The sequence below is a fragment of the Salipiger sp. PrR003 genome (assembly GCF_010500785.1).
GTDB classification, from domain to species: Bacteria; Pseudomonadota; Alphaproteobacteria; order Rhodobacterales; family Rhodobacteraceae; genus Salipiger; species Salipiger pacificus_A.
In genome coordinates, this window is record NZ_JAAGOV010000087.1 from 53897 (window position 1) to 106890 (window position 52994).

The following is a 52994-nucleotide window of genomic DNA, read 5'->3' on the forward strand; positions in this document are numbered from 1 at the left end:
CAACCGGCGCCTGTCGGAACAGGGTATCACCCTGCACCTGACCGAGGTGAAGGGCCCGGTGATGGACCGGCTCAAGCGCTCTCACTTCCTGCACGAACTCTCCGGGCAGGTGTTCCTGTCGCAATACGAGGCCTGGTGTGCCCTAAAGCCGGAGGCGTCCTCCGGGGCCGAGCACAAAGGCCTCGCGGCCCAGTAGCAGACCCGGTCGGAGCGGGCGCCCGTAACCCGCTCCGCCATCCATGTTGAGACGGTTCGAATAGAGCTGCGGCGCATCGAGCGCCGTATGGCCATGCACCACCAGCCGCCCCCAATCGCCCTGCCAGTCGAGGAAGGGCGCGCGGATCCACACTAGATCATCCTCCTTCTGGTAGTTGAGCAGCACCCCCGGTCGCAGCCCAGCGTGGACGAAGATGTGATCTTCGGTCTCATGCAGACGCGGCAGGTTCGCGATCCAGTCGCGGTGGGCCTGTGGGACCGCCTCCAGCGCATCGGCATGGATGTCGTGAAGGTCGCGCCCCTCGCTCACGTCCACCCCGTAAGAGGCCAGCGTGCGCGCCCCGCCCAGCGGCGGATCGGTCCAGAGCAGCGGACGCGAAACGTTGGGGTCCATGTAGCGCGGATTGCCCAGGTAGCGGAGCAGGAAGCGGTCGTGGTTGCCCATCAGGCAGGTCCAGGGCCGACCCTCGGCCTGTCCCTGCATCAGCAACTCGATCACCGCGCGGGAGTCGGGTCCGCGGTCGACGTAATCGCCCAGGAAGACGATGGGCGCGCCGGCGTGGGCGTCGTTTGCGATGTACTCGAGCGCTTCATGTAGCCGGTCAATCTGGCCATGAATGTCACCGATGACGAATATGGGCATGATGAGAGGTCCTTTCCGTAGGGTCTACTTGGACCCCGGCGCCGGGGGAGGCAAGGGCGGGCGCACCGCTAAACCCGCGCAGCGGCGCGACCTCACGAAAAAGGGGCGCCCCGCGAGGCGCCCCTGTCTTCTCTGTCCCTGTCGTACCTTCGGCCTTTGGCCTTCTTATCAGGCGACGTCGAATTCCAGCGGTTTGACCTGCTGGAAGAGGCCAGTATCGCGCAGCGCGGACACCACGCCCTCGTCGATCGCCTCGTCGAGGTAGGCAATGGCGATCGCCTCGCCCCCCGCCGCGGCGCGGCCGAGAGTGAAGTTCGCGAGGTTGACCTTGTGGTCGCCCAGCATCGAGCCCAGCTTGCCGATGATGCCCGGCACGTCCTTGTTGGTGGTGTAGAGCATGTGCTCGCCCACCTCGGCCTCGATGTTGATGCCCTTGATCTGGATGAAGCGCGGCTTGCCATCCGAGAACACGGTGCCCGCGACCGAACGCTCGCGCTTTTCAGTGACCACGGTAACCTTGATGTAGCCGTCGAAGGCGCCCGACTGTTCCTGGTTGGTGGTCGAGATCTGGATGCCGCGCTCCTTCGCGATCACCGGGGCCGAGACCATGTTCACCTCGGGCGAGATGGTCTTCATGATGCCTGCGATCAGCGAGCAGTTCAGCGCCGGCAGGTTCATCTCGGCAACAGAGCCATCATAGAGGATGTTGATCGCGGTAATCGCCTCGTCGGTCATCTGGCCGATGAAATTGCCGAGGTGGCCAGCAAGCTTGATCCACGGCCCCATGACCTTGGCTTCCTCGGCGGTCACCGAGGGCATGTTCAGCGCGTTGGTCACGGCACCCGTCAGCAGGTAGTCGGCCATCTGTTCGGCCACCTGCAGCGCGACGTTCTCCTGCGCTTCGGTGGTCGAGGCGCCGAGGTGCGGTGTGCAGACCACATTGGGCAGATTGAACAGCGGGTTCTCGGTGGCGGGCTCCTGGGCGAAGACGTCGAAGGCGGCGCCGGCCACGTGGCCCGACTTCAGCAGCTCCGCCAGCGCCTCCTCGTCGACGAGACCGCCGCGGGCGCAGTTGATGATCCGCACGCCCTTCTTGGTCTTCGCGAGGTTCTCGCGCGCGAGGATGTTGCGGGTCTGGTCGGTCAGCGGCACGTGCAGCGTGATGAAGTCGGCACGGGCGAGCAGCTCGTCGAGCTCGACCTTCTCCACACCCATCTTGTCGGCCTTCTCGTGGCCCAGGAAGGGATCATAGGCCACGACCTTCATCTTCAGGCCGCGGGCGCGGTCGCAGACGATGCCGCCGATGTTGCCGGCGCCGATCACGCCGAGGGTCTTGCCGGTCAGCTCGACGCCCATGAACTTCGACTTTTCCCACTTGCCTGCGTGGGTCGAGGCGGAGGCCTCCGGCAGCTGCCGGGCGACGGCGAACATCATCGCGATGGCGTGCTCGGCAGTGGTGATCATGTTGCCGAAGGGGGTGTTCATCACGATGACACCCTTCTTCGACGCGGCTTCCTTGTCGATGTTGTCGGTGCCGATGCCCGCGCGGCCGACGACCTTCAGACGGGTGGCATTCTCGAGGATCGAGGGCGTCACCTTGGTGGCCGAGCGGATGGCGAGACCATCGTAGTCGCCGATCACGGCGGCGAGCGCCTCCTTGTCCTTGCCCAGCTCGGGGCGGAAATCGACCTCGATGCCGCGATCGCGGAAGATCTGGACGGCAGCGTCGGAAAGCTTGTCGGAGATGAGAACCTTGGGAGCCATGACAGCGGTCCTTTCGGGGGAAAATCTGGATGCGAGGAGAGACGGGACCGCCCGTGCGGTCCCGCGATTTCGTCAAATCTTGGGGATCAGGCCGTCTCGGCCTGTGCCTCGATCTCGGTCTCGAAGGCCCATTCGAGCCACAGCGTCAGCGCCTCGATGTCGGCGCTTTCCACGGTGGCACCGCACCAGATGCGCAGGCCCGCCGGGGCGTCGCGATAGGCACCGATGTCATAGGCGACATGGTAGGTCTCGAGCTTCTTGGCCACCGCCTTTGCAAAGGCCGCGCCATCCTTGATCCGGTCGTCGGTGAACTTCAGGCACACCGAGGTGTTGGACCGGGTGGCATCATCCTCGGCGAGGTTGGCGATCCAGTCGTGACGGTCGCAGAAGTCCCAGAGAACCTTTGCGTTGGTGTCCGCGCGCTCCTGCAGCCCCTTGAGGCCACCGACCTTGCGCGCCCACTCGAGCGCGACGAGGTAATCCTCGACCGCCAGCATCGACGGGGTGTTGATCGTCTCGCCGACGAAGATGCCCTCGATCAGCTTGCCGCCCTTGGTGAGGCGGAAGATCTTCGGCAGCGGCCAGGCGGGGGTGTAGTTTTCCAGCCGCTCGACGGCGCGGGGGCTCAGCACGAGGATACCGTGCGCCGCTTCACCGCCCATCACCTTCTGCCAGGAGAAGGTGGTGACGTCGAGCTTGTCCCAGGGCAGGTCCTGCGCGAAGGCGGCCGAGGTCGCGTCGCAGATGGTCAGCCCGTCGCGGTCGGCGGGGATCGCGTCGCCGTTGGGAACGCGCACGCCGGAGGTGGTGCCGTTCCAGGTGAAGACGACGTCATTGTCGAAGTTCACCGTGGCGAGGTCGACGATCTGGCCGTAGTCGGCGGTCTTCACTTCGGCGTCGATCTTGAGCTGTTTCACCACATCGGTGACCCAGCCCGCGCCGAAGGATTCCCAGGCCAGCATCTCGGCCTTGCGGGCGCCGAGCATCGACCACATCGCCATCTCGACCGCACCGGTATCCGAGGCGGGGACGATGCCGATCTTGTAGTCGGCGGGAATGTTCAGGATCTCGCGGGTGCCTTCGATGGCAGCCTTCAGCTTGTCCTTGCCGACCTTGGCGCGGTGCGAACGACCGAGCGGGGCATCGGACAGCATGTCCAGCGAGAAATGGGGGATCTTGGCACAGGGGCCGGAAGAAAAGCGCGGGTTTGCCGGCCGCGCGGACGGTTGGGGTCTAGCCATTTATCTCTAACCTTACAGATAGTCGCCCTTCGTTGGGGAAGGGTGTCCCGCTGCTGCGTCTATGGGAGCGCGCGGATTCGAGCAAGACGTGAAATGAACCCATTGCGTCGCTTTTTGGTGATTGCTTGCGCGGCGTGGAGCGGATCGGAAACTTTCGTGTCCGCGCAGCGATGAGTGCCCTCTGTTCTGGGGCTCGACTCCCACCAGCTGCGCAGCCTCCGCGCGCATATCTCTGACGAGAAGAACGCGCGTCTTTCCCCTCTGCGCCGGCTCGGCTAGGTGTGCAGCAGACCAAAGCGGGGAACGAGCGATGTTGTGGACCGAGCTTCTTTGCGCCGAACGGCTGCGCGATCCGAGCTATATCGAGGGGCGCAACCGGTCGATCTTCGTGCAGGACCATGACCGTATCGTCTTTTCGGCCCCCTTCCGGCGTCTGGCCAACAAGACCCAGGTTCACCCGCTCTACGAAAACGACCACATCCACCACCGGCTGATCCATTCGGTCGAGGTTGGCAGCGTCGGTCGATCGCTCGCGATGCACATCGGGCAGTGGCTGATCGAACAGGGCGAGATCGCCCCGCATGAGGATCACAGCCTTGCAAACGTGGTGCAGGCCGCCTGTGCGGCGCATGACATCGGGAATCCGCCCTTTGGCCATTCCGGCGAGGACTCGATCGGCACCTGGTTCGCCGAGCGCTTCGACGCGGGACGTGGGCTCTGCGGCGCGCTCGACCCCGCGCTCCGCCCGGAGTTCACCGCCTTCGAGGGCAACGCGCAGGGCTTCCGCATCGTCTCCCGGCTGGAGATGTACCGCAATGCCGGCGGCATGCGCCTGTCAAAGGCCGTGCTGGGCGCCTTCATGAAGTATCCGGCCACTGCCGCCACGCGCGCGGACCTGCCCGAGGCGGTGCGCAAGGGCTACGTGGGTCTGAAGAAATTCGGCGTCTTCGCTGGCGAGGAGCCGCTCTTTGCCGAGGTCGCGCAGAGCTGCGGCCTGCCAATGGAGCAAAGCGCCGCGGGCCGCTGGTGGCGGCGCCACCCGCTGGTCTTCGTCGTCGAGGCGGCGGATGACATCTGCTACAACATCGTCGATCTCGAAGACGCCTACACCTCGGGCGACCTGCCCTTCGACGTGGTACGCGACGCGCTCACCGAACTGGCCGGACGGCCCAATCGCGACACCACTGGCTACACCCGGGGCGAGGAGATCGCGCTGCTGCGCGCGCTGGCCATCGGCCGGGCTATCGAGGCCTGCGTCGCCGCTTTTCGCGCAAACTACGCGGCGATCATGGACGGCAGCTTTTCCGGCGCTCTGGTGGAGGTCTCGGAGTGTGGCACGAGCTTCGCGCAGATCGGCACGCTCGCGCAGGAAAGGATCTTCACCTCTGGGCGCAAGACCGAACTGGAAATCTCGGGCCGCCAGGTGATCCGCAATGTGCTGGACGGGGTGCTGCCTGTCTTCGAAGCGCTGGCTGCGGCGGGATGGGATGAGACCGCGCTCAAGGGCCACCCGGCGCAGATCGCCCGAGCGCTCTCTCTCGATCTGCGCGCCATCGAAGGACCCGAGGCTGCGTTGCACGGGCTGGCGGATTTCGTCTCCGGCATGACCGACCGCTACGCGCTGTCCATCTCGCGGATGCTCTCGGGAACGTGAAACGCGCCGCGACAGGCGGCGCGCTGACACAAGACAACTTGCACCGCGCGGAATAATCGGACCCAAAAGAAAGGCTTAAGCGCCCAAGCGACGCGCGGGGTCTTGATTTGTGACCACATCGGGCGCAGCTTTGAGAGATGAACAGCCTGACACCCTTTCCGGGACAGGGCAGCGATGTGGTTGCCTTTCACCGGACCGAGCTGAACGTGATCCTCTCGCTCTATGGCCGCATGGTAGCGGCCGGGGAATGGCGAGACTATGGCATCTCCTCGCTCAGGGACGTGGCGGTGTTTTCCGTCTTCCGGCGCACCGCCGAACATCCGCTCTACCGCATCGAGAAACGCCCCAAGCTGCGACAGCGGCAGGGCGAATACGCGGTGATCACCATGGAGGGGCAGGTCCTCAAGCGCGGGCACGATCTGAAAACCGTGCTGCGCGTGCTCGAGCGCAAGCTGATCCGCGCGGTGGAATGATCCGCGCGGTGTGACCGCGCGGACCGGATGCCTCAGCTGCCCTTGCCGACCATGGCGCAGAGCAGTTCGAACATGATCGTCACGCCAAGGAAAGCGGTGCCGCCCGAGGCGTCGAAGGGTGGCGAGACCTCGACGAGGTCCGCACCCACGATGTTCAAGCCCATCAGCTCGCGCACGACCTGCAGTGCCTGATAGGAGTTCGGCCCGCCGATCTCTGGCGTGCCGGTGCCGGGGGCGAAGGTCGGATCGACGAAATCGATGTCGTAGCTGACATAGGTGGGCAGGGTGCCGACGATCTCGCGCGCCTCGGCCATCACGTCGGGCACGCCGCGGGCGTGGAACTCCTCGATCGGGATGATGCGGATGCCCTCCGCCTTGGCGAAGTCGCGGTCCTCGTGGTCGTACATCGGGCCGCGGATGCCGATCTGCACGATGCGCTTGGGGTCGAGCAGCCCCTCTTCCACCGCGCGGCGGAACGGCGTGCCATGGGTGTACTTGAAGCCGCCGAAATAGCTGTCCCAGAGGTCGGTGTGGCTGTCGAAATGCACCATGCCGAGCGGCTTTGCCTTGCCGAGAGCGCGCAGGACAGGAAGCGAGCAGAGATGATCGCCGCCGCCGGTGAGCGGTCGGATGCCCCCGGCAACGATCTTATCGTAAAAGGCAGTGATGCGCGCCATGCTGTCCTGGACGTCGACAGGGTTCGGGCCGACGTCGCCGAGATCGGCGCAGGCCGCGGCCTCGAAGGGGCGGATGCCGAAATGCCCGTGCTCGGCGCGGATCATCGTCGAGGCGTCACGCAGCTGGCGCGGGCCGTGGCGCGGGCCGGGGCGGTTGGTGGTGCCGCTGTCCCAGGGCACGCCGACGAGGCCGATCTCGACCTCCTTGAAACGTGCGTGGTCCGGCTGCACCAGCGGCAGGCGCATGAAGGTGGGGATGCCCGCGTAGCGCGGCAGGTCCATGCCCGAGACGGGGTGGAAGAAGGGATCGCTGGTCATGTCAGGCTCCGGTCGGGGTCAGGCGGGCGTGGCGGGTGACTTCGCCGTCGCCCTGCGTCACGATGCGCGTCAGCGCGCTGGCGATGGGCTCATGGGCGACGGCCATGTGATAGGCGTTTGCGTGCAGCAGGGTCTGCGGATCGGCGACCCAGGCAACGTGCCCTTTCCAGAACAGCAGATCGCCGCGCTTCGGGGCGGTGCCGGGCGCGAGGGTCTCGCCAAGCGCCCGCTCCTGCAGGTCGCTGTCGCCGGGGCAGTCGATACCGCAGGCGTGCAGGCCGGCCTGCACCAGCCCCGAGCAATCGATGCCCATCGCCGAGTTGCCGCCCCAGAGGTACGGCGTGCCGAGCAGTCGTTCCGAGACGGCGACCGGGTCGGGCTCCGGGCGATCCAGCGGCAGCAGGTGACCGGCGGGGACGAACCCTGCGTCGGTCTCGAGGAAGCTGCCCGATTGGCCGGTGACGCAAAGCCGCGCGCCAAGGGTCAGGAAGGCACGGTCGGGCGTCTTGAGGTTGGCCTCGGCATAGGCGTGGGTGGCGCGGGTGGCGACGCGGTGCGTGGGCGCAGTGCGCGGGCCAAGCGCCTCCTCCGAGACGTAGCCCACGAAGCCATCGGCCTGCGCCTGCACGAAGGCCCAGCCCTCGTGGCGCTCGTAGACGGTGACGGCAGCCCCGTAGGTCAGCTGCCGGTCGCGCGCGCCGCCCGGGGACTTGAGCAGGTCGGCGACGGCGGCGCTGACCGACGCAGGCTCGCCTTCGCTGAAATACTGCGCCTCGACCTGCCCCTGCAGGCGTGCGGCGGCGACACGGCCGTTAGCGGGAGTCAGGCGGCGGTCCATCAGCATGCTGTCCTTCACAGGCCCAGCACCTGCGGCAGCGCACCGAGGATGGCGCGCGGCCCCTGCCCCAGCCCCCCCTTGGGCCGCGCCGGGGCGGGAGAGGGATTCCAGGCGTAGATGTCAAAATGCGCGTAAGGCGTGTCGGTCACGAAGCGGCGCAGGAAGAGCGCCGCGGTGATCGAGCCCGCCATGCCGCCCGCCGGGGCGTTGTCGAGATCGGCGATGCCGGGCTCGATCTTGTCCTCGTAGGGCTCCCAGAAGGGCAGGCGCCAGACCGGGTCAGCAGCCGGGCCGCTGGCCTTGGTGAGCGCGGCCGCAAAGCCTTCGTCATCGGTGTAGAAGGGCGCGAGATCGGGGCCGACCGCAACCCGGGCGGCGCCGGTGAGCGTCGCCATCGACAGGATGAAGTCGGGCTTTTCCTCGTCCGCCAGTGCCAGCGCGTCGGCCAGCACAAGCCGGCCCTCGGCATCGGTGTTGTTGATCTCGACCGTCAGCCCCTTGCGCGAGGTGAGGATGTCCTGCGGGCGGAAGGCATCCCCGCTGACCGAATTCTCCACCGCCGGGATCAGCACCCGCAGCTGCAACTGCAGCCCCAGAGCCATGATCATCCGGGCAAGACCCAGCACGTTGGCCGCGCCGCCCATGTCTTTCTTCATCAGCCCCATGGAGCTGCCGGGTTTGAGGTTAAGACCCCCGGTGTCGAAGCAGACGCCCTTGCCGACCAGCGTCAGCCTCGGGCCGGTCGTGCCCCAGCGCATGTCGATCAGCCGCGGTGCGCGCGGGCTGGCGCGGCCGACGGCGTGGATCATCGGGAAATTCTTCTCGAGCAGCGCCGCGCCGGTGGTCACCTCAATCTCGGCCTCGAACTCAGCGGCGAGGCTACGCGCCGCAGCCTCGAGCTGCTCCGGCCCCATGTCGGAGGCGGGGGTGTTCACCAGGTCGCGGGTCAGCGCCTCGGCGGCTGCGAGAACTTCGAGTTTTGCCGCATCGACCCGCTCGGGGGCGACGAGGCGCGGCATCTCGGGCGCCTCTCCGGCGTAGCGCGTGAAGCGATAGCCCGCGAGCAGCCAACCGAGCGCCTCTTCCTCGGCGGCAGCGGCCGGCAGGCCCGAGGCGATACGATAGGTCCCGCAGGCAAGCCGGGTGACGCCTGCGGCCAGCACAAAGCGGGTACGGCGGCGGCGCGCGGCGGTTCCGTAGCCGAGCAGCGCTGCCTCGGGAGCGCCGCTTTCGCCGGGAATCATCAGTGCATTGCCGATCTCGCCCGCGAAGCCACTGGCCTCCACCCAGGTGCGCACGCGTGCGGGCTGGTCTGCCAGCCAGCTCTCCAGCGCCTCGGCCTCGATCACATGCAACGGCAGGGCGCCGGCGTCGGCGGGTGCGAAAGTCAGGTTCATGAAGGTCCCCTTGGTCGGTTTGCGCCGAGCCTATCGGAGCCAGCGGCACCCGCAAGGGGGCGGGACGCCGGGACGTTCGGCGGTGACGCTTGCGTGAGGAGACAGCGGCCGATCTGGGGCTGGACAGCGCACGCCGGATGTCAGCCCCCCTGGTCCTCCATGTCCCAGATGGCGTAGAGCGAGCGCTCCCCCACCCGGCCGAGCCGCGCCACGGTGGCTGCAAGCGCCACGGCGTCGCCATCGCCAAGACAGGTCAGCACGTCCTCGGAAATCCGCGCGACCGACTGCATCCCGAGACATCTCGCGATGCCGCCAAGCTCGCGCGCATGGCGGGAGGCATCGCGCCAGCGGCCCTGCGCATGGACGCGATCAAGCTCACCAAGACGGTAGGCCAGCTCCTCCATCGCGCGGCAGAGCGCATTTTCCGCCTCGGAGGGGCCGAGCCGAGCGAAGATCTCCTCGAGCGGCTGCGGGTCGAGTCCGGCCTTCTCGAAGGGTGCGAGCACAGCGATCCGGGACACCGCCCTGGCGCCTGTCGGGCCGGACGTCAGCGATTTGGTCACCGCCCTCTCCTCATCTCTGCGCCCCCACGGCAGCGCTGTCATAGCGGACCCCGGTTCCCAAAAGGTTAGATGATGGCGTTTCTTCTCTCGAATTCCGCGACAATCCCGCGTATCCCGTCAAAGGCTTCAAGTTGCTTGGAGGATCGAGATGCACAACGCCAAACCGCTACCCGCCTACCTGGTGCAGAGGTTCCAGGGCTGGAAGGCAACCAGCTATGCAGAAAATTCCTCGTGGTACCGACGCCTCGCCTCCGAGGGCCAGCACCCGCGCGCCATGATCATCTCGTGCTGCGACAGCCGGGTGCATGTCACTTCGATTTTCGGGGCGGATACCGGCGAGTTCTTCATTCACCGCAACATCGCCAACCTCGTGCCGCCCTACAAGCCCGACGGGCAACAGCACGGCACCTCGGCGGCGGTCGAATACGCGGTCACCGCGCTCAAGGTCGCCCATGTCATCGTCATGGGCCACTCGAGCTGCGGCGGCGTGAAGGGCTGCCTCGACATGTGCTCGGGCAATGCGCCCCAGCTCGAGGAGAAGTCGAGCTTCGTGGGCCGCTGGATGGACATCCTGCGCCCCGGCTACGAGCGGGTGGTCGAGCGCAAGCCTGAGGACATGGCCCGCGCGCTCGAAAAGGAATCGGTGCTGGTCTCGCTCGAGAACCTGATGACCTTCCCCTTCGTGCGAGAGGCGGTCGAATCGCAGCACCTGACGATCCACGGCCTTTGGCACGACATCGGCAGCGGATCGCTGGAATGCTACGACCCGAAAGCCGGCGACTACGTCGTCGTCTGAGTGGCCCCGCGGCTCAGCCCTGAAGCCTTGCGCTCAGCCCGTCGCGGCTGAGCCGAAGCGCCGGGCGCCCGAGCCGCGCCGCCAGACCCCGCAGGGGCGCGCCGAGGCTGCGCCCCGTGCAAATCTCCGCCCCGCTGTCGAGCCGGTTGAGAATCATCCGCCCGGCGCGAAAGCCGAGACCGAATCCCTTCTCCCGCAACCGCATCACCAGATCGCCCCAACTGGAGGCGGCTTCGATCTGCGGCAGCACAACCATGCGAAGAAGCGCCGCGGTCTCGGAATCGAGATCGCCCGGCAATGTGTCGGGCGCGCGCGGTTTCTCAGGGTCGAAGGGGGGCAGGACTGGCGAAGAATCGCCGAAACGTGGCGCTGGCAAGGCGCCGGAACGATCAAAAATATCCATTGCTCAAATCTCGTCCATACTGAAAACACGTCGAGTGTACCACGGATCATCCCCCGACCGGATCACGATTGGCGACGGCATGTGACGAGGGGACTGTGACGGGCATCGTTCGGCGGATGGATCGGCGGCCGTCAGCCGAGCGTCAAAGAACCAGCGGGGCCCGCGACCACCCGACCACGCGCCCCGCCATTACTGGTACAACACACACTCCGAAACACTCGGAGACCCCCGCGTCCATGCCGGCACTCAAAACAACGCCGCCGGCGAAACTCAACGCGACACGAGGGTCGATGGGGGCTCGAAACTCCCCGCCCCCGGGGGATAACTCGCCTTGTTACGTGGCGACCTCAGGTCGCCGAGGCGGCACTCGTACAAATCCCTTGGTCCCTTCAGGCCGGCAGGCGGAAGCCGCGCAGCAGGCGCGCCATCAGGGTGGGAATAGGACGGCTCCGCCGGCTCAGCAGCGACATGTCGCGGGCAGCAACGGCAACGATGCGGCGGCCACGGGCGACGTCTGCGAGATCGATGGTCATGTCGGCACTCCTTTGACTGGCTGCGCCTTCTGGCGGGTGCGGCGGAAACCGTCGCTGTTGATGCACCTTTTCTACCAAGGGCTGCATTGCCCGCCCATCCTGACGGCGGAGTAGGTGCTGCTCCCAGTGGGCGAGGCCCACCTATCCCAATGGATGGGGTGTGATCCGAATTTCTGGGAAATGCTTATAAACATGACAAAAACCCGCCCCCTTTCGGGGACGGGCGTTAACGATTTGTTAGTGATTTGAGAGAGCCTCAGCCCTTCTTGAGCACTTTTTGCCCAAGCACCTCTGCAATCTGAACGGCATTGAGTGCCGCGCCCTTGCGCAGGTTGTCCGAAACGCACCAGAGGTTCAGGCCGTTCTCGATCGTGCTGTCCTGGCGGATCCGGCTGATGAAGGTGGCGAAATCTCCAACGCATTCCTTCGGCGTGATGTAGCCTCCGTCTTCGCGCTTATCGATCACCATGATGCCCGGCGCCTCGCGCAGGATGTCGCGCGCCTCGTCCTCGTCGAGGAAGTCCTCGAACTCGATGTTGATCGCTTCCGAGTGACCGACGAAGACCGGCACGCGCACGCAGGTCGCGGTCAGCTTGATGGACGGGTCGATGATCTTCTTGGTCTCGGCGACCATCTTCCACTCTTCCTTGGTCGAGCCGTCTTCCATGAAGACGTCGATGTGCGGAATGACGTTGAAGGCGATTTCCTTGGGGTATTTCTTCGGCGGCACCTCGGAGACCGGGTTGTAGACCGACTTGGTCTGCTCCCAAAGCTCGTCCATGCCTTCCTTGCCCGAGCCCGAGACCGACTGGTAGGTCGACACGACGACGCGCTTGATCTTGGCGCGGTCGTGCAGCGGCTTCAGCGCCACGACCATCTGCGCGGTCGAGCAGTTCGGGTTCGCGATGATGTTCTTTTTCGAATAGCCGTGCACCGCGTCGGCGTTCACTTCCGGCACGATCAGCGGAACGTCCGGGTCGTAGCGGTAAAGCGAGCTGTTGTCGATCACCACGCAGCCCGACGCCGCGGCCTTGGGGGCGAACTCCTTGGTCGGACCCGAGCCCACGGCAAAGAGTGCAATGTCCCAGCCGGTGAAGTCGAAGGTGGCAAGATCCTGGGTCTTGAGTGTCTTGTCGCCGAAGCTCACCTCGGTTCCCAGAGATTTTCGCGATGCAAGCACGGCGATCTCATCGACCGGGAACTCGCGCTCGGCGAGGATGTTCAGCATTTCACGGCCCACGTTCCCCGTGGCGCCGGCAACAACGACCTTGTAGCCCATGGTTCTGGCTCTCCTTCCTGGTTGCTGCGCGCGAGTGGATCCCGCGATGCAGGCTGGCGCGCGTCATATCGCATGCCACCTATATCGGGAAGGGCTGTTTTCCACTGCGCCGCGGCGACCGGCGGGCCCATGCTGCGAAATAACCACGCTTCCGGCAAACTTTGCCACAAAACCCCGGAATGCCGGGGGTTTTCCTTCTCCGCCGCCGATTTTCGTGGCATTGAAATCGCATTCTAGGGAAGAAATCCGCTCTTCCGCGCGCAAGCAGCATCTCCGCCCTTGTCCAATGTTTAGGCAGGTGCGTAGATCATGAACGTATTTGAAGACTATTTGGGCAGAAGCAACAATGCGGCGAACGACTAAGAGGCAGCAGAATTCCCAAAGCCCCTCCGGTGCCGCCAAGACGCGATCACGCCCCAGCAAGACAAGGCTGCGCTTTTACCGTTCTGCCATCTCGCTGTCTCGCCCCCAGAAACAAGTCATCTTCCTAAGCCTCGATATCTTCATGGTCGCCGCGGCGCTCGGTCTTGCGCTGATGCTGCACGCGATGGTGCGCGCCGGCCTGCCAAGCGCCGCGCAGCTGACCCCGCTGGTCATCCTGATCATGCTGGCGGGCGGCGCGATCTCCTGGCACCTGCAATTGCCGCGGATCAAGCTCAACGCCTTCGAGACCCGCGCGATCACCCGCACCGCGCTCTTCTCGGTGCTGACCGCGGTGGCGGCGCTGGTCATCGACGCGCTGCTCTCGCCGGGGCTCGCGATTCCGGTCTATTTCAACTTCGGCATCCTGCTCATGGTGCTCAGCGCCTTCTGGCGGATCGCGCTGCGCCACGTCACCATCGTCGCCTACCGCCGCACCAAGCCGCGGATGCGCGTGCTGATCTACGGCGCCGGCAAGACCGGCCAGCAGCTGGTCGCGGCGCTGCGCCAGGACGAAGCCATCGAGCCGGTTTGCTTCGTCGACGACAATCCGACGTTGCAATCGCTGGTGGTCTCGGGGCTGCGCGTGCATGCGCCCTCGACGGTCAAACACCTGATCGAGACCCGCAACATAGACCGCGTGGTGCTCGCCATGCCCTCGATCCGCCCGCCCGAGCTGGCGCGGATCGCCCACCGGCTTCGCGCCATCGGCTGCGAGGTCCACGCCCTGCCCTCCTTCGCCGAGTTGGTCGGCGAGGGCGAGTTGCGCAAACGCGTCTCGCCGGTGTCGCTCGATGACCTGCTTGGTCGCGGCCGGCTCGAGAGCGAGCTGCCGGGCGTCAGCCACGCCTACTCCGGGCGCCGCATTCTGATCACCGGTGCCGGCGGCTCCATCGGCTCCGAGCTCTGCCGTCAGCTGCTCGGTTGCAAGCCCGAGTGCATCGTCGCGCTCGATCACTCCGAACTGGCGCTCTACAACATCGACAAGGAGCTGCGCGACCTCTCTGGCCACGGGCTCAAGATCACCCCCGTGCTCGGCTCGGTGCTTGACGAGACGCTCGTCGCCCGCGTGCTCGAGCAATACCGCATCGACGTGGTGCTGCACGCCGCCGCCTACAAGCACCTGCCCCTGGTCGAGAACAACGTCATCGCCGGCATGCGCAACAACGTGCTGGGCACCAAGGTCATCGCCGAGGCCGCCCGCGAGGCCGGGGTCGAGCGCTTCATCCTCGTCTCCTCTGACAAGGCCGTGCGCCCGACCAACGTCATGGGCGCCTCGAAGCGCCTCGCCGAACTGCTGGTGCAGGATCTCGCCACCCGCAGCAGCGACACCCGCTTCTCGATGGTCCGCTTCGGCAACGTGCTGGGCTCTTCCGGTTCGGTGATCCCGCTCTTCGAGGAGCAGATCGCCCGTGGCGGCCCGGTCACCCTCACCGACACCCGGGTCACCCGCTACTTCATGACCATTTCGGAAGCGGCACGCTTGGTGTTGCTGGCCGGATCCTTTTCGCGCGGCGGCGACGTCTTCGTGCTCGACATGGGCGAGCCGGTGCCGATCCACAAGCTGGCCCGCCAGATGATCGAGGGCGCCGGCTACACGGTGCGCGACGACAAGACCCCCGACGGCGATATCGAGATCAAGGTAACCGGCCTGCGCCCGGGCGAGAAGCTGCATGAAGAGCTGCTGATCTCGACCGACATGCTGACCACGCCGCACCACAAGATCCTGCGCGCGCAGGAGAGCTACCTGTCGGAATTCGAGATCGCCACTGCCATGAAGGATCTCCGCCAGGCCATCGGCGAGCGCGACGAGGCATTCGCCCGTGAAATCATCGCGCGCTGGGTCGAGCGCAGCGAGGAGGTGCCGGCCAAGGCGGAAGAGAAACAATCTCTCTGACCGCAGCCCCGGCAGCGTTTGCGACGGGACGCACGAAACGGCAGACATCGAAAAGGGGCGCGGATCACGCGCCCCTTCTTCGTGTCTTCTGGAGGCTCGCGCCCTAACGGCCGGGGATGTCGCTGCGCGCCGGGGCCGGGTCCCATTCCTCGATGAGATGCGCCGCTTCTTCCGCGCTTTCGACGAAACGGAAGAGATCGAGATCCTCGGGGCTGATCGTTCCCGCCTCCTGCAGCGCCTCCCAGTTGATGATCGTCTCCCAGAACTCGCGGCCGAAGAGCAGGAAGGGCACCCGCTCCATGCGTCCGGTCTGGATCAGAGTCAGCGCTTCGAACATCTCGTCGAGCGTTCCGAAGCCGCCCGGGAAGACGCAGATGGCGCGCGCGCGCATCAGGAAGTGCATCTTGCGGATCGCGAAGTAGTGGAAGTTGAAACACAGGTTCGGCGTCACATATGCGTTTGGCGCCTGTTCGTGCGGCAGCACGATGTTGAGCCCGATGGAAACGCCCCCCACCTCTTCGGCGCCGCGGTTCCCCGCCTCCATCACGCCCGGCCCGCCGCCGGTGGTGATGACGAATTCCCGGTTGCCGGTGGCCAGCGACTTGCGAGTCATCACCTGCGCGAAGAGCCGCGCTTCCTCGTAGAAGCGCGACAGGTCCGCCAAGGTCTGCGTCCGCGCGCCGTCCTTGTGTTCCGGCGCGGGAATCCGCGCCCCGCCGAACAGCACGATGGTGCTTTCGATCTGCCGCTCGTCGAGCTCGAGCTGCGGCTTCAGCAACTCGAGCTGCAGCCGGACCGGGCGCAACTCCTCGCGGCACAGGAAGGCCTCGTCGGCAAAGGCGAGTCGGTAGGACGGGGCGCGCGTCTGCGGCGTGTCCGGGATCTGCTCGGCAGTGCGGCGGTCACGTCCCGCGTCGCGGAAAATGGAATGGCGTTCGTCGTTCATGTCGGCCGTCCTTGTTCTGCTCAGACTCTGAATATAGCGTGCGCAGCGCCAAGAGCATCAGGGGAAAACGGAAAATGGACTGGAAAGCCGAGATCGCCGCCGCCGCAGACCGCAGCAGCGCCCATGTGCAGCGCACCCCGGTGATGCGCAGCGCGGTACTGTGGGATCAGCCGATCGACCTCAAGCTCGAGCAGATGCAGCACACCGGCAGCTTCAAGGCGCGCGGCGCCTTCAACACGCTGCTCAGCCTGCCGGTGCCGGGCGCCGGGGTGGTGGCGGCCTCCGGTGGCAACCACGGGGCCGCAGTTGCCTACGCCGCCACGCAACTCGGCCACCGCGCACAGATCTTCGTGCCCGAGATGGCAGGCCCTGCCAAGATTGCCCTGATCGAGCGCACCGGCGCGGCGCTCACCGTGGTGCCCGGTGAGTACGCCAATGCACTGGAGCAGGCCCGCGCCTATGAGGCCGAGACCGGCGCGATGCAGGTACACGCCTATGACGCCGTCCCCACCCTTGCCGGGCAGGGCACCGTCATGCGCGAGTGGGAACAGCAGGGGCTTGCGGCCGACACGGTGCTGATCGCCGTGGGTGGCGGTGGGTTGATCGGCGGCGCGCTGGCCTGGCTGCAGGGTGCGCGCCGGGTCATTGCCGTCGAGCCGGAACAGGCCCGCACGCTGGATGCCGCGCTGCAGGCCGGCGCGCCGGTCGATGTCGAGGTTTCCGGTGTCGCCGCCAATGCCCTCGGCGCCCGGCGCATCGGCAGCCTCTGCTTCGAGCTGGCGCAAAGGCACCTCACCCGTCGCGTCACCGTCACCGACGAGGCCATCACCGAGGCGCAGCGCGCGCTCTGGCAGGCTCACCGCCTGTTGGTCGAGCCGGCCGGGGCCACCGCCCTTGCCGCGCTCCGCTCGGGCGCCTACCGCCCCGAACCGGGCGAGCGCGTCGCCGTGCTGCTCTGCGGCGGCAATATAGCGCCCGACCCGCTCGGCTGAGCCCGCGCGCGTCTTCGGGATATAAGTCTCCGGGGGGGCGGCGGCAGAGCAGAGGCAGAGCCCCCCCTCTTCCTCCGCCCTGCCGCGCCGGTCAGCGGATCAAGAGAATCGCCCGCTGCGCTCCAGAACCTCGATCTGGTAGCCATCGGGATCGGCGATAAAGAAGAACCGGCCCACCACCTCGCCCGCGGGGGCAAACTCCACCAGCTTCCGCGGCGCAAGGCCCGCCGCAGTCAGCCGCGCATGCTCGGCCTCGAGGTCCGCGACCGAGACCGCGAGATGCCCATAGCCATCGCCGATCTCGTAGGGCTCGGTCCGCCCCTTGTTCACCGTCAACTCGAGCTCGAAATCGCTCTCGGGGGTACGGAGGTAGATCAACGTGAAGTCCGGGAAATCCAGACGGTCCGCCACCTTCAACCCGAAAGCGGTGTCGTAGAAGGCCAGCGAGCGCGCCTCGTCGAGCACGCGGATCATGCTGTGGATTGGTTTTGCCATCGGTCTCTCCTGTCTTGGCCTGCCCTGCAGGCGCCGCACCTCGACGGCTCGCCCATGGGGAGCATAGGGGGCTGCCCACGGTTCGGATTGTCGCGGCGGCACCCTGCCGCTATAGGGCAGTAAACCCGCACGAGAGGAGACGCAAATGTCCAACGCCCAGCTCGAGACCGCCATCGAAGCCGCCTGGGAGGCGCGCGACACGATCACCCCCGCAACCACCGGCGAAACCCGCGACGCCATCGAGGACACGCTCAACGCCCTCGACAGCGGCACGCTGCGCGTGGCGGAGAAACAGGCGGACGGCAGCTGGCACGTCAACCAGTGGGCCAAGAAGGCGGTGCTGCTCGGCTTCCGCATCAAGGACATGGAGCAGCACGACGGCGGCCCGCAGGGCTCTGGCTGGTGGGACAAGGTCGACAGCAAGTTCAAGGGCTGGGGCGACAACCAGTGGAAGGCCGCGGGCTTCCGCGCCGTGCCCAACGCCGTTGTGCGCAAGTCGGCCTATATCGCGCCGGGCGTGGTGCTGATGCCGTCGTTCGTCAACCTCGGCGCCTATGTCGACAGCGGCACCATGGTGGACACCTGGGCGACCGTCGGTTCCTGCGCGCAGATCGGCAAGGGCGTGCACCTCTCGGGCGGCGTCGGCATCGGCGGCGTGCTCGAGCCCATGCAGGCCGGCCCGACCATCATCGAGGACAACTGCTTCATCGGCGCGCGTTCGGAAGTTGTCGAGGGCGTGATCGTCCGCGAGGGCTCGGTGCTCGGCATGGGCGTCTTCCTCGGCCAGTCGACCAAGATCGTCGACCGCGAGACCGGCGAAGTCATGTACGGCGAAGTGCCGCCCTACTCGGTGGTCGTCGCGGGCTCGATGCCCTCGAAGAACGGCGTCAGCCTCTACTGCGCGGTCATCGTCAAGCGCGTCGACGAAAAGACCCGCTCGAAGACCGGCATCAACGAGCTGCTGCGCGACTGAGCGTGCGGGCCCCGGCCCGGCAGACCATTCGGAACGGGGCGCCGCGCGGCGCCCCTTTTCTTTGCGTCCCCCCACACATCGAACGCCGCCGGGCCCCGGCGCGCCCGATCTCGGAACCATTCTCCGCCCAAGGCGTTCTCCCTGCGTCACTTTTCCAAATGAGGGATACGCACCATGGGTCTCGGAATTCTTGCGTCCATTATCGTCGGCGGGCTTGCAGGCTGGATTGCCTCTATGATCATGAAGGCCGACACCGGCATTCTCACCAATGTCATCCTCGGAATCATCGGCGCGGTCGTGCTGAACCTGATCCTGTCGCTGGTCGGCATTTACGCCGCCAACACCTGGATCCCGCAGCTCTTCGTCGGCATCATCGGCGCCTGCCTGCTGATCTGGGGCTACCGCAAGCTGCGCTGACCTCTTGATCGCCTCCCTCTCCCTGCCCTGGCTGCTGGCCATCTTCGCGGTGGCCGGCGCCATCGTCCTGGCGGTGTCGGTGCGCGCGACCTCGCTTGCCGACCTCATCGCTGATCGCACCCGCATGGGAGAGGCACTGGCGGGCGGTGTTTTGCTCGGCGGTGCCACCTCTCTTTCGGGGGTCGTCGTATCTGTGACCGGCGCGGCGAGCGGGGACGCCAGCTTTGCCGTCTCCAACGCGGTGGGCGGCATCGCCGCGCAGACGTTGTTCCTTGCCATAGCCGACCTGCTGCACCGCCGTGCCAATCTGGAGCACGCCGCCGCCGAACCGGCGAACCTGTTCCAGGCAGTCATGCTCATGCTGCTGCTTTCGCTACCCTTGGCCGCGATGGCCGGGCCGGAAATCACCCTGCTCGGCATCCACCCGATCTCACCGCTCATGCTCATTGCCTACATCGCGGGCGTGAAACTCTCGGCCTCGGTACGCGAGCAACCCATGTGGCAGCCGGTGGAGACTTCCGACACCCGCCACGACGAACCCGACGACGAGAACGACCCCCAAGCCCCGGTGATGAGGCCGGCGTTGATCTTCGCGGCGCTGGTGGCGATCATGGGGCTCTGCGGATGGGTGATCTCACAGGTCGGCAGCACGTTCATCACTCGCTTCGGCCTCGGCTCCAGCCTCGTCGGCGCGCTGATCACCGCCACTGTCACCTCGCTGCCAGAGTTGATCACCACGCTGGTCGCCGTGCGCCGCGGCGCATTGCAGCTTGCCGTGGGCGGGATCATCGGCGGCAATACTTTCGACACGCTGTTCCTTGTCTTCTCCGACGTCGCCTACCGCGAAGGCTCGCTGTTCCACCACATGACCCAGACAGATGTGTACTGGCTGGCGACGGGCCTCATCATGACCGCCATCCTGCTCGGCGGGCTGATCCTCCGCCAGCGCGAGGGTCCGGCCCGGATCGGCATCGAGAGCGTGTTGATGATGGCGGTCTACGCCTGTGCCGTGGCGGTCGCCGTGATCGCCCCCTGACGCGGCTTGCTTGACATGTCCGTGCCGCTTGCGCATTGCGGACGGCAACCATCGCGGAGCGAGAGAACATGGGCAAGAAACCGTCGAAACAGCAGGTCTACACGCTTCTGGTCGAGGTCGGCCGCAAGGATGGCGACGGTCTGCCCAAGGGCGCGACCGGCGCCGGGCTGCTCTGCTACGCCTCCGGCGTGGACGAGGCAGAGGCAGTGCGCGAGACCGTGGCGATCCTCAAGCAGGCGGACATGAACCCGCTCGACGTGACCGGCTACGGCACCGAGGAAGAGCGCGTCGCGCAGGGCATGGAGATCGACGACGCGGAACGCGAGCTGATGGGCCGCGCCCTCGAGGAGAACTCGGTGATCGTCGCCCAGGTCACCCCGTTCTACGACGATGACGAGGACGACGACGAAGAGTGATCCCGCTCAGCCGGGGATGATCTCGAATTTCGTGACATCCACCATGCCGCGGTCGGTGATCTTCAGCGCGGGGATCACCGGCAGCGCAAGGAAGGCGAGCTGCAGGAAGGGCTCCTCGAGCGTCACCCCCAGACCGCGCGCCGCGGCGCGCAGCTCGACCAGCCGGTCGCGCACCTCCTCGAAGGGCAAGAGGCTCATCAGCCCCGCCACCGGCAGCGCCAACTCGGCGATGATTTTCCCCTCCGCCGCCACCACGAAGCCCCCCTCGATCTCCGCCAGACGGTTCGAGGCCAGCGCCATGTCGGCGTAGTCCGCCCCGACACAGGCGATGTTGTGGTGGTCGTGGCACACGGTCGAGGCGATCGCCCCCTTCTGAAGCCCGAAGCCGCGCACGAAACCCGTGGCGATATTGCCGTTCTTGCCGTGCCGCTCGACCACCGCGATGCGGATCAGATCCCGCGCCACGTCGGGCGCCTTGTCACCGTTCTCGATCTCGACGGTCTCGTGCAGGTGATCGGTGAGGATCTGCCCCTCGCGGATGCCGATCACATCGGTCTCCTCGCGATTGGCCGTGGCGCGGAAGCTCTGCGCATCAAGCTTCGGCGCATGCACCGACCCGCGCCCAACCTCGGGGATCGTCTCGCGCGCGGCAAAGGCCGCGTCATCCACCACCACGCCGCCCGCCAGCACGAGCTGCGCGTGGCACCCTTCAAGGCTGTCGATCGCCACGATGTCCGCCCGCTTGCCCGGCGCGATCATGCCGCGGTCCTTGAGGCCAAACGCCTCGGCCGCCGACAGCGACGCCGCGCGATAGGCGGCCAGCGGCGGCGTGCCCAACGCGATCAACGTGCGGATCATGTAATCGAGATGCCCATGCTCGCCGATGTCCAGCGGGTTCCGGTCGTCGGTGCAGAGGCACATGTAGGGCGAGGTGCGCTCGCTGAGCAGCGGCTGCAGCGCGTGCAGGTCCTTGCTGACGGACCCTTCGCGGATCAGCACACGCATTCCCTTGCGCAACTTCTCCAGCGCCTCCTCTGCGCTGGTCGCCTCGTGCTCGGTACGGATGCCCGCCGCGACATATGCATTGAGATCGCGGCCCGACAGCAGCGGACAATGCCCGTCGATATGCGCGCCCTCGAAAAGCTTGAGCTTCTTCATCGCCTCGGGATCGCGGAAGATCACTCCGGGGTAGTTCATGAACTCCGCCAGTCCGATCCCCGAGGCATGGCCCATCAGCGCGGCGATGTCCTCGGCCAGCAACTCCGCGCCGGCGGTTTCCATGTGGGTCGACGGCACGCAGGAAGAAAGCTGCACCCGAATGTCCATGAGCGTATGCGCCGAGGCCTGCTGGAAATACCGGATGCCCTCGGCGCCGATCACATTGGCGATCTCATGCGGGTCACAGATCGCCGTGGTCACCCCGCGCGGCGTCACGCAGCGGTCGAACTCGAACGGGGTGACCAGAGAGCTCTCGATGTGCAAATGCGTATCGATGAACCCGGGCACGAGGATCGCGCCCCCGACGTCGATCTCCTCACGCCCCGCATAACTTTCGTAAACTCCGACGATCGTGTCGCCGCAGATCGCCACATCGCCCGCGATCAGCTCGCCGGTGACCAGATCGAAAATCCGCCCCCCCTTGAGCACCAGATCCGCCGCCTCGTCCCCGCGCCCCTGCGCGATCTTCGTCTCGAGTTCCGCCATGCCTGTCTCCGTCCGCCGCTCTTCGTTGTGTCTTGCTGTCGTGTTTTGCGAAGCCTGCCACAGCCCGCGCCAGAAAGGCGAGAGGCCTTGCGCCCGGAGCCGTTGCAAAGCATTGGCGAAAGGGGCTTACTTGCGCGCACAAAAAACCAACAGGGGACAAGATCATGACCATCTCCCGCCTCGCGCTTCTCACCGCGCTCGCCACGGCCGGCGCCGCCCATGCGGATTGCGACAGCGTCACCTTCTCGGACGTCGGCTGGACCGACATCACCGCCACCACTGCCGCCACCACCGTGGTGCTGCAGGCGCTTGGCTATGACACCGACATCAAGGTGCTTTCGGTGCCGGTCACCTATACCTCGATGGACCGCGGCGACGTGGATGTCTTCCTCGGCAACTGGATGCCCACCATGGAAGGCGATATCGCCCCCTATCGCGAGAAGGGCTCGGTCGACACGGTTCGAGCCAACCTCGAAGGCGCAAAGTACACGCTGGCCACCAACGCCGCCGGGGCTGCGCTCGGCATCGCCGATTTCGCCGACATCGCCGCCCATGCCGACGAGCTCGACGAGACCATCTACGGCATCGAACCGGGCAACGACGGCAACCGGCTGATCCTCGACATGATCGAGGCCGATGCCTTCGGCCTCAAGGCGTTCGACGTCAAGGAAAGCTCCGAGCAGGGCATGCTGGCGCAGGTCGACCGCGCCACCAAGCGCGATGAGCCGATCGTCTTCCTGGGCTGGGAGCCGCACCCGATGAACGCCAATTTCGACCTCACCTACCTGTCGGGCGGGGACGACTGGTTCGGCCCGGATTTCGGCGGTGCCACGGTCTACACGAACACCCGCGCCGGCTACGTTGAAGAGTGCCCCAACGTCGGCAAGCTGCTGGAGAATCTCGAATTCTCGCTGCAGATGGAAAACGAGATCATGGGCGCGATCCTCAACGACGGCACCGATCCCGACAAGGCCGCCGCCGCTTGGCTCAAGGCCAACGCGGGCGTGCTCGACGGCTGGCTCGAGGGCGTCACCACGCTTGAGGGGGGCGATGCCAAGGCCGCCGTGACCGCGGCCCTGAACTGACGCCGACCTCCGGCGCCCCGCCGTGATCAGGCGGGGCGCCGCGAAGCCAATCAATTTCGCGACATATTTCCGCTCGCGCCTTCGCGCCGTTCAGCAAGTGTTCACCCCTCCGGGTCCACAAGGTCCAAGCTTGCACTTCTTGGACGGACCCTTGCCAATGAGCCTGCGACTGATACTTCTGGGCGCGCTCGGCCCCCTTCTGGCGCTGGTGCTCTATTTCTCCGGGCAGGAGTTGCTGCGCCTGAACCGCAATGCCCAAGCGCTCGAGCGGGTCGCACGCATCGCGACCGAGGCCGAGGTGTTCGCGGATCTCGTGCACGCGCTGCAGAAGGAACGCGGCTATTCGGCCGGCTTCACCTCGTCCCGCGGCAAGAATTTCGCCGCCGATCTCGCGGCGCAGCGCCAGGCTACCGACGCCCTGCTCGCCAAGTTCTTCGATGCGGTCCCCGCGGCCGAAACCGCCGCCCCCATGACCATGGCCACCCTCCGCGAGCAGACCGACGCCCTGCCCGATCTTCGCGCAAAGATCGACCGCTTTGCCCTGAGCGTGCCTGAACTGGCCGGGACCTACACCGGGCTGGTGGATCTGCTGCTCGCCGCGGGACGGCAGATGCGCGACTTCGCACGCTCCCCGGCGACGCGCGCCCTCATGGAGGCGCGCGAGGAAATCGGCCTTGCCAAGGAAAGCGCCGGGCTGGCCCGCGCCATGGGCGCAACCGGGCTCGGAACCGATGTCTTCCCGCCGCAGGTGCACCGCCGCTTCATGGAACTCACCGCGCGCGAAAACGCCTCCCTCGCGCGCGCGGCGCTTGTACTGCAGCGGCCAGCCCTGCTCGACGAGCTGCGCGCCACCCCTGCCGCGCAGGCCTTGGCGCCGATGGTCGAAACGATCTCGGCGCTGCCCTACGGGGGCGCGCGCGGCACGCTGACCGCCCCTGCCTGGTTCGCCGCCTCGACGGCCTGGATCGATGCGCTCCGCGAAGTCGAGACCGGCCTCAGCACGCAAACCTCGGCGCTGGCGCTCGCCACCGCGCAAGAGGCGCGCAGGGCCCTGATGATCACAGGCGCGCTGACGCTCCTGGTCGCCCTCGCCACGGCCGGAACCGGGGTGCTGATCGCCGAGTTCGTCACGCGGCGGCTCGGGCGGCTCACCTCGGTGATGATGGATTTCGTCGAGGGCCGGTTCGAGGCCTGGGTGCCCTACATCGACAGCCGCGGCGAGATCGGGCACATGGCGCAGTCGATCTACCGCTTCAAGCAACTCTCGCGCGCCGCGATCGAAAAGCGCGCCGAGGACGAGGCCCAGCTCAATGCCCGCCACCAGCAGGTCGTCGATCTCGTCACCGAGGGTCTGAACGCGCTGGCCCGCGCCGATCTGACCCTGCGCTTTGACGAGCCTCTGGCCGAGGAATACGACGCGATCCGCAACGACTTCAACACCGCCACCGCCCGTCTGCGCGAGGTGATGCGCGCCGTCTCCGGCACCGTCGGAGAGATCGAGGAACGCTCGCGCGGGTTGCGTGGCTCGGCCGCCGATCTCTCCGAACGCACCACCGCCCAGGTCGAGACCATCAGCAGCACCGCTGAGACGGTCTCGGGGCTGACCAGCACCCTGGCCGAGACCAATGGCGCGCTGAAGGACGTGAAGGACCTCGCCGATGAGGCCAAGGGCCGCGCCGACCGCTCGGGCGAGGTGGTGCGCAATGCGGTGGCCGCCATGGATCGTATCGCCGAGAGCTCCGGGCGTATCGCGCAGATCACCGCGGTGATCGAGGACATTTCCTTCCAGACAAATCTCCTAGCGCTCAACGCCGGGGTCGAGGCCGCACGCGCAGGCGAGTCGGGCCGGGGCTTCGCGGTGGTCGCCATGGAGGTGCAAGGGCTCGCCAGCCGCTCCGCCGATGCCGCGCTCGAGATCAAGGGCCTGATCGAGGAAAGCGCCCGGGAGGTCAGCGGCGGCGTCAACCTCGTGGGAGAGACCGGCGAGGCGCTGCAGGCCATTCTCGAACAGATCCTCCGGGTCGACGAGGTCCTCTCGAATATCAGCGCCGCCGCCGAGGCGCAGAACCGCGAGCTTCAGGGGGTGAACAACGCCATGACCCGGCTGCGCGACCTTACCTCCCAGAACATCGAGGTCGCCGATGCCAGCCGGGACGCCTCCACCGAGCTCGCTGAGGGGGCGCAGAGGCTTTCAGCACTGGTAAGCGAATTCGACCTGCGCGCCCCGCAGGACGCCCATCCACCGCAAAGCCGCGCGGCCTGACGGATCGGCGGTGCGCGCGAAACCCCTCGCGCAGGCCATCCCTGCCGGGTGAACGGCGCGCGCGCATCGTCGCCTGGCGGGGGGCGCCTTAGCGGATCAGCGCCTTGATGGCGGCCGCATGCGACGGGTCGGCCGACAACATGTCCTCGGCCAGCGCGCGCGCCGTGACCAGCAGATCCTCTGGCGCCACGATGCGGTCGATCAACCCCCAATCCCGCGCCTCTTCCACCGGCACCTTCTGCCCCGCCATCAGGATCATCTTGGTCCGCGCCGGGCCGACCAGCGATGCGAGCCGCGCCGGGTCCGACGGCTGCGGCAGAAAGCCCAGCGCCATCACCGGGTAGAAAACCTTGGCTCCTGGCACCGCGATACGCAGATCGCAGGCCAGCGCCATGCCCATCGCTCCGCCGGCCACCGTGCCGTTGAGCGCGCAAATGCTCAGCCCCGGCAGTGCCGCGAGGGCGCCGGAAAGACGCTCCCAGAGCGGCGAGGTCGCGAGCCCCGCCCGCGCCACCTCGAGGTCCGCACCGGCCGAGAACACGCGCCCGGTGCCGGTGATCACCAGCACCTGCGCTTCGCGCGCCGCCTCGGCGATCTCGCACAGGCGCTCGAGCATCTCCGGGGTGAGCGAATTGGCCTTCTCGGGACGGTCGATCACCGCCAGCCAGTAACCGCCCTCCCGCGCGAGCGAGATCATGCGACGCCGATCGCGCGGCGCACCGCCTCATCGCGCAGCGAGATCTCGCTGCCGAGGTAGTCGTCGGTCTCGGACCCGCACATCCAAAGCAGCGCCTTTGCCACCCACTCGGGCGGAATGTGGTCTTCCCAGTCCAGCTCGCTGACCGGGTTCACCCCCGAGGCCTTGATCGTGCGCTGCATCTGCGTGGCCACCGTGCCGGGCGAGAGCGAGATCGCGCGGATGCCGCGATCTCGGTACTCGGCATCGGCCATGCGGGTCAGCATCAGCGCCCCCGCCTTCGAGGCGCAATAGGCCGACCAGCCTTCGAGCGGGTGATGTGCAGCGCCGGAGCCGATGGTCAGCACCGTGCCGCTCCCCGCCGCCAGCATCAGCGGCAACGCGGCGTGCATTCCGTGGTAAACGCCCTTGAGATTCACGTCGACGGCCTGCCCCCAGGCGCCGGGGTCGGCGCCGGCCAGCGGCGCGATCGGCTCGATCACCCCGGCATTGTTCACCAGCACGTCGATCCGCCCGAAGGCCGAGACGCAGGCCTGCACCGCCTGGTCGACCTCCCAGTAGCGCGAGATGTCGCAGGGGATCGCAATCGCCTTCGGCCCGATCTCGCCAGCCAGCTCGGCCACCGCCTCGCGGCCGCGCGCCACCAGCGCGACATTTGCCCCGGCTTCGGCAAAAAGACGCGCCGCCGCTGCGCCAATGCCCCGGCTCGCGCCGGTGATCAGCGCGGTTTTCCCCGTCAGGTCCATGGTTTGCCCCATCGCTAGCAGAATCCCCCTCTTGGTAAACACTGGCTTACCCACGGTCCAGCCTCTTGACCCCAACGCGGGGGAAGGCGAACTCTAGGCCATTGTTTACGGCCTACGTCTGAAAGGATTGGATATGCGGTTTCTCACTGGGGATCTCGGGGCAAGATTGGGGGTCGGCGCAACAGCGCTGACCCTGGCGCTGCCCGCCCATGCCGATGTCACTCCCGCCGAGGTCTGGGACGACCTGTCGGAGCTGCTCGAAGGCGTCGGCTACGAGGTCTCGGTCACCGAAAGCGAGAGCGGCGGCAACCTGATGTTGGGCGATCTGACCTTGCGCATGGCGATCCCCGAGAGCGAGGGCCAGGCGGCCGGCGATGTCACAGTTGGGCTTGCCGACCTCACTCTGGAGGATCTCGGCGACGGCACCGTCGGGCTGCGCTTTCCGAGCCCCATGCCGATCGAGGTGCGCGTCTCCGAAGAGGGCACCGAGCCGGTCGAGATGACGCTCGAGCTGGCGCAGCAGGCGCTCAGCCTCGTCGCCTCGGGCGATCCCGACGCCCTGAACTACACCTACAGCGCCGAGGCCACCAAGCTCGAGCTGATCCGCCTTCTGGCCGAGGGCAAGGAGCTTTCCCGCGACGTATTCAGTGCCAGTCTCGCCACCGGCCCGCTCTCCGGCAGCTCCCAGGTCGCCACGGCAGACGGCAAGCGCCGCTACAGTCACAGCTACCAGGCGGATGAGCTGCGCTACGACCTCTCGGGCAGCGATCCCGAGCAGCCAGGCAGCACCGGACAGGTCTCGGGTCGGGTGACCGGCCTGACCAGCCGCGGCGAATCGGTGATCCCCGAAGCTGCGCCCGGCAGCGATGCCGTCGCGATCATGGGCGCCGGTTTCGAGGGCAGCGGCACAATCACCTTCGACAGCGGCCAGACCACCTTTGCCCTGACCGACGGCGGCGAGACGATGACCGGCAGCAGCAGCTCTCAGGGCGGCTCGCTCGAAGGCGCGATCGACAGCACCCGGATGAGCTATGCCTTCGGCCTCAAGGCGCTCAGCTACGAGGCCGAGGGCGGCGATCTGCCCTTCCCGATCAGTGCCGCGATCGATCAACTCAGCCTGAACCTATCGATGCCGCTGGCGAAATCCGACACACCGCAGGACATGGCCCTCGGGGTGACCCTCGGCGGGCTGACCCTGTCGGATGCGATCTGGGGCATCTTCGATCCCGGCGCCACGCTGCCGCGCGATCCGGCCACGCTGGCCTTCGACCTCACCGGCAAGGTGACACCGTTGGTCTCGCTCTTTGACCCCGCCGGGCTGACAAAGCTCGAGGAGGAAGAGACCCCGCCGGCGGAGCTCAACGCGCTCACGCTGAACAGCCTGACGGTCTCGGCTGCGGGAGCGGAAATCACCGGACAGGGCGATTTCGCCTTCAACCAGGAGGACACCCAGAGCTTCGGCGGCATGCCTGCGCCCGAAGGCGAAGTGACCTTCAACATCAGCGGCGCCAACGGGCTGATCGACAAGCTGATCGCCATGGGGCTGCTGAGCCAGCAGGACGCCATGGGCGCACGGATGATGCTGGGCATGTTCACCGTGCCGGGCTCCGAGCCGGACACCCAGACTTCGACCATCGAGGTGAACGAGCAGGGTCAGATCCTCGCCAACGGCCAGCGGATCAAGTAACGCCCCTAGAAAAGCAGCGGGCGGACCGATGCATCCGCCCGCTGTTTCTTATGCTCCCGCGCAAATCTCTACGAAGGGATTTGCGAGCTCCCTCGAAGGAATTTGGCTAGCCCGCCCTATTTCGCCATGAGATCCGGCAACTCGCCAGTAAGCCCCGCCGCCTCGCGCACGAAGTTGCGGCGCAGGCCGGGGACACCCTGCACCAGCGCCATGCCAAGGTCGCGCCCGGCGCGCAGGATCGGGTTGTCGTTCGAGAAGAGCCGGTTGAACAGATCCGTCGCCGCCGCCAGCGCCGCCGTGTCGAAGCGACGCCAGCTTTGGTACCGCGCCAGCACCAGAGGCGAGGCCACATCCTCGCCGCGCCGCTGCGCATGGGTCAGAACATGCGCCAGCGCCGCCACGTCGCGCAGCCCGGCGTTGAGCCCCTGCCCGGCGATCGGGTGCATGCCATGCGCCGCGTCTCCCACCAGCGCCAGCCGATCGGCGATGAAGGCATTCGCCAGGGTCAGCCCCAACGGGTAGGTGTAGCGCGGCCCGGCGAGGGATATCTCGCCGAGGAAGTCGCCGAAACGCGGGCGCAGCACCTGCAGGTATTCCTCGTCCGGCAGGGCGTGGATGGCACGGGCCAATGCGTCCTTCTCGCTCCAGACGATCGAACTGCGGTTGCCGGTGAGCGGCAGGATGGCGAGCGGCCCGCTCGGCATGAAGAACTGATGCGCCACGCCCTCGTGCGGCAGTTCGTGCGCGATGGCGCAGACCAGCGCGGTCTGCCCGTAGCTCCAGCCCATGCGCCTGATCCCGGCGCGCGCGGCGGTGCCGCTGCTGCGCCCGTCCGCACCGATCAGCAGCCGCCCGCGCAGGGTGCCGCCATCCGCCAGGGTCACCGTGACCCCCGAGACGTCCACCGCCTGCCCGACCACCGTCGCCGAGGCGCGATGGGTGACCAGCGGCTCGGCGGTCATCGCCTCGAGCAGAGCGCGGCGCAGGAAGCGGTCTTCGACCATATGGCCCATCGGGCCTTCCTCGATTTCCGCCGAGGCGAAATCGAGCCCGAGAAAGACCTCCGCCTCGCCAACCCGCCCGTCGGTGACACGGATCGCGCTCATCGGCTGGGCGTCGGGGGAAAGCTGCTCCCACAGCCCGAGATTGGCCAGCAGCCGCACCGAGGCAAGCGCCAGCGCGTAGGCGCGGCCATCGAACTCGGGGTCGGCCCGCATCTCGGCGGGCAGGGCGTCGATGACGGTGGCGCTGAGGCCGGCCTTGGCCGCCGCCAGCGCAAGGGCTGGCCCGTTGAGGCCGCCGCCGATAATGAGCAGATCGCTGTCCTGTGTCATGGGGCGTACTATGGTCCTGCGGGTGGGATTGTCCATGCGCCGCCGTGCCGCTACCGTCGCGCCAATCGAAAAAAGCAAAGCCGCCCAGGATGGAAGGCGGCCTCAACAAGGAAAGCGGCATGACGGACTGGACAGGGAAAAGCGCGGCAGAGCTGGGGCGGGCGATCGGTGCGGGCGAAGTCGACCCGGTCGATCTGGCGCAGGCCTATCTCGACAAAATCGCGGCGCACCCGCTGAGGGATCGCATTTACGCGCGGGTGACGCCTGACCGCGCACTGGCCGAGGCGAAAGCCGCTAGCGCCCGCGCCAAGGCGGGCATGCGCCTCTCGCCGCTCGACGGCGTGCCGGTGAGCTGGAAGGACCTCTTCGACACGGCCGGCGTGGCGACCGAGGCGGGCTCGAAGCTGCTTGAGGGCCGGGTGCCCGAGACCGACGCCGAAGTGCTGCAGACCGCCACCGCCATGGGGCTGGTCTGCCTCGGCAAGACTCACTTGTCGGAGCTGGCCTTCTCCGGCCTCGGTCTGAACCCGGTCACCGCGACCCCGCCCTCGGTCAATGACGCCGAGGCGGTGGCGGGCGGGTCCTCCTCGGGCGCCGCGGCCTCGGTCGCCTTCGGCCTTGCCGCCGCCGCGGTCGGCTCGGACACCGGCGGCTCGGTGCGCATCCCCGCGGCCTGGAACGATCTCGTCGGCCTCAAGACCACCGCGGGGCGCCTGTCGCTGGTCGGCGCGGTGCCGCTGGCCTCGCGCTTCGACACGGTCGGCCCGCTGTGCCGCACCGTCGAAGACGCGGCGCTGATGCTTGCCGCCCTCGAGGGTCGCCGTGTCCCCGACCTGACCGGCGCCTCCCTCGAAGGCGTGCGCTTCGCCGCGCTCACCACCATCGTCATGGACGGGCTGCGCCCCGAGCCGGCCGCCGCCTACCATTCGGCGCTTGAGCGACTGGGAGCCGCGGGCGCCGAGATCGTGCCGCTCGACGTGCCCGAGGTCGCCATCCCCATGGGCGACGCCGCCGTGCTCTACACCGCGGAAGCCTGGGCCACCTGGGGTGATGACATCACCGACCGCGGCGATCTGATGTTCGCGCCAATCCGCGAGCGTTTCGAGGGCGGCAAGGCCTTCACCGCCGCCGAGTACCTCCGTGCTTGGGAGCGGATGATGCAGGCCCGCGCCGCCTGGGCCGAGGCCACCGCGGGCTTCGACGCGGTGCTTTGCCCCAGCGCCCCGAACCTGCCGCCCAAGGTCGACCGGCTGCTCAGCGACGACGACTACTACGTGACCGAGAACCTGCTCACCCTGCGCAACACTCGGGTCGGCAATGTCATGGGGCTCTGCGCGACCACGCTGCCCACCGGCACGCCGAGCTGCGGGATTTCGCTGATGGCCGCGCCGATGGAGGAGGACCGCCTCCTGCGCCTCTCCGCCGCCGCCGAAACCGCTCTCGCCTGATCGGAAAACACCAAGGCCGGGCGTTGTCCGCCCGGCCCTTTCCGCAGGCCTGCAGCATTACGTTCAGAAGCCCTGCAGCAGCTCTGCCGTTGGCCAGCCATCGACAGCAAGGCCCATCTCGGCCTGCACCTTCCGCACTGCGCTCCGCGTCCCCGCGCCGAGGATGCCATCCGCCTCTCCGACGTCGAAGCCGCGCGCCTGCAACTTGCGCTGCAACTGCTGCATCTGCGGCCCCGAAAGCCCCGGCGCAGGGCTGCCCGCGTCGTAGACCGGCGCGCCCTCGAGCCTTGTGGCGAAGTACCCCGCGGTCAGCACGTAGGTGAAGCTCTGGTTCCACTCGAAGAAAACCCGGAAGTTCGGATAGGCGATGAAGGCAGGACCGCCCCGCCCATGTGGCAGGATGATCGAGGCCTGCAACCGCCCGTCATCCAGCGCGCCATTGCGCCCGGCAACTCCCAGCCGCTCCCATTCGGCGACGGTCAGGCTCGTTTCCAGGCCGGTCATCGACCAGTCGAACTCCGCCGGTAGAGTGATCTCCTGCAGCCAGGGCTCGTTGGGACGCCAGCCAAGGCCCGAGAGCATCCGTGCGCCCGACATCAGCGCATCGGGCACCGACGCCTTGAGCCGCACATGCCCGTCGCCATCGCCGTCGACGCCGTTCTCGATGATGTCCCGGGGCAGCATCTGTACCATGCCGATCTCGCCCGCCCAGGCCCCGGTGGTGGTCGCAGGGTCGAAATCGCCGTGCTCGTAAAGCTCGAGCGCGGCGATCAACTGCGGGCGGAACAGCTCGGGCCGACGGCAATCATGCGCCAGCGTGGCCAGCGCATTGGCGGTGTTGAAGTTGCCCTGGTAGCCACCGTAGTCGGTCTCGAAAGCCCAGAAGGCCAGCAGCACCCCGCGAGAGATGCCGTAGTCGCGCTCGATCCGGTCAAAAACGGCATCCCACTCGTCGGCCTTGCGGCGCCCCTTGTCGAGCCGGTCCTGCGAGATCAGCTTGCGCGAGAACTCGATGAAAGGGGCCTGAAAGATGCCCTGCGCCCGGTCGGCTTTCAGGACCTTGGGGTCCTGCCTGAGGCCGGAGAAGAAGCGCTCTGCCATCGCCGGGTTCGCGCCTTGCGCCACGGCCTCTTCGGACACGCCGCGCAAGAAGTCGCGGAAGTCGCCGCCGCAGGGCACCGATTGCGCCTGCGCCGCCACGGGAAGCAGCAGGGCGGTCAGGAAGGGCAGGACACGCATCGACACCTCGCACAAAGACTGCCCCCACCCTATCAGCCCGCGACCGGCAGGCAAGCGGTCCGGGCTCCGCACCGATCACGCCCGGTTGCAGGCCCTGTGAGCGAATATTCATCGCTGCCGGGCAAAATTAATGTTTTGTTTAGGAAGCCGCCCGAAAACAGTGGAGCAGGACAAATCCGGCTAAAATCGAGAACAGATCACGGTCAGCTGCGGTCAAGGGGAAGTGTCCACCGGGAGATGATGAATGAAAGTCCTCATCGTACAAGGTGACCAGACCCTCGCCCGGATTTGGAGCCGCCATCTTGTAGGCAACGGCGCCAACGTCCTCGTCGCGCAGGACCAAGAGGGCGCAACCCAGATGCTCCGCGGCGAGGACATCGACGTGATCGTGCTCGACCTGATGCTCGCCGCGGGCAGCGCACTTGCGGTCGCGGATTTCGCCTCTTACCGGCAGCCCAACTGTCGCGTCGTCTTCGTGACGAACGCGCCAGTCTTTTCTGACGGCTCGATCTTCCGTCACTGCGCCAATGCCTGCGCCTACCTGCCAACGGCGACGGCCCCCGCGGACCTGGCCGCCATGGTCGAACATTACGGCGCGCCGCGCCGTCTGAGTTCTCAGCCCGCGCTTTAGAGCGCGTCGCGCCCATGCGGCGCATCGAGCTCGAGCACCGGCCCGATCGGCACGATGCGGTGCGGATTGATCGTGTCGTGGCTGTAGTGGTAGTGCCGCGTGATGTGGTCGAGCCGCACCGTCTCTGCCACGCCCGGCCATTGGTAAAGCTCGCGGACATAGGCCCAGAGCGCCGGGTAGTCGACGATCCGGCGCCGGTTGCACTTGAAATGGCCATGGTAGACCGTATCGAAGCGGATCAGCGTGGTGAACAGCCGCCAATCGGCCTCGGTGATCCGGTCGCCCATCAGGTAGCGCTGGCCGGACAGGCGCGCCTCGAGCCAGTCGAGCGTCTCGAAGAGCGGCAGAACCGCTGCCTCGTAGGCCTCCTGCGAGGTCGCGAAGCCCGCCTTGTAGACGCCGTTGTTGACCGTGTCGTAGATGCGCGCGTTCACCGGCTCGATGGCCTCGCGCAGCGCCTCGGGCCAATAGTCATCCGTGTTGCCGGTCAGCCCGTCGAAGGCAGAGTTGAACATGCGGATGATCTCGGCGCTCTCGTTGGACACGATGGTCTCGCGCTGGCGATCCCAGAGCACCGGCACGGTCACCCGCCCCGAGATCTCCGGATCGGCTTTGAGATAGATGTCGCGCAGGAAGGGCAGATCGTGCAGCCGGTCGCCGGTGGCACCCTCGAAGTCGGTGCGGAACTCCCAGCCTTCGGACAGCATCTCGGGATGGACGACGCTCACGGGGATAAGGTCACCGAGCCCTTTGAGAGCCCGGAAAATCAGCGCTCGATGCGCCCAGGGGCAGGCATAGCTGACGTAAAGATGATAGCGGTCCGGCTCGGCCTTGAAGCCGCCCTCGCCCGAGGGTCCTGCGCTGCCGTCCGCAGTGATCCAGTTGCGGAACTTGGCAGTGGACCGGACAAATTTCCCGCCGGTCTTGCTGGTGTCATACCAGGTGTCCTGCCATTCGCCGTCGACCAGTTGGCCCATGATGTGCGCGCTCCCTGCGTTTTCTTTCAAGAAATACGTAGGGGAGCTGCCTGTCCCGGCAAACAGGCACCCGCGCGCAGCCCCTCCGGCATGAGCGCACAGCCGGGGCGTGCTAGCTCAGCGCGACCCGAACCTCTGAAGGATCCAGATCAGCAGCATCGCGCCCAGCACCGCGCCGATGAGCCCGGCGAGCGCACCGGTCACCGCGATCAGCCCGCGCAGCACAAGCCCGCCGATGAGCGCGCCGCCCATGCCGAGGGCCACCGTCTGCAGCACGCCAGTCCGCACCTGCATGACTCGCGTGGCAAAGAAGCCCGCCGCGGCGCCGATGATCAGAAGCCAGAGAATGCCCATGCCGTGTCCTCCCGCTATGCGCCGCCCAGCACCGTGCCGGCGGGAACCTTCATGCCGCGCAGGAAGGTCTCCGCATCCTGCGCGCCCTTGCCCGCGCGCTGCGCCCGGGTGATCTGCACCGCGCCCGAGCCGCAGGCGATGACGAAGCCCCCGTCCAGCGCCTCGCCCGGCGCGCCCTCGCCCGGAACCACCCGCGCGCCGAGGAGCTTGACGCGCTCGCCATCCACCATGGTCCAGGCCCCCGGGAAGGGCGCCAGCCCGCGGATTCGCCGCGAGACCTCCTCGGCGGGCAGGCTCCAGTCCAGCACCGCCTCGGCCTTGTCGATCTTCTGCGCATAGGTCACCCCCGCCTCGGGCTGCGGCACTGGCTCCAGCAGGTCCAGCCGCTCGAGCGCGGTGACGATAAGCCGGGCGCCCATCTTGGAGAGCCGGTCATGCAACTCCCCGGTGGTCTCCTCGGCGCCAATGGTGAGCGCCTCGCGCAGCAGCACCGGACCGGTGTCGAGCCCCGCCTCCATCTGCATGATGCACACGCCGGTCTCCGGGTCGCCGGACAGGATCGCCCGGTGGATCGGCGCCGCCCCGCGCCAGCGCGGCAGCAAGGACGCGTGGATATTCAGACAGCCGCGCGCAGGCGCATCGAGGATCGCCTGCGGCAGGATCAGCCCGTAGGCCACGACCACCGCCACATCGGCCTTCAGCGCGGCGAATTCCGCCTGCTCGTCAGCCCCCCGCAGGCTCGCCGGGTGGCGCACCTCCAACCCCAGCGCCTCGGCGCGGGCCTGCACCGGCGAGGGCCGGTCCTTCTTGCCGCGCCCGGCGGGCCGCGGCGGCTGGCTGTAGACCGCGGCGATCTCGTGTCCGGCCCCGACCAGCGACTCGAGCACCGGCACCGAAAAGTCCGGCGTTCCCATGAAGACCACGCGCATCCGCCGCCCCTTTCCTGTTTCCAAAGATACCCCAAGGGTAACGGCTCGCCCGACAGCGCCCGCCCCTTCTTCACTTTGACAAATACGCAAATTCCGCCCTCGCCGCCAGCGCAGCCTCGGACAAGGGCGTGCGTCAGCCGCGCTTCTTGGAGCGGCGGATCAGCATGTCGCGCTTCACCTTACCGAGATGATCGAAATACATCTTGCCGTTCAGGTGATCGACCTGGTGCTGCACCGAAGTCGCCCAGAGCCCGACGAAGTCCTGCTCCTGCATCTCGCCCTCGGCGTTCATGAAGCGCACGGTCACGCCGCGCGGGCGCTCGATCTTGGCCCAGACGCCGGGCAGGTTCGGGCTCGCCTCTTCATGGCTATTCATCTTCACCGAGGCGTGCAGGATCTCGGGGTTGGCCATGCGGATCGCCTTGCCGCGCTCCTCCGAGGCATCGACCACGGCGAGCCGCAGCATCACCCCGATCTGAGGTGCAGCAAGGCCAACGCCGGGCATCGCCTCCATCGTGTCGATCATGTCGTCCCAGACGCGGCGAATCTCGTCGGTGATCGCCTCGACCGGCGCGGCGGGCGTGCGCAGGCGCTTGTCGGGCCAGGGAATGCAGGGGCGTGCGGTCATTGGCAGCTTCCTTGCGCCAGCGCCTCGTAGTCGGCGACCAGCGCGCTACGCGCCTCGGCGTCGAGGCGGTCAAAATGCACCAGACCGTCCAGATGGTCGTACTCGTGCTGCGCGACGATCGCCTCGGCACCCGCCAGATCGACCTCCTGCACCTCGCCGGTGAGATCGGTATAGGCCAGGCGGATGCGGGCGTGACGCGCGACCTGCGCGGTGACACCGGGGATCGACAGGCAGCCCTCCGGGCCAGTCACCCGCTCGTCCGAGGCCCAGGTGATCTCGGGGTTGATGCAGGCGCGCGGCGTCATCTCGCCGTCCTTCCAGCCCGCGTCCATGACGAAGACCCGCACCATTGCGCCCACCTGCGGCGCGGCGAGGCCGCGGCCGGGGGCATCGTACATGGTCTCGAAAAGATCGCTGACCAGCCCGGCCACATCGGTCACCGAGCCGACCTCGGCGCAGCGCTGCGACAGACGCGGGTCGGGCCAGCGCAGGATCGGCAGCAGGCTCAAATCCGTGCCCTCTCGCGCTTCAGCTTGACCATCTTGCGGGTGATCATCTGGCGCTTGAGCGGCTTGAGGTAGTCGATGAAGAGCTTGCCGTCGAGGTGGTCGATCTCGTGCTGCACGCAGGTCGCCCAGAGACCGTCGAACTCTTCCTTCTGCAGCTTCCCGTCGCGGTCCAGCCATTCGACTTCGACAATCTTCGGCCGCTCGACCTCGGCATATTGCTCGGGGATCGACAGGCAGCCTTCCTCGTAGACGTTGCGTTCGTCCGAGCTGGCGATCACCCGCGGGTTGAACATCACCAGCGGGCGCGGCGTGTCGCCGTCATCGGGGCGCGTGCAATCGAGCACGATCAGCCGTTCCAGCACGCCGATCTGCGGCGCCGCCAGCCCGATGCCCGGCGCGTCATACATAGTCTCGAGCATGTCGTCAGCCAGCACGCGCAGCTCGTCCGACAGGTCGGGCACCGGCGCACAGAGCTTCTTCAGCCGCGGATCGGGGTGGATGAGGATGGGGCGTTTCATGCGCTTCACTTAGGCAAATGCGCGTGAGCGCGCAAGATGCCCGCGCCCCCGCCCCTTGCACTCGGGCGCCAAGCCGCTAGCGTCCGCAGCAGCATTCCGGCAGTTCCAGAGCAGAAAGTGACAGTGAGACCATGAAAGACCTCTTCGACCAACCGATCGACCGCCGCGGCACCGGCTCGGCCAAGTGGGACCTCATGGAGAAGCTCTTCGGCGTGCCGCAGGAGGACGGTCTGGCGATGTGGACCGCCGATTCCGATTATCCCACCGCACCCTGCGTGCGTGACGCGCTGCAGGCGCAGGTCGATCTGGGCGTCTTCGGGTATTTCTCGGCGATGGGGCTCTACACCAGCGCGGTGCAATGGTGGATGAAAGAGCGCCACGGCTGGCACATCGAGCAGGAGTGGATCGTGCCGGTGCACGGGCTGGGCAACGGCGTGGCCATGTGCCTCGACGTTTACACCGCCCCGGGCGACCACGTGGCGATCTTCTCGCCGGTCTACCACGAGTTCGCCGCCAAGATCCGCCGCGCCGACCGCGTGGTCACCGAATGCCCGCTGAAGCGCGAGGGCGACCGCTACGAACTCGACCTCGAGGACGCGCAGGCGCGGCTTACCGGCAAGGAGACCATGCTGATCTGGTGCTCGCCGCAGAACCCCTCGGGCCGGATCTGGACCGCGGACGAGCTGCGCGCAGTTGCCGAGTTTGCCAAGCGCAACAACCTGATGCTGTTGTCGGACGAGGTGCACCACGATCTCGTCTACAAGGGCGAGACCTTCGTGCCGATGGCCGTGGCGGCCCCTGAAAGCGAAGACCGTCTGATCACCCTCACCGCCGCGTCGAAGACCTTCAACATCGCGGGCCAGCGCGTCGGGGCGCTGACCATCAGCGACGCCGGGCTGCGCCAGCGGATGGAGCACCGCCTGACCGCGCTCGACAGCAAGCCCAACGCGCTCGGCCTGATCATGACCGCGGCCGCCTATTCGCCCGAGGGCGCGGAATGGGTCGACGCGCAGATCGCCCATCTCGAGGGCAACCGGGCGCTCTTTGACGAAATGGTCAACGCCATCCCCGGCCTGCGCTCGATGCCGCTGCAGGCGACCTATCTCGCCTGGGTGGACTTCTCGGGCACCGGCATGGACTTCGAGGAGGTCAACGCGCGGGTGCGTGATATCGCCAAGATCGCCGTCAGCCCCGGCCCCTCCTTCGGCACCGGCGGCGAGACCTTCCTGCGGATCAACCTTGCCGCGCCCCGCGCCACCATCGCCGAGGCCGGAAGCCGCCTGCAGAAGGCCTTCGCCGACCTGCAGTGACCCGGATCGGCTGCGGGCGCCGCAGGCGCCGCGCCCCCAGCCGTCTTGATTCCTTCCCTTCTTCTCTTTGAAACTACGCCCGGGGCGCACAAGGGGCAGCGCCCCTCGCCCTACAGGGCGACCGTCAGGCCCGCGGCGGGCGCGACTTGTAGACCGGGATGCCCCAGCCAAAGGCCAGGGCCGAGGCGCGCAGGGCAAAGGTCACCCCGGCGCAGACCAGCGCCGCCGAGAAGGGCGGCAGGCCCAGCCAGCCAGCCGCCAGCAGCGCCAGCGCGCCGCAGAGCGCGCAGGTGGCATAGGGCTCGCCCTGCTTGAGCAGCAGCGGCACCTCGTTGGCCACCACGTCGCGCATCAGCCCGCCGAGGCAGCCCGTCATCACCCCCATCACCAGCACCACGCCCCAGGCCGCGCCCTCGGCCTGCGCGATGGAGCTGCCCGCGGCCACCGCCACCGAAAGCGCCGCGGCATCGAGCCAAAGGATCGCCTTGGCCCGGCTCTCCAGCCGGTGCGCGGTGAAGAAGACCAGCAACGCGGCGGCGCAGGCGATGGCGAGATAGGTGGGCTCGGCGATCCAGAACACCGGGTGGCGGTCGAGCAGCAGATCGCGCGTGGTGCCGCCGCCGACGGCGGTCAGGCAGGCGAGAAAGGCAAAGCCCACCACATCGAGCTGCGACCGGCTGGCGACGAGCGCCCCGGTGAGGGCGAAGATCAGCACCGAAGCATAGTCGAGCAAGACCAGCGGCGACATGGCGTCAGCCCTTGAAGGGCGCCATGCCCGCCCGCGCCAGCTCGTCCGCGCGCTCGTTCTCGGGATGGCCGGCGTGGCCCTTGACCCATTCCCAGGTGACGTCGTGGCGCTTCTGCGCCTCGTCCAGCCGCTGCCAGAGCTCGGCATTCTTCACCGGCTTCTTGGCGGCGGTCTTCCAGCCGTTGCGCTTCCAGCCGTGGATCCAGCCGGTAACGCCGTTCTTCACGTAGGCGCTATCGGTGACGACGGTAATCCTCGACGGGCGCGACAGCGCCTCGAGCGCGCTGATCGCCGCCATCAATTCCATGCGGTTGTTGGTGGTCTCCGCCTCGCCGCCCTTGAGCTCGCGCTCCTTGGCGACGGTCTCGCCCTCCATCGCGCGCATGAGAACGCCCCAGCCACCGGGGCCGGGATTACCGGAGCAGGCTCCGTCGGTATATGCATATAGGTCAGCCATGGGCGAGCACGCTAAGCCATGGCTCGGAGGTGCCGTCAAGCCCGAGCGGCGACGCCCGGCACGCGTCGCTCACAGGAAGGCCTCGACCGACAGGCAGGCGACGACCGCGGCGGTCAGCGGCACGCGCAGCGCCAGCCACCAACGCGGAGTCAGCCCCCAGAGCTGGAAGAAGGCGTCGAGCAGCAGCAGGCCGAGGAAGCCGAAGACGAGGTTCGTCGCCGCCGCCACCGGCCCGCCGCCCACCATGAAAAAGGCCCAGAGCGCGGGCAGCACCGACAGCGCGTAGGCCGTCGCCGCCTTGGCACCGCCAGCCTTGGTCGCGAAGCCCCAGAGCACGCCCGACATGAAGCCGAGGATCACCGTGCCGTACGAGAGCTGCAGGTAGGGCGCAACGAAGCGGCTGCCGAGATGGGCCAGCGACCAATCGTAGAGCGCGCCGTTGAAATGCGTGGCCACCGACCAGAGGAAAGGCAGCAGGCCGGCGAGCGCGAGGATCAGCGGGGCGCGGGGCACGGAACTCATGCGCGGCTCCGCGAATGGGTTGGGCGGGGCATGGTCTCTCCTTCGGCGGGTGCTTGCGCCGCAAGGTTTCCGATTGGCCGCCCGCTGTCAACGCCGCGCACGGAACGCGCGGTGCGGAAGTGTCAGGCCGGCACGCGCAGCACGCGCGGCACCTTGAACTCGACGTTCTCCTGCGCGGTCTCGACCTTCTCGACGGTCATGTCGTAGCGCGCGCCGAAGGCGGCAACCACCTCGTCGATCAGCACCTCGGGGGCCGAGGCTCCGGCGGTCACGCCCACCGCGCGGATGCCCTCGAGCGCGCGCCAGTCGATGTCCTCGGCGCGTTGGACCAGCTGGGCGTAGCTGCAGCCCGCCTTGCGCGCCACCTCGACCAGCCGCTTGGAGTTCGAGGAATTTGGCGCCCCCACGACCAACAGCGCGTCGCAACCGGGGGCGATCGCCTTCACCGCCTCCTGGCGGTTGGTGGTGGCGTAGCAGATGTCTTCCTTGTGCGGACCGACGATGGCGGGGAAGCGGGCGCGCAGCGCCGCAACGATGTCCACCGTGTCGTCGACCGACAGCGTGGTCTGGGTGACGAAGGCAAGACGTTCGGGATCACGAACCTCGACCTCGGCCACATCCGCGACGGTCTCGACCAGCCGCACTTCGCCCTCGGGGAGCTGCCCCATGGTGCCGACGGTCTCCGGGTGCCCCTCGTGGCCGATCATGATCATCTGCAGGCCGTTGTCGTGGTGACGGGCGGCCTCGATGTGCACCTTCGAAACCAAGGGGCAGGTGGCATCGACGTAGACCATCTCGCGCCGCGCCGCCTCGGCGGGCACCGCCTTGGGCACGCCGTGGGCGGAAAAGATCACCGGACGGTCGGGCGGGCAGTCCTCGAGTTCCTCGACAAAGACCGCGCCCTTGTCACGCAGCCCGTCGACGACGAACTTGTTGTGCACGATCTCGTGCCGCACGTAGACCGGCGCGCCCCATTTCTCGAGCGCCATCTCGACGATCTTGATCGCCCGGTCGACGCCGGCGCAGAACCCGCGCGGCGCGGCGAGATAGAGGGTGAGAGGGGCTTTGGTCATGGCTTTGGTCACCGGTGCGTCTCCTGTTGTCCCAGACCTAGTGGCTCTGCGGGCGCGGGTCCAGAGGCTCAGCCCAGGGTCGCAGCGGTCAACCAGGCCAGTATGATATAACGCCCGGTCTTTGCCACGGCGACAAGCAGCACGAAGAGCCAGAGCGGGGTGCGCATGATTCCCGCGACCACGGTGAAGCCATCGCCCAGCGGTGCCCAGCTCAGCAGCAGCGACCAGATACCCCATTTGGCGTACCAGCGCTGCGCCCGCTCGAGCTGAGCCTCGGTGACGGGAAACCAGCGACGATGGCGGAAATGCTCGAGCCCGGCGCCAAGCGCGTAATTGACCACAGAGCCGAGCGTGTTGCCGATGCTCGCCACGAGCACCAGTGCCCAGATCGGCAGGTTCGAGCCGAGTTGTAAGCCGACGAAGATAAGTTCCGACTGGAACGGCAGGATTGTCGCGGCTCCGAAAGCCGCGACGAAGAGGCCGCCGTAACTGGCAGCCTCACCTAGCATGATCGGCGGACCTCATCCCCATAAGATCCGCCAGTCTTGGAAGGCACCAAGGGATCAGTTCCCGTTGGCGACCTCGAAATTGCGCTCCGCCTGTTGTTCACGCGGAGGGCGGCCGATCACTTCGCGCAGCTCGTCGAGCTCGATGAAGTTGTCGGCCTGGCGGCGCAGCTCGTCCGCGATCATCGGCGGCTGGCTGCGGATCGTCGAGACGACCGAGACCCTAACGCCTTGACGCTGCAGGCTTTCGATCAGCGGCCGGAAGTCCCCATCCCCAGAGAACAGCACGATGTGATCGACGCGCGGCGCCAGTTCCATGGCATCGACGGTCAGCTCGATGTCCATGTTTCCCTTCACCTTACGGCGGCCCTGCGCGTCGGTATATTCCTTCGCGGGCTTGGTCACCATGGTGAAGCCGTTGTAGTGCAGCCAGTCCACGAGCGGGCGGATCGGCGAGTATTCGTCATTTTCGAGAAGTGCCGTGTAATAGAATGCGCGCACCATCTTGCCGCGACGCACGAATTCTTGTCTGAGCAGCTTGTAGTCGATGTCGAAGCCGAGGGCTTTGGCGGCTGCGTACAGGTTCGACCCGTCGATGAACAGCGCCAACCGTTCGTCCTTGTAAAACATCAAATGTCCTTTCGAGCAATCAGGGCGCCGGATCCGTGAGTGGAAAAAATGGAATAAAGGGGCACCCGCCTTGAGAGTAAGCGTTTCAGGCAGCTTTTCAAGCAGCGCAATATATGCAGAAGGATAGTGTAAGGATGGGTTTACCTAAGAGTTTCCTGATTGCCCTGGGGTCAAACCTGCCTTCGGAGGTCGGCACCCCGCTACAAACTCTGGAGGCCGCACTGGCGGCGCTCGCGCGCGAGGGATATTCCGTAGAGAAGGTCAGCAGGTTCTACGCAACACCTTGTTTTCCTGCGGGACTCGGACCCGATTACTGCAACGCCTGCGCGATGCTGGACGGCCCTTCGGATCCCGCTTTGTTGCTTGCTGCGCTGCACCGGGTGGAGGCACAGTTCGGCCGCGAAAGAGAGCGCCGCTGGGGCAGCCGGACGCTCGACCTCGATCTTCTCGCCGCTGGCGAAACTGTGATGCCGAATGAGGCAGCCCAGACGCGCTGGCGGACCCTTGCCATGGAGAAGCAAACCGAGGTGTCGCCGCCCGAGCTGATTCTTCCGCATCCGCGGTTGCAGGACCGGGCATTTGTCCTTGTTCCCCTTTGCGATATTGCCGCTGATTGGCGTCACCCGCTCCTCGGGCGCACCGCGCGCGAACTGTGCGACGCACTGCCCGAGCAGGCCCGCGCCGAGGTCGTCCCAATGTGATCGAAGGGGTGACTGACGGGCGGCGATGGAACGCCGCGTTTGCGCTTGTCAATCCAGAAGCATCGCGGTAGGAGTCTCATTTCTTACGGTCAACCGAAGGTGAAACGCTCATGGCCCGCGTCACGGTAGAAGACTGCGTCGACAAGGTTCCCAACCGCTTCGAGCTGGTGATGCTCGCGTCCCATCGGGCGCGCGAAGTGGCTTCGGGTGCGCCGATCACCGTCGATCGCGACAACGACAAGAACCCGGTGGTCGCCCTGCGCGAAATCGCCGAGGAAACCCAGTCCGCCGACGAGCTGCGCGAGCGCCTGATCGAGTCGCACCAGACCCAGATCGAGGTCGACGAGCCCGAAGAGGACAGCATGGCGCTTCTCATGGGTGCCGAGCAGGACAAGCCCGCAGACGACGACATGTCGGAAGAGAAGCTCCTGCGCGCCCTGATGGAAGCGCAAGGAGAGAGCTGAGAGGCTCGCTTGTAGCGGGCCAGCGTAAGGATGGGCGCCCATGATCGCGGCGGAAGACCTTGTTGCCCTGGTCCGCAACTACAACCCGAAGACCAACGAGAAGCTGATCCGCGAGGCCTATGATTACGGCCTGCGGATGCATGAGGGGCAGTATCGCCATTCGGGCGAGCTGTACTTCACCCATCCCGTTGCGGTTGCCGCGATCCTGACCGAGCAGCAACTGGATGACGCAACCATCGTCACCGCCCTGCTGCACGACACGATCGAGGACACCCGCGCCTCGTACCAGGATGTCGCGGACCGGTTCGGAACCGAGGTGGCGGATCTGGTCGACGGGGTCACCAAGCTGACCAACCTGCAGCTCTCCTCGTCCGAGACCAAGCAGGCCGAAAACTTCCGCAAGCTCTTCATGGCGATGTCCCGCGACTTGCGGGTGATTCTGGTGAAGCTCGCCGACCGACTGCACAATATGCGCACGATCAAGGCCATGCGCCCTGAGAAGCAGGTGCAGAAGGCGCGCGAGACCATGGACATCTACGCGCCGCTGGCCGGCCGCATGGGCATGCAGTGGATGCGCGAAGAACTCGAGGACCTGGCCTTCCGGGTGCTCAACCCCGAGGGGCGCGCCTCGATCATCCGCCGCTTCATCAACCTGCAGAAGGAAGCCGGCGACGTGATCCACCGGATCACCGGCGACATGCGGCAAGAGCTGGAAGAGGCGCAGATCGAGGCCGAGGTCTTCGGCCGCGCCAAGAAGCCCTATTCGATCTGGCGCAAGATGCAGGAAAAGGGCATGGGCTTCTCGCGCCTTTCGGACATCTACGGTTTCCGGGTGATCACCCGCTCCGAGATGGATTGCTACCGCGCACTCGGGGTAATCCACCAGCGCTGGCGCTCGGTCCCCGGTCGCTTCAAGGACTACATCAGCCAGCCGAAATCCAACGGCTACCGCTCGATCCACACCACCGTCTCGGGCCGCGACGGCAAGCGCGTCGAGGTGCAGATCCGCACCCGGCAGATGCACGACGTGGCCGAGACCGGCGTTGCCGCGCATTGGTCCTACCGGGATGGCGTGCGCTCCGAGAACCCCTTTGCCGTCGATCCCGCCAAGTGGATCTCCTCGCTCACCGAACAGTTTGATGCCGAGGAGGATCACGACGAGTTCCTCGAGGCGGTGAAGCTCGAGATGTATTCGGACAAGGTGTTCTGCTTCACGCCCAAGGGCGACGTGGTGAAGCTGCCGCGCGGCGCCACGCCGCTCGATTACGCCTATGCCATCCACACCCGCATCGGCTCGGCTTGCGTCGGCGCCAAGGTCGACGGCATCCGCGTGCCGCTCTGGACCCGGCTGAAAAATGGCCAGTCGGTCGAGATCATCACCGCCGAGGGGCAGACCCCGCAGGCAACTTGGCTCGACATCGCCACCACCGGCAAGGCACGCAGCGCCATCCGCCGCGCCCTGCGCGAGGCCGGTCGTGGCCGCTTCATCAAGCTCGGACAGGAACTGGCGCGCTCCGCCTTCGAACACGTCGGCAAGAAATCCACCGACAAAGTGCTGGAAAAGGCGGCCAAGACGCTCCGACTCGAGGGGGCGGACGAAGTGCTCGCCCGCCTTGGTAGCGCGGAATTGACCACCCGCGAGGTGGTGCACGCGGTCTATCCCGACCTTACGCCGTCCGACGCCCATGAGGTCGAGATGCAGCGCGCGGTGATCGGCCTCGAGCCAGGCACCGGCTTCACCCGGGCGCGCTGCTGTCAGCCGCTGCCGGGCGAGCGGATCGTCGGCATTACCAAGCGCGGCAAGGGCGTCTTCGTACATGCCATCGACTGCGAAGCTTTGGCCAAATACGAGGAACAGCCCGAGCGCTGGGTTGACCTGCACTGGGCCGAGGGCACGCACCCCGCGGCCTATGACATGAGCCTTGACCTCACGGTCGGCAACGATGCCGGGGTGTTGGGGCGCATTTGCACCTTGATCGGCGAGCGCGGGGCCAATATCTCGGACCTGCACTTCATCGACCGGAAACCGGATTTCTTCAGACTCCAGATAGACGTGGAACTGAGAGACGCCGAGCACCTCCATTCGGTGATGTCTGCACTCGAAGCCGAAAGCGACGTGGCCTCGGTCAGCCGTCACCGCGATACCTCCCTGGCGGCCGTGCCTGCCGCTGCGGAATAGAGACAAAGGGGAAAGGCGCCATTGGTCTTCAAGCGGCGCGACAAACGGCCAGTCTGGAGGGCCGTGCTCGAATTCTTCTGGCCGCGTGGCGGCTGGGGGCGCGCCGCCCGTTATGTCCAATATCGCCTGCACCGGCTTCCCGATTCGCCTGAGACGATCGCCCGTGGCATCTTTGCCGGGGTCTTCACCACCTTCACCCCGCTCTATGGGCTACATTTCGTGGTGGCCGCCGCGCTCGCCTGGCTGGTGCGGGGCAATATCCTAGCCTCGTTGCTCGGCACCTTCTTCGGCAACCCGCTGACCTACGTTCCGATCGGCATTGTCTCGCTGGAACTGGGGTATTTCCTGCTCGGCATCGACCGCCGCTCGCCGCATCACGCCTCGCTGCTCGACAAGTTCGCCTACGCGGGCCAAGACCTCTGGCACAACGTCTGCGCGGTCTTCACCGGGGACCCGGCGGACTGGACCAACCTGCGGATCTTCTTTCACGAGGTCTTTTACCCCTACCTGATCGGCGGCATCCTTCCCGGCATCATTTCCGGGCTGGTGGCCTATTACCTTTCGGTGCCGGTGATCCGCGCCTACCAGAACCGCCGCCGCGGCGCGCTGAAGAAAAAGCTCGCTGCTTTGAAAAAGAAGCAGAAAGCGGCTGACGAGGGCGGCGCGCCGGACTAGGGTCCGGCGCGAAGAGACCCCTATCGTCGCCCGGAGGACACGCGATGACCCCCTATGCCGGCCGCCTGAGACTTGGCGTCAACATCGACCACGTCGCCACCGTGCGCAATGCCCGCGGCAGCGCCTATCCCGACCCCCTGCGCGCCGCCAGGATCGCCGAGGAGGCCGGGGCCGACGGCATCACCGCGCACCTGCGCGAAGACCGCCGCCACATCTCTGACGCCGACATCGACGGGCTGATGGGCGCGCTTTCGGTGCCGCTGAACTTCGAGATGGCCGCCACCGACGAGATGCAGGCCATCGCGCTGCGCCATAAGCCGCACGCGGTCTGCATCGTCCCCGAGAAGCGCGAGGAGCGCACCACCGAGGGCGGGCTCGAGGTGGCGCGCGAAGAGAACCGGCTGGCGCATTTCATCGCGCCCCTGCGCGAGGTGGGCTGCCGGGTGTCGATTTTCATCGCTCCCGACAAGCCGCAGATCGAGGCCGCGCATCGCATCGGCGCGCAGGTGATCGAGCTGCACACCGGCGCCTATTGCGACCTGCACGCCGAAGGCAGGTTCGACGAGCGCGACGCCGAGCTCGAACGCCTGCGCGAGATGGCCGCCTTCGCCCATGCGCTGGGGCTCGAGGTGCACGCCGGCCACGGGCTGACCTACGACACGGTGCAGCCCATCGCTGCCTTCCCCGAGGTCGTCGAGCTCAACATCGGCCATTTCCTCATCGGCGAGGCGATTTTCCTCGGGCTCGGCCCGGCGATCGCCGAGATGCGCCGCCTGATGGACGAGGCGCGGGCGTAACCGCCCGCGACCCCGGAGACCACGGATGATCCTCGGAATCGGCACCGACCTTGCGAATATCGAGCGCATCGAGGCGACACTCGCGCGCTTCGGTGACCGTTTCCGGAACCGCGTCTTCACCGAGACCGAGCAACGCAAGGCCGAGCGCCGCAAGGACGTGGCGGGCACCTATGCCAAACGCTGGGCGGCCAAGGAGGCCTGCTCCAAGGCGCTCGGCACCGGGCTGCGCATGGGCATTTCGTGGAAGGACATGGCGGTGAGCAACCTGCCGACGGGCCAGCCCGTCATGCAGGTGACCGGCTGGGCGAAGGAGCGGCTCGCGCTGATGACCCCGCCGGACCATGAGGCGATCATTCACGTGACGCTGACCGACGATCACCCCTGGGCGCAGGCCTTCGTGGTGATCGAGGCGAGACCGCTGAAAACCCCGATCACATCGGGGTAACGCCCGAGCAAAACCCTTCGACGAGTTTTGCAAATCTCTCCGAAGAGATTTGCCCGGCCTTTGCGCCGCCTTGACACTCTCCCCGCCCCCGCCCATGAAGCCTAGGAACCGAGGCACATCGAGGCACAGGGGCGGGTTTTCATGGCAAAAGAAGAGAAATCGGGCGGGATCTGGGAAACCGTCAAGACGGTGTTCTGGGCGCTGGTCATCGCGGGCGTCTTCCGCACGCTGTTCTTCCAGCCCTTCTGGATTCCCTCGGGCTCGATGAAGGACACGCTGCTGATCGGCGACTTCCTCTTCGTCAACAAGATGACCTACGGCTATTCCTATGCCTCCTGCCCGTCGATCCGCCTGAACTCCTTCGGCATCGACATCGACGCCAAGGATATCTGCGGCTTTCTCGACGGCGACAACACCCGGCTCTTCGGCTCTGAACCCGAGCGCGGCGACGTGGTGGTCTTCCGTCACCCGGTCAACGGCACGGACTTCATCAAGCGGGTGATCGGCCTGCCGGGCGACCAGATCCAAGTCAAGCAGGGGCTGCTCCACATCAACGGCACCCCGGTCGAGGTCGAGGCCAATGGCACCTTCACCGAGACTGCCGAACCGCAGGGGCCACAGGGGCTGCGCCCGCGCTGCGAGAACGGCCCCGTGGGCACCGGCGGCGTCTGCGAGAAATCGCGCTGGACCGAAACGCTGCCGAACGGCGTGAAGCATGATATCCTCAACATCGCCATGCAGGGGTCGGACAACACGCCGATCTACACCGTTCCCGAGGGTCACTTCTTCATGATGGGCGACAACCGCGACAACTCCGCCGACAGCCGTGTGCCCAACGCCGCGGGAGGCGTCGGCTTCGTGCCCTTCGAGAATATCATCGGCAAGGCAACCCGGGTGATGTTCTCCTCGTCCGGCCGGTCGATGCTGTTCTTCTGGACCTGGCGGTCGGATCGGTTCTTCCACAAGATCACATGAAGCGTTCTGCAGAAATAGAAGCACTGGAGCAGCGGCTGGGGCATCGGTTCGACCGGCCCGAGCTGCTGCGGCGCGCGCTGACCCATTCGTCGATGTCCGGCCCCGGCCGCGAGGACAACCAGCGGCTCGAATTCCTCGGTGATCGCGTGCTCGGCCTCGTCATGGCCGAGGCGCTGCTGTCCGAGGACCGCAAGGCCAGCGAGGGTCAGCTCGCGCCGCGCTTCAACGCGCTGGTGCGCAAGGAAGCCTGCGCCGAGGTCGCGCGCGAGGTCGACATCGGCGCCGCGCTGAAGCTCGGCCGCTCCGAGATGATGTCGGGTGGCCGGCGCAAGCAGGCGCTGCTTGGCGATGCCATGGAGGCGGTGATCGCGGCGGTCTACCTCGATGGTGGCTTCGAGGTGGCGCAGAACATGATCCTGCGGCTCTGGGGCGCGCGTGTCTCGACCGTCGAGCAGGACGCGCGCGATCCCAAGACCTCGCTGCAGGAATGGGCGCAGGCGCGCGGCATGATCCCGCCCGCCTACGTCGAGACCGCCCGCTCCGGCCCCGACCACGCGCCTGTCTTCACCATCGAGGTGCGGCTCGCCTCCGGCCAGATAGCCGAGGCCACCGCCGGCTCGAAACGCAAGGCCGAGCAGGAGGCCGCCGCGTCGCTGCTGGCACAAGTCTCCGAAAATGGCTGACACCGCCGCGCCGCGGATGAGCGCGAACGCGACCGGCGCCGGCTTCATGGTGCTGGCGATGACGCTTTTCGCCATCGAGGACGCGCTGTTCAAATCCGTCGCCCCCGGCCTGCCACCGGGCGAGGCAACGCTGATCTTCGGCCTGACCGGCGTCACGCTCTACACCCTGATGACCCTGCGCGCAGGAGAGGCGGTGCTGCACCCGGCAATGCTGCGCCCCAGCCTGCTGCTGCGCACGCTCTTCGAGATCATGGGACGGCTCTTCTTCGCGCTGTCGCTGGCCTACACGCCGCTGTCCGTGACATCTTCGATCCTGCAGGCGGCGCCCTTGGTGGTCACCGCCGGGGCAGCGCTGCTGCTGGGCGAGAAGGTCGGCCCGCGCCGCTGGGCCGCCATGGCGGTGGGCTTCATCGGTGTGCTGCTGATCGTGCGCCCGACGCCAGAGGCGTTCCGGCTCGACGCGCTGCTGTCGATCGCGGCGATGTTCGGCTTTGCCATGCGCGACCTTTTCACCCGGGCCGCACCGCCCGCGGTCTCGGCGAAGCAGCTTGGCATCCTCGGCTTCGCCGTGGTCACCCTCGCGGGCCTCTTGCTGCTGCCCTTCGATCCCGCGCCGCCGCGCCTTCCGCAGGGCTCCGAGCTGCTGCGCCTGCTGGCCACCGGACTTGTCGGGGTCTGCGCCTATACCGCGCTCACCCGCGCCATGCGCAGCGGCGAGGTCTCGGTGGTCGCCCCCTTCCGCTACTCGCGGCTGCTAGTGGCGCTGGTCTTCGCCTATCTTCTTTTCGGCGAGCGCCCGGATCTCTGGACCCTTGCAGGAGCGCTGCTGATTGTCGTGTCGGGATGCTATACGCTGATCCGCAGCGGCCGCTCTGGCCCCGCGCCGCAAAAGCCTGTAAGGGCCACGGATCGTCAGTAACGGGAACGCCCCAATGACCACACGTGCCGGATTCATCGCCCTCATCGGCGAGCCCAACGCGGGCAAGTCGACGCTCACCAACCGCATGGTGGGCGCCAAGGTGTCGATCGTCACCCACAAGGTGCAGACCACCCGCACCCGCATCCGCGGCGTGGCCATGGAGGGCGAGAGCCAGCTGGTCTTCGTCGACACGCCCGGTCTGTTCCAGCCGCGCCGCCGGCTCGACCGCGCCATGGTCGCGGCGGCCTGGGGCGGGGCCTCGGATGCCGACATCATCGTGCTGCTGATCGAGGCGCACCGCGGCATGACCGATGGCGTGAAGCGCATCCTGGATGGGCTGCGGGACCTGCCGCGCGGCCGCAAGGTGGCGCTGGCGATCAACAAGATCGACCGGGTCAAGGCCGAGGACCTGCTGGCGCTGACCCAGAAGATGAACGAGGCCTACGCCTTCGCCGAAACCTTCATGATCTCGGCCGAGCGCGGCCATGGCGTCGACGCGCTGCGCAAGTGGCTGGCGGAACAGGTGCCCGAGAGCCCCTGGCTCTACCCCGAGGACCAGATCGCCGACCTGCCGATGCGCATGATCGCCGCCGAGATGACCCGCGAGAAGCTGACGCTTCGCCTGCACCAGGAACTGCCCTACCAGCTGACGGTCGAAACCGAGCAGTGGGAAGAGCGCGAGGACGGCTCGGCCCGCATCGACCAGATCATCTACGTCACCCGGGACGGCCACAAGGGCATCGTGCTCGGCAAGAAGGGCGAGACGATCAAGTCAGTCAGCCAGGCCTCGCGCGCCGAGCTCGAGGAATTCCTCGGCCGCAAGGTGCACCTCTTCCTGCAGGTGAAGGTCCGCGAGAACTGGCTGGAAGAGGCCGAGCGCTATTCCGAGATGGGCCTCGAGTTCAAGGACGGCAATGCCTGAGCCTCGGCTCGCCACCCACGTCTGGGTCGGCGCCTACCTGCGGCGGCTCTCGCTCCTGGACATCCCCGCCTATGTGACCGCCCATGGCGACGACACCGCCGGGGCGGTGATCGTCAAGCTCGCGACGCTCGACGGCAAGGCCGTGGCCTTCAGCCGCGAATGGGATTTGATGACCGGCGCCCGCCGGTGGGCCACGCTCGCCGAGGGGCCGGAACACGAGGTTGACGCGCGCGTCTCGAAGCAACGCGACTTCGACCCCGATCTCTGGGTCATTGAGCTTGAGGACCGTCAGGGGCGCCATCTGCTGGACGAGATGGACGGCTGAGCAGCCGTCCCAGCATCACCACCCCCAGACCGCCGAGCCAAAAGCTCACGCCCAGCGCCACGCACCAAAGGCCGACGCCGGACCAGCCGATCTCATGCGGGTCGATGAAGAAATACGGGTGACTCCCGTCGAGCTCGCCACGGATCAGCGCGTAGCTGACATAGATCAGCGGCCAGAGCAGCCACCAGAGCGCGTGCCGCGGCATCAGCCCGTCCTTCGGCGCCAGCGCCAGCCACCAGAGCCCGACGGCGATCGGCACGAAGGTGTGCACCGCCATGTCCGACCACCAGCGGATCCCGTCCAGCGGCCGCGCCAGCAGACCGTGGTAGACGATGGCGACGATGAGGATCCACAGAGCGACCGCGGCCAACCACCACGGCGGGCTCCGGTGCCCCGCCGCGATGCCGGCGAAGGTCACCGCGACCATCAGGTTGGTCAGGATGGTGAAGTAGCGCCCCAGCCGCCAGAGCTCTTGCCAGACCTCGTGATCCGGCCTGCGCACGAGCCCCACGTAGACCTGCAACCACAGTGCCCCCAAGGCGAGCAGGGCAATCAGCAGGGCGGTGAAGCGGTGAGTCTGGGTCATGGCATCTCCCGGGCCGACCATCCTACTTCAGGACGACGTTTATTGCGAGGCCAAGCAATGGGCGGCTCACACGGCGGTGTCCGCGTGCGAGCAGGCCGCCCCCCACCACCGGTCCATGCAATCGGCAGGCGGCCATGGAAGGCTCTGTGCCAACGCCCCCGCCCGCGCCCCTTGCCCCCACCCTCGCAAACTCCGAAAGTGCGCGCATGGAATGGCGCGACACCGGCATCCTTCTGACCTCGCGCAGGCACGGCGAAAGCTCGGCTATCCTCGAGGTCTTCACCCCCGGGCACGGGCGGCACATGGGCGTGCTGCGCGGCGGTGCCTCGCGCCGTGTCGCCCCCTTGCTGCAGCCAGGCGCGCAGCTCGACCTGACCTGGAAGGCGCGGCTCGAAGACCACATGGGCAGCTTCACCGCCGAGCCGCAGCGCTCGCGGGCCGCCAATGCGCTGGCGGACCGGCTGTCGCTGGCGGGGCTCAACGCGGTCTGTGCCCTGCTCGCCTTCTCGCTGCCCGAGCGCGAGGCGCACCCCAGGCTCTACGCCCGCACCGAGGCGCTGCTCGACCTGCTGCCCGAGCGTGAGCTCTGGCCCCTCGCCTATCTCCGCTGGGAAATGGCGCTGCTCGACGAGATGGGCTTCGGGCTCGATCTCTCGGCCTGCGCGGTGCGCGGCACCAACGAGGAGCTTTGTTTCGTCTCGCCGCGCACCGGCCGTGCCGTCTCGCGCCAAGCCGCAGGGGAATGGGCCGACCGGCTGCTGCCCCTGCCCGACATTCTGAAGGGCGAAGGCCCCGGCGGCGATGGCGAGATCCTCGAGGCGCTGCGCACGACGGGACACTTTCTCGAGCGCCACATGGCGCCCGCGCTGCGCGACAGGCCCCTGCCGCAGGCCCGCGCCGCCTATGTCGAGAGATTTCGTCGCAGCACCGTGTGAGCTCTC

58 protein-coding genes (1 of these 58 cut by a window edge) are annotated in these 52994 nt (G+C 67.0%); 28 read left to right on the forward strand and 30 right to left on the reverse strand.

The window, feature by feature from the left end; genetic code table 11:
- A protein-coding gene (locus G0D83_RS26815) for a SulP family inorganic anion transporter (RefSeq protein ID WP_164197592.1) crosses the window boundary here: on the forward strand, positions 1–196 show its 3' portion. 1562 nt of this gene lie to the left of the window's left edge; 196 of the gene's 1758 nt are visible here — the last part of the coding sequence; its start codon lies off the left edge, out of view; its stop codon occupies positions 194–196.
- On the opposite strand, the gene G0D83_RS26820 is transcribed toward G0D83_RS26815, so the two are convergent.
- The 3 genes from G0D83_RS26820 to G0D83_RS26830 all read right to left on the reverse strand — a co-directional run bounded on the left by G0D83_RS26820 (position 143) and on the right by G0D83_RS26830 (position 3864).
- Complete coding sequence (locus G0D83_RS26820) at positions 143–859, reverse strand: metallophosphoesterase (RefSeq protein WP_203595116.1); 717 nt, start codon at positions 857–859, stop codon at positions 143–145. The genes G0D83_RS26815 and G0D83_RS26820 overlap by 54 nt on opposite strands.
- A 168-nt stretch (positions 860–1027) precedes the next feature.
- Positions 1028–2623: a phosphoglycerate dehydrogenase gene (gene serA / locus G0D83_RS26825; protein ID WP_164197593.1), complete on the reverse strand. Its 1596-nt coding sequence runs from the start codon at positions 2621–2623 to the stop codon at positions 1028–1030.
- An 86-nt stretch (positions 2624–2709) separates the two neighbouring features.
- On the reverse strand, positions 2710–3864 hold the full coding sequence (locus G0D83_RS26830) for a phosphoserine transaminase (RefSeq protein WP_164197594.1): 1155 nt from the start codon (positions 3862–3864) through the stop codon (positions 2710–2712).
- A 310-nt stretch (positions 3865–4174) separates the two neighbouring features.
- On the opposite strand from G0D83_RS26830, the gene dgt reads away from it, so the two are divergent.
- Together dgt and G0D83_RS26840 are read left to right on the forward strand one after the other, a co-directional pair.
- Entirely contained in the window at positions 4175–5518 is a 1344-nt protein-coding gene (gene dgt, locus G0D83_RS26835) for a dGTP triphosphohydrolase (RefSeq protein WP_164197595.1), read from the forward strand.
- A 137-nt stretch (positions 5519–5655) separates the two neighbouring features.
- Complete coding sequence (locus G0D83_RS26840; protein WP_095883024.1) at positions 5656–5991, forward strand: DUF2794 domain-containing protein; 336 nt, start codon at positions 5656–5658, stop codon at positions 5989–5991.
- 32 nt (positions 5992–6023) lie between these two features.
- Here G0D83_RS26840 and speB read toward each other — a convergent pair whose 3' ends face one another.
- The 4 genes from speB to G0D83_RS26860 form a co-directional block, all read right to left on the reverse strand.
- Positions 6024–6986: an agmatinase gene (gene speB / locus G0D83_RS26845; RefSeq protein WP_164197596.1), complete on the reverse strand. Its 963-nt coding sequence runs from the start codon at positions 6984–6986 to the stop codon at positions 6024–6026.
- 1 nt (position 6987) lies between these two features.
- Positions 6988–7827, reverse strand: coding sequence for a C40 family peptidase (locus G0D83_RS26850; RefSeq protein WP_164197726.1), 840 nt, complete (start codon positions 7825–7827; stop codon positions 6988–6990).
- An 11-nt stretch (positions 7828–7838) separates the two neighbouring features.
- Positions 7839–9221, reverse strand: a complete 1383-nt coding sequence (locus G0D83_RS26855) for a M17 family metallopeptidase (RefSeq protein WP_164197597.1) — start codon at positions 9219–9221, stop codon at positions 7839–7841.
- Between the two features lie 140 nt (positions 9222–9361).
- Entirely contained in the window at positions 9362–9784 is a 423-nt protein-coding gene (locus G0D83_RS26860) for a hypothetical protein (protein WP_370457327.1), read from the reverse strand.
- A gap of 148 nt (positions 9785–9932) precedes the next feature.
- On the opposite strand from G0D83_RS26860, the gene G0D83_RS26865 reads away from it, so the two are divergent.
- On the forward strand, positions 9933–10580 hold the full coding sequence (locus tag G0D83_RS26865) for a carbonic anhydrase (protein WP_164197598.1): 648 nt from the start codon (positions 9933–9935) through the stop codon (positions 10578–10580).
- 13 nt (positions 10581–10593) lie between these two features.
- Here the strand turns inward: G0D83_RS26865 and G0D83_RS26870 are convergent, their stop codons facing one another.
- From G0D83_RS26870 to G0D83_RS26880, 3 genes are all read right to left on the reverse strand, one after another.
- Positions 10594–10983, reverse strand: a complete 390-nt coding sequence (locus G0D83_RS26870; protein ID WP_235958203.1) for a hypothetical protein — start codon at positions 10981–10983, stop codon at positions 10594–10596.
- 389 nt (positions 10984–11372) lie between these two features.
- Positions 11373–11516, reverse strand: coding sequence for a hypothetical protein (locus G0D83_RS26875; RefSeq protein ID WP_159099528.1), 144 nt, complete (start codon positions 11514–11516; stop codon positions 11373–11375).
- 256 nt (positions 11517–11772) lie between these two features.
- Complete coding sequence (locus G0D83_RS26880; protein ID WP_164197599.1) at positions 11773–12795, reverse strand: aspartate-semialdehyde dehydrogenase; 1023 nt, start codon at positions 12793–12795, stop codon at positions 11773–11775.
- Positions 12796–13300: 505 nt separating this feature from the next.
- On the opposite strand from G0D83_RS26880, the gene G0D83_RS26885 reads away from it, so the two are divergent.
- A complete protein-coding gene (locus tag G0D83_RS26885) occupies positions 13301–15112 on the forward strand; it encodes a nucleoside-diphosphate sugar epimerase/dehydratase (protein WP_235940308.1) in 1812 nt (603 codons plus the stop codon).
- Between the two features lie 103 nt (positions 15113–15215).
- Here the strand turns inward: G0D83_RS26885 and G0D83_RS26890 are convergent, their stop codons facing one another.
- Positions 15216–16058 carry an LOG family protein gene (locus G0D83_RS26890; RefSeq protein ID WP_164197601.1) on the reverse strand — a complete coding sequence of 281 codons (843 nt, stop codon included), beginning with the start codon at positions 16056–16058 and terminating at the stop codon, positions 15216–15218.
- 74 nt (positions 16059–16132) lie between these two features.
- Between G0D83_RS26890 and G0D83_RS26895 the strand changes: the two genes are divergently transcribed.
- The gene (locus tag G0D83_RS26895) at positions 16133–17050 is read left to right on the forward strand and encodes a threonine/serine dehydratase (protein ID WP_164197602.1); all 918 of its coding nucleotides are present in this window, start codon (positions 16133–16135) and stop codon (positions 17048–17050) included.
- A gap of 99 nt (positions 17051–17149) precedes the next feature.
- Here the strand turns inward: G0D83_RS26895 and G0D83_RS26900 are convergent, their stop codons facing one another.
- Positions 17150–17545, reverse strand: a complete 396-nt coding sequence (locus G0D83_RS26900) for a VOC family protein (RefSeq protein WP_108964414.1) — start codon at positions 17543–17545, stop codon at positions 17150–17152.
- A gap of 145 nt (positions 17546–17690) precedes the next feature.
- Between G0D83_RS26900 and dapD the strand changes: the two genes are divergently transcribed.
- The 4 genes from dapD to G0D83_RS26920 all read left to right on the forward strand — a co-directional run bounded on the left by dapD (position 17691) and on the right by G0D83_RS26920 (position 20387).
- On the forward strand, positions 17691–18518 hold the full coding sequence (gene dapD, locus G0D83_RS26905) for a 2,3,4,5-tetrahydropyridine-2,6-dicarboxylate N-succinyltransferase (protein ID WP_164197603.1): 828 nt from the start codon (positions 17691–17693) through the stop codon (positions 18516–18518).
- 174 nt (positions 18519–18692) lie between these two features.
- Complete coding sequence (locus tag G0D83_RS26910; protein WP_108964412.1) at positions 18693–18935, forward strand: GlsB/YeaQ/YmgE family stress response membrane protein; 243 nt, start codon at positions 18693–18695, stop codon at positions 18933–18935.
- 4 nt (positions 18936–18939) lie between these two features.
- On the forward strand, positions 18940–19971 hold the full coding sequence (locus G0D83_RS26915; protein ID WP_164197604.1) for a sodium:calcium antiporter: 1032 nt from the start codon (positions 18940–18942) through the stop codon (positions 19969–19971).
- Between the two features lie 68 nt (positions 19972–20039).
- On the forward strand, positions 20040–20387 hold the full coding sequence (locus G0D83_RS26920) for a hypothetical protein (RefSeq protein ID WP_164197605.1): 348 nt from the start codon (positions 20040–20042) through the stop codon (positions 20385–20387).
- 6 nt (positions 20388–20393) lie between these two features.
- On the opposite strand, the gene ade is transcribed toward G0D83_RS26920, so the two are convergent.
- The gene (gene ade, locus G0D83_RS26925; RefSeq protein ID WP_164197606.1) at positions 20394–22091 is read right to left on the reverse strand and encodes an adenine deaminase; all 1698 of its coding nucleotides are present in this window, start codon (positions 22089–22091) and stop codon (positions 20394–20396) included.
- Positions 22092–22255: 164 nt separating this feature from the next.
- Here ade and choX point away from each other — a divergent pair, with 164 nt between their 5' ends.
- Positions 22256–23176: a choline ABC transporter substrate-binding protein gene (gene choX / locus G0D83_RS26930; protein ID WP_164197607.1), complete on the forward strand. Its 921-nt coding sequence runs from the start codon at positions 22256–22258 to the stop codon at positions 23174–23176.
- Positions 23177–23333: 157 nt separating this feature from the next.
- Positions 23334–25439 carry a methyl-accepting chemotaxis protein gene (locus tag G0D83_RS26935; protein ID WP_164197608.1) on the forward strand — a complete coding sequence of 702 codons (2106 nt, stop codon included), beginning with the start codon at positions 23334–23336 and terminating at the stop codon, positions 25437–25439.
- An 88-nt stretch (positions 25440–25527) separates the two neighbouring features.
- On the opposite strand, the gene G0D83_RS26940 is transcribed toward G0D83_RS26935, so the two are convergent.
- Positions 25528–26136: an enoyl-CoA hydratase/isomerase family protein gene (locus G0D83_RS26940; protein WP_164197609.1), complete on the reverse strand. Its 609-nt coding sequence runs from the start codon at positions 26134–26136 to the stop codon at positions 25528–25530.
- Entirely contained in the window at positions 26133–26882 is a 750-nt protein-coding gene (locus G0D83_RS26945) for an SDR family oxidoreductase (protein WP_164197610.1), read from the reverse strand. Before G0D83_RS26945 ends, G0D83_RS26940 begins: the two co-directional genes overlap by 4 nt.
- Positions 26883–27015: 133 nt before the next feature.
- On the opposite strand from G0D83_RS26945, the gene G0D83_RS26950 reads away from it, so the two are divergent.
- Complete coding sequence (locus G0D83_RS26950; protein WP_164197611.1) at positions 27016–28569, forward strand: DUF2125 domain-containing protein; 1554 nt, start codon at positions 27016–27018, stop codon at positions 28567–28569.
- A gap of 116 nt (positions 28570–28685) precedes the next feature.
- Here G0D83_RS26950 and G0D83_RS26955 read toward each other — a convergent pair whose 3' ends face one another.
- Positions 28686–29903, reverse strand: coding sequence for a UbiH/UbiF/VisC/COQ6 family ubiquinone biosynthesis hydroxylase (locus G0D83_RS26955; protein ID WP_164197612.1), 1218 nt, complete (start codon positions 29901–29903; stop codon positions 28686–28688).
- Positions 29904–30022: 119 nt separating this feature from the next.
- On the opposite strand from G0D83_RS26955, the gene G0D83_RS26960 reads away from it, so the two are divergent.
- On the forward strand, positions 30023–31351 hold the full coding sequence (locus tag G0D83_RS26960) for an amidase (RefSeq protein ID WP_164197613.1): 1329 nt from the start codon (positions 30023–30025) through the stop codon (positions 31349–31351).
- Positions 31352–31414: 63 nt separating this feature from the next.
- On the opposite strand, the gene G0D83_RS26965 is transcribed toward G0D83_RS26960, so the two are convergent.
- The gene (locus G0D83_RS26965; protein WP_164197614.1) at positions 31415–32590 is read right to left on the reverse strand and encodes a lytic murein transglycosylase; all 1176 of its coding nucleotides are present in this window, start codon (positions 32588–32590) and stop codon (positions 31415–31417) included.
- 244 nt (positions 32591–32834) lie between these two features.
- Between G0D83_RS26965 and G0D83_RS26970 the strand changes: the two genes are divergently transcribed.
- Complete coding sequence (locus G0D83_RS26970) at positions 32835–33221, forward strand: response regulator transcription factor (RefSeq protein WP_164197615.1); 387 nt, start codon at positions 32835–32837, stop codon at positions 33219–33221.
- Here G0D83_RS26970 and G0D83_RS26975 read toward each other — a convergent pair.
- From G0D83_RS26975 to def (G0D83_RS27000), 6 genes are all read right to left on the reverse strand, one after another.
- Positions 33218–34198 (reverse strand): glutathione S-transferase family protein, encoded by a 981-nt coding sequence (locus G0D83_RS26975; RefSeq protein ID WP_164197616.1) that lies wholly within the window; start codon positions 34196–34198, stop codon positions 33218–33220. The two genes, G0D83_RS26970 and G0D83_RS26975, sit on opposite strands and share 4 nt — an antisense overlap.
- A 117-nt stretch (positions 34199–34315) precedes the next feature.
- A complete protein-coding gene (locus tag G0D83_RS26980; protein WP_108964400.1) occupies positions 34316–34552 on the reverse strand; it encodes a GlsB/YeaQ/YmgE family stress response membrane protein in 237 nt (78 codons plus the stop codon).
- Between the two features lie 14 nt (positions 34553–34566).
- Positions 34567–35481: a methionyl-tRNA formyltransferase gene (gene fmt / locus G0D83_RS26985; protein WP_164197617.1), complete on the reverse strand. Its 915-nt coding sequence runs from the start codon at positions 35479–35481 to the stop codon at positions 34567–34569.
- Between the two features lie 133 nt (positions 35482–35614).
- On the reverse strand, positions 35615–36109 hold the full coding sequence (gene def / locus G0D83_RS26990; RefSeq protein ID WP_164197618.1) for a peptide deformylase: 495 nt from the start codon (positions 36107–36109) through the stop codon (positions 35615–35617).
- Positions 36106–36618 carry a peptide deformylase gene (def, locus tag G0D83_RS26995; RefSeq protein WP_164197619.1) on the reverse strand — a complete coding sequence of 171 codons (513 nt, stop codon included), beginning with the start codon at positions 36616–36618 and terminating at the stop codon, positions 36106–36108. The genes def (G0D83_RS26990) and def (G0D83_RS26995) overlap by 4 nt, the downstream gene beginning before the upstream one ends.
- Complete coding sequence (gene def / locus G0D83_RS27000) at positions 36615–37136, reverse strand: peptide deformylase (RefSeq protein ID WP_108964396.1); 522 nt, start codon at positions 37134–37136, stop codon at positions 36615–36617. Before def (G0D83_RS27000) ends, def (G0D83_RS26995) begins: the two co-directional genes overlap by 4 nt.
- A gap of 131 nt (positions 37137–37267) precedes the next feature.
- On the opposite strand from def (G0D83_RS27000), the gene G0D83_RS27005 reads away from it, so the two are divergent.
- A complete protein-coding gene (locus G0D83_RS27005; RefSeq protein ID WP_164197620.1) occupies positions 37268–38446 on the forward strand; it encodes a MalY/PatB family protein in 1179 nt (392 codons plus the stop codon).
- Between the two features lie 124 nt (positions 38447–38570).
- On the opposite strand, the gene G0D83_RS27010 is transcribed toward G0D83_RS27005, so the two are convergent.
- The 6 genes from G0D83_RS27010 to G0D83_RS27035 all read right to left on the reverse strand — a co-directional run bounded on the left by G0D83_RS27010 (position 38571) and on the right by G0D83_RS27035 (position 42382).
- Complete coding sequence (locus G0D83_RS27010) at positions 38571–39194, reverse strand: trimeric intracellular cation channel family protein (protein ID WP_164197621.1); 624 nt, start codon at positions 39192–39194, stop codon at positions 38571–38573.
- A gap of 4 nt (positions 39195–39198) precedes the next feature.
- Positions 39199–39651, reverse strand: coding sequence for a ribonuclease HI (gene rnhA, locus G0D83_RS27015; protein ID WP_108964393.1), 453 nt, complete (start codon positions 39649–39651; stop codon positions 39199–39201).
- A 69-nt stretch (positions 39652–39720) separates the two neighbouring features.
- Positions 39721–40173, reverse strand: coding sequence for a DUF3429 domain-containing protein (locus tag G0D83_RS27020; RefSeq protein WP_164197622.1), 453 nt, complete (start codon positions 40171–40173; stop codon positions 39721–39723).
- A gap of 122 nt (positions 40174–40295) precedes the next feature.
- On the reverse strand, positions 40296–41246 hold the full coding sequence (ispH, locus tag G0D83_RS27025; protein ID WP_164197623.1) for a 4-hydroxy-3-methylbut-2-enyl diphosphate reductase: 951 nt from the start codon (positions 41244–41246) through the stop codon (positions 40296–40298).
- 68 nt (positions 41247–41314) lie between these two features.
- The gene (locus G0D83_RS27030; protein ID WP_164197624.1) at positions 41315–41755 is read right to left on the reverse strand and encodes a YqaA family protein; all 441 of its coding nucleotides are present in this window, start codon (positions 41753–41755) and stop codon (positions 41315–41317) included.
- A 54-nt stretch (positions 41756–41809) separates the two neighbouring features.
- Positions 41810–42382, reverse strand: a complete 573-nt coding sequence (locus tag G0D83_RS27035; protein ID WP_092427755.1) for an NYN domain-containing protein — start codon at positions 42380–42382, stop codon at positions 41810–41812.
- A gap of 113 nt (positions 42383–42495) precedes the next feature.
- Here G0D83_RS27035 and folK point away from each other — a divergent pair, with 113 nt between their 5' ends.
- The 11 genes from folK (at position 42496) to G0D83_RS27090 (ending at position 51467) form a co-directional block, all read left to right on the forward strand.
- Positions 42496–43083, forward strand: coding sequence for a 2-amino-4-hydroxy-6-hydroxymethyldihydropteridine diphosphokinase (gene folK / locus G0D83_RS27040; RefSeq protein WP_235958204.1), 588 nt, complete (start codon positions 42496–42498; stop codon positions 43081–43083).
- Between the two features lie 110 nt (positions 43084–43193).
- Complete coding sequence (rpoZ, locus tag G0D83_RS27045; protein ID WP_095883970.1) at positions 43194–43547, forward strand: DNA-directed RNA polymerase subunit omega; 354 nt, start codon at positions 43194–43196, stop codon at positions 43545–43547.
- Between the two features lie 40 nt (positions 43548–43587).
- Positions 43588–45726, forward strand: a complete 2139-nt coding sequence (locus G0D83_RS27050) for a bifunctional (p)ppGpp synthetase/guanosine-3',5'-bis(diphosphate) 3'-pyrophosphohydrolase (RefSeq protein ID WP_108964389.1) — start codon at positions 43588–43590, stop codon at positions 45724–45726.
- A 21-nt stretch (positions 45727–45747) separates the two neighbouring features.
- Positions 45748–46401, forward strand: coding sequence for a DUF2062 domain-containing protein (locus G0D83_RS27055; protein ID WP_108964388.1), 654 nt, complete (start codon positions 45748–45750; stop codon positions 46399–46401).
- Between the two features lie 44 nt (positions 46402–46445).
- A complete protein-coding gene (locus tag G0D83_RS27060) occupies positions 46446–47198 on the forward strand; it encodes a pyridoxine 5'-phosphate synthase (protein WP_164197625.1) in 753 nt (250 codons plus the stop codon).
- A 25-nt stretch (positions 47199–47223) separates the two neighbouring features.
- A complete protein-coding gene (gene acpS, locus G0D83_RS27065) occupies positions 47224–47643 on the forward strand; it encodes a holo-ACP synthase (protein WP_108964386.1) in 420 nt (139 codons plus the stop codon).
- A gap of 141 nt (positions 47644–47784) precedes the next feature.
- Positions 47785–48618 (forward strand): signal peptidase I, encoded by an 834-nt coding sequence (gene lepB / locus G0D83_RS27070; protein ID WP_108964385.1) that lies wholly within the window; start codon positions 47785–47787, stop codon positions 48616–48618.
- The gene (rnc, locus tag G0D83_RS27075; protein ID WP_164197626.1) at positions 48615–49301 is read left to right on the forward strand and encodes a ribonuclease III; all 687 of its coding nucleotides are present in this window, start codon (positions 48615–48617) and stop codon (positions 49299–49301) included. The genes lepB and rnc overlap by 4 nt, the downstream gene beginning before the upstream one ends.
- On the forward strand, positions 49294–50220 hold the full coding sequence (locus G0D83_RS27080; protein WP_235940309.1) for a DMT family transporter: 927 nt from the start codon (positions 49294–49296) through the stop codon (positions 50218–50220). The genes rnc and G0D83_RS27080 overlap by 8 nt, the downstream gene beginning before the upstream one ends.
- A 13-nt stretch (positions 50221–50233) precedes the next feature.
- A complete protein-coding gene (era, locus tag G0D83_RS27085) occupies positions 50234–51142 on the forward strand; it encodes a GTPase Era (RefSeq protein ID WP_164197627.1) in 909 nt (302 codons plus the stop codon).
- Entirely contained in the window at positions 51135–51467 is a 333-nt protein-coding gene (locus tag G0D83_RS27090) for a DUF1491 family protein (RefSeq protein ID WP_164197628.1), read from the forward strand. The genes era and G0D83_RS27090 overlap by 8 nt, the downstream gene beginning before the upstream one ends.
- Here the strand turns inward: G0D83_RS27090 and G0D83_RS27095 are convergent.
- Complete coding sequence (locus G0D83_RS27095; RefSeq protein WP_235940311.1) at positions 51412–52053, reverse strand: Pr6Pr family membrane protein; 642 nt, start codon at positions 52051–52053, stop codon at positions 51412–51414. The genes G0D83_RS27090 and G0D83_RS27095 overlap by 56 nt on opposite strands.
- Before the next feature lie 206 nt (positions 52054–52259).
- Between G0D83_RS27095 and recO the strand changes: the two genes are divergently transcribed.
- The gene (gene recO, locus G0D83_RS27100) at positions 52260–52988 is read left to right on the forward strand and encodes a DNA repair protein RecO (RefSeq protein WP_164197630.1); all 729 of its coding nucleotides are present in this window, start codon (positions 52260–52262) and stop codon (positions 52986–52988) included.
- The last annotated feature ends 6 nt before the right edge of the window (positions 52989–52994 follow it).

What these genes read in the sequence shown, in the direction of transcription:
- G0D83_RS26820 (WP_203595116.1), bottom strand. Translation starts at nt 859, where the DNA reads ATGCCCATATTCGTCATCGGTGACATTCATGGCCAGATTGACCGGCTA.
- serA (WP_164197593.1), bottom strand. Translation starts at nt 2,623, where the DNA reads ATGGCTCCCAAGGTTCTCATCTCCGACAAGCTTTCCGACGCTGCCGTC.
- G0D83_RS26830 (WP_164197594.1), bottom strand. Translation starts at nt 3,864, where the DNA reads ATGGCTAGACCCCAACCGTCCGCGCGGCCGGCAAACCCGCGCTTTTCT.
- dgt (WP_164197595.1), top strand. Translation starts at nt 4,175, where the DNA reads ATGTTGTGGACCGAGCTTCTTTGCGCCGAACGGCTGCGCGATCCGAGC.
- G0D83_RS26840 (WP_095883024.1), top strand. Translation starts at nt 5,656, where the DNA reads ATGAACAGCCTGACACCCTTTCCGGGACAGGGCAGCGATGTGGTTGCC.
- speB (WP_164197596.1), bottom strand. Translation starts at nt 6,986, where the DNA reads ATGACCAGCGATCCCTTCTTCCACCCCGTCTCGGGCATGGACCTGCCG.
- G0D83_RS26855 (WP_164197597.1), bottom strand. Translation starts at nt 9,221, where the DNA reads ATGAACCTGACTTTCGCACCCGCCGACGCCGGCGCCCTGCCGTTGCAT.
- G0D83_RS26865 (WP_164197598.1), top strand. Translation starts at nt 9,933, where the DNA reads ATGCACAACGCCAAACCGCTACCCGCCTACCTGGTGCAGAGGTTCCAG.
- G0D83_RS26870 (WP_235958203.1), bottom strand. Translation starts at nt 10,983, where the DNA reads ATGGATATTTTTGATCGTTCCGGCGCCTTGCCAGCGCCACGTTTCGGC.
- G0D83_RS26875 (WP_159099528.1), bottom strand. Translation starts at nt 11,516, where the DNA reads ATGACCATCGATCTCGCAGACGTCGCCCGTGGCCGCCGCATCGTTGCC.
- G0D83_RS26880 (WP_164197599.1), bottom strand. Translation starts at nt 12,795, where the DNA reads ATGGGCTACAAGGTCGTTGTTGCCGGCGCCACGGGGAACGTGGGCCGT.
- G0D83_RS26885 (WP_235940308.1), top strand. Translation starts at nt 13,301, where the DNA reads ATGGTCGCCGCGGCGCTCGGTCTTGCGCTGATGCTGCACGCGATGGTG.
- G0D83_RS26890 (WP_164197601.1), bottom strand. Translation starts at nt 16,058, where the DNA reads ATGAACGACGAACGCCATTCCATTTTCCGCGACGCGGGACGTGACCGC.
- G0D83_RS26895 (WP_164197602.1), top strand. Translation starts at nt 16,133, where the DNA reads ATGGACTGGAAAGCCGAGATCGCCGCCGCCGCAGACCGCAGCAGCGCC.
- G0D83_RS26900 (WP_108964414.1), bottom strand. Translation starts at nt 17,545, where the DNA reads ATGGCAAAACCAATCCACAGCATGATCCGCGTGCTCGACGAGGCGCGC.
- dapD (WP_164197603.1), top strand. Translation starts at nt 17,691, where the DNA reads ATGTCCAACGCCCAGCTCGAGACCGCCATCGAAGCCGCCTGGGAGGCG.
- G0D83_RS26910 (WP_108964412.1), top strand. Translation starts at nt 18,693, where the DNA reads ATGGGTCTCGGAATTCTTGCGTCCATTATCGTCGGCGGGCTTGCAGGC.
- G0D83_RS26920 (WP_164197605.1), top strand. Translation starts at nt 20,040, where the DNA reads ATGGGCAAGAAACCGTCGAAACAGCAGGTCTACACGCTTCTGGTCGAG.
- ade (WP_164197606.1), bottom strand. Translation starts at nt 22,091, where the DNA reads ATGGCGGAACTCGAGACGAAGATCGCGCAGGGGCGCGGGGACGAGGCG.
- choX (WP_164197607.1), top strand. Translation starts at nt 22,256, where the DNA reads ATGACCATCTCCCGCCTCGCGCTTCTCACCGCGCTCGCCACGGCCGGC.
- G0D83_RS26935 (WP_164197608.1), top strand. Translation starts at nt 23,334, where the DNA reads ATGAGCCTGCGACTGATACTTCTGGGCGCGCTCGGCCCCCTTCTGGCG.
- G0D83_RS26940 (WP_164197609.1), bottom strand. Translation starts at nt 26,136, where the DNA reads ATGATCTCGCTCGCGCGGGAGGGCGGTTACTGGCTGGCGGTGATCGAC.
- G0D83_RS26945 (WP_164197610.1), bottom strand. Translation starts at nt 26,882, where the DNA reads ATGGACCTGACGGGGAAAACCGCGCTGATCACCGGCGCGAGCCGGGGC.
- G0D83_RS26950 (WP_164197611.1), top strand. Translation starts at nt 27,016, where the DNA reads ATGCGGTTTCTCACTGGGGATCTCGGGGCAAGATTGGGGGTCGGCGCA.
- G0D83_RS26955 (WP_164197612.1), bottom strand. Translation starts at nt 29,903, where the DNA reads ATGACACAGGACAGCGATCTGCTCATTATCGGCGGCGGCCTCAACGGG.
- G0D83_RS26960 (WP_164197613.1), top strand. Translation starts at nt 30,023, where the DNA reads ATGACGGACTGGACAGGGAAAAGCGCGGCAGAGCTGGGGCGGGCGATC.
- G0D83_RS26965 (WP_164197614.1), bottom strand. Translation starts at nt 32,590, where the DNA reads ATGCGTGTCCTGCCCTTCCTGACCGCCCTGCTGCTTCCCGTGGCGGCG.
- G0D83_RS26970 (WP_164197615.1), top strand. Translation starts at nt 32,835, where the DNA reads ATGAAAGTCCTCATCGTACAAGGTGACCAGACCCTCGCCCGGATTTGG.
- G0D83_RS26975 (WP_164197616.1), bottom strand. Translation starts at nt 34,198, where the DNA reads ATGGGCCAACTGGTCGACGGCGAATGGCAGGACACCTGGTATGACACC.
- G0D83_RS26980 (WP_108964400.1), bottom strand. Translation starts at nt 34,552, where the DNA reads ATGGGCATTCTCTGGCTTCTGATCATCGGCGCCGCGGCGGGCTTCTTT.
- fmt (WP_164197617.1), bottom strand. Translation starts at nt 35,481, where the DNA reads ATGCGCGTGGTCTTCATGGGAACGCCGGACTTTTCGGTGCCGGTGCTC.
- def (WP_164197618.1), bottom strand. Translation starts at nt 36,109, where the DNA reads ATGACCGCACGCCCCTGCATTCCCTGGCCCGACAAGCGCCTGCGCACG.
- def (WP_108964396.1), bottom strand. Translation starts at nt 37,136, where the DNA reads ATGAAACGCCCCATCCTCATCCACCCCGATCCGCGGCTGAAGAAGCTC.
- G0D83_RS27005 (WP_164197620.1), top strand. Translation starts at nt 37,268, where the DNA reads ATGAAAGACCTCTTCGACCAACCGATCGACCGCCGCGGCACCGGCTCG.
- G0D83_RS27010 (WP_164197621.1), bottom strand. Translation starts at nt 39,194, where the DNA reads ATGTCGCCGCTGGTCTTGCTCGACTATGCTTCGGTGCTGATCTTCGCC.
- rnhA (WP_108964393.1), bottom strand. Translation starts at nt 39,651, where the DNA reads ATGGCTGACCTATATGCATATACCGACGGAGCCTGCTCCGGTAATCCC.
- G0D83_RS27020 (WP_164197622.1), bottom strand. Translation starts at nt 40,173, where the DNA reads ATGAGTTCCGTGCCCCGCGCCCCGCTGATCCTCGCGCTCGCCGGCCTG.
- ispH (WP_164197623.1), bottom strand. Translation starts at nt 41,246, where the DNA reads ATGACCAAAGCCCCTCTCACCCTCTATCTCGCCGCGCCGCGCGGGTTC.
- G0D83_RS27030 (WP_164197624.1), bottom strand. Translation starts at nt 41,755, where the DNA reads ATGCTAGGTGAGGCTGCCAGTTACGGCGGCCTCTTCGTCGCGGCTTTC.
- G0D83_RS27035 (WP_092427755.1), bottom strand. Translation starts at nt 42,382, where the DNA reads ATGTTTTACAAGGACGAACGGTTGGCGCTGTTCATCGACGGGTCGAAC.
- folK (WP_235958204.1), top strand. Translation starts at nt 42,496, where the DNA reads ATGCAGAAGGATAGTGTAAGGATGGGTTTACCTAAGAGTTTCCTGATT.
- rpoZ (WP_095883970.1), top strand. Translation starts at nt 43,194, where the DNA reads ATGGCCCGCGTCACGGTAGAAGACTGCGTCGACAAGGTTCCCAACCGC.
- G0D83_RS27050 (WP_108964389.1), top strand. Translation starts at nt 43,588, where the DNA reads ATGATCGCGGCGGAAGACCTTGTTGCCCTGGTCCGCAACTACAACCCG.
- G0D83_RS27060 (WP_164197625.1), top strand. Translation starts at nt 46,446, where the DNA reads ATGACCCCCTATGCCGGCCGCCTGAGACTTGGCGTCAACATCGACCAC.
- acpS (WP_108964386.1), top strand. Translation starts at nt 47,224, where the DNA reads ATGATCCTCGGAATCGGCACCGACCTTGCGAATATCGAGCGCATCGAG.
- lepB (WP_108964385.1), top strand. Translation starts at nt 47,785, where the DNA reads ATGGCAAAAGAAGAGAAATCGGGCGGGATCTGGGAAACCGTCAAGACG.
- rnc (WP_164197626.1), top strand. Translation starts at nt 48,615, where the DNA reads ATGAAGCGTTCTGCAGAAATAGAAGCACTGGAGCAGCGGCTGGGGCAT.
- G0D83_RS27080 (WP_235940309.1), top strand. Translation starts at nt 49,294, where the DNA reads ATGGCTGACACCGCCGCGCCGCGGATGAGCGCGAACGCGACCGGCGCC.
- era (WP_164197627.1), top strand. Translation starts at nt 50,234, where the DNA reads ATGACCACACGTGCCGGATTCATCGCCCTCATCGGCGAGCCCAACGCG.
- G0D83_RS27090 (WP_164197628.1), top strand. Translation starts at nt 51,135, where the DNA reads ATGCCTGAGCCTCGGCTCGCCACCCACGTCTGGGTCGGCGCCTACCTG.
- G0D83_RS27095 (WP_235940311.1), bottom strand. Translation starts at nt 52,053, where the DNA reads ATGACCCAGACTCACCGCTTCACCGCCCTGCTGATTGCCCTGCTCGCC.
- recO (WP_164197630.1), top strand. Translation starts at nt 52,260, where the DNA reads ATGGAATGGCGCGACACCGGCATCCTTCTGACCTCGCGCAGGCACGGC.